The sequence below is a fragment of the Alkalinema pantanalense CENA528 genome (assembly GCF_050753345.1).
In the GTDB taxonomy this organism is placed as follows: Bacteria; Cyanobacteriota; Cyanobacteriia; order Leptolyngbyales; family Leptolyngbyaceae; genus Alkalinema; species Alkalinema pantanalense.
In genome coordinates this window covers 1-42433 of record NZ_JBLZFX010000048.1, presented here as the reverse complement: position 1 = coordinate 42433, position 42433 = coordinate 1, and the positions used below count along the sequence as shown (strand labels likewise).

At 49.2% G+C, this 42433-nt stretch carries 35 protein-coding genes and 1 pseudogene; 16 read left to right on the top strand and 20 right to left on the bottom strand.

Annotation, left to right across the window (positions count from 1 at the left end; all coding sequences use genetic code 11):
* Nucleotides 1–269 precede the first annotated feature (269 nt).
* From ACN4EG_RS16105 to ACN4EG_RS16090, 4 genes and pseudogenes are all read right to left on the bottom strand, one after another.
* The gene (locus ACN4EG_RS16105; protein WP_431630912.1) at nucleotides 270–2597 is read right to left on the bottom strand and encodes a CHASE4 domain-containing protein; all 2328 of its coding nucleotides are present in this window, start codon (nucleotides 2595–2597) and stop codon (nucleotides 270–272) included.
* Entirely contained in the window at nucleotides 2594–2971 is a 378-nt protein-coding gene (locus ACN4EG_RS16100) for a response regulator (RefSeq protein ID WP_431630910.1), read from the bottom strand. The genes ACN4EG_RS16105 and ACN4EG_RS16100 overlap by 4 nt, the downstream gene beginning before the upstream one ends.
* A gap of 437 nt (nucleotides 2972–3408) precedes the next feature.
* Entirely contained in the window at nucleotides 3409–4191 is a 783-nt protein-coding gene (locus ACN4EG_RS16095) for a photosystem II S4 domain protein (RefSeq protein WP_431630907.1), read from the bottom strand.
* Nucleotides 4192–4251: 60 nt separating this feature from the next.
* Nucleotides 4252–4479, bottom strand: a pseudogene (locus ACN4EG_RS16090) (Uma2 family endonuclease); the annotation flags it as partial.
* An 87-nt stretch (nucleotides 4480–4566) separates the two neighbouring features.
* Here ACN4EG_RS16090 and ACN4EG_RS16085 point away from each other — a divergent pair.
* From ACN4EG_RS16085 to ACN4EG_RS16070, 4 genes are all read left to right on the top strand, one after another.
* Nucleotides 4567–5094, top strand: a complete 528-nt coding sequence (locus ACN4EG_RS16085; protein ID WP_431630906.1) for a hypothetical protein — start codon at nucleotides 4567–4569, stop codon at nucleotides 5092–5094.
* 203 nt (nucleotides 5095–5297) lie between these two features.
* Nucleotides 5298–5915: an acyl carrier protein phosphodiesterase gene (locus tag ACN4EG_RS16080; protein ID WP_431630915.1), complete on the top strand. Its 618-nt coding sequence runs from the start codon at nucleotides 5298–5300 to the stop codon at nucleotides 5913–5915.
* A gap of 153 nt (nucleotides 5916–6068) precedes the next feature.
* A complete protein-coding gene (gene fba / locus ACN4EG_RS16075; RefSeq protein ID WP_431630905.1) occupies nucleotides 6069–7139 on the top strand; it encodes a class II fructose-bisphosphate aldolase in 1071 nt (356 codons plus the stop codon).
* Nucleotides 7140–7260: 121 nt separating this feature from the next.
* Entirely contained in the window at nucleotides 7261–7737 is a 477-nt protein-coding gene (locus ACN4EG_RS16070; RefSeq protein ID WP_431630904.1) for a DUF29 domain-containing protein, read from the top strand.
* A 168-nt stretch (nucleotides 7738–7905) separates the two neighbouring features.
* Here ACN4EG_RS16070 and mnmG read toward each other — a convergent pair whose 3' ends face one another.
* On the bottom strand, nucleotides 7906–9816 hold the full coding sequence (gene mnmG, locus ACN4EG_RS16065) for a tRNA uridine-5-carboxymethylaminomethyl(34) synthesis enzyme MnmG (RefSeq protein ID WP_431630902.1): 1911 nt from the start codon (nucleotides 9814–9816) through the stop codon (nucleotides 7906–7908).
* Between mnmG and ACN4EG_RS16060 the strand changes: the two genes are divergently transcribed.
* From ACN4EG_RS16060 to ACN4EG_RS16050, 3 genes are all read left to right on the top strand, one after another.
* A complete protein-coding gene (locus ACN4EG_RS16060) occupies nucleotides 9815–9955 on the top strand; it encodes a hypothetical protein (RefSeq protein ID WP_431630900.1) in 141 nt (46 codons plus the stop codon). The genes mnmG and ACN4EG_RS16060 overlap by 2 nt on opposite strands.
* 169 nt (nucleotides 9956–10124) lie before the next feature.
* The gene (pbpC, locus tag ACN4EG_RS16055) at nucleotides 10125–12629 is read left to right on the top strand and encodes a penicillin-binding protein 1C (RefSeq protein ID WP_431630899.1); all 2505 of its coding nucleotides are present in this window, start codon (nucleotides 10125–10127) and stop codon (nucleotides 12627–12629) included.
* Nucleotides 12630–12689: 60 nt separating this feature from the next.
* Nucleotides 12690–13028: a Uma2 family endonuclease gene (locus ACN4EG_RS16050; protein WP_431630914.1), complete on the top strand. Its 339-nt coding sequence runs from the start codon at nucleotides 12690–12692 to the stop codon at nucleotides 13026–13028.
* Here the strand turns inward: ACN4EG_RS16050 and ACN4EG_RS16045 are convergent.
* The 3 genes from ACN4EG_RS16045 to ACN4EG_RS16035 are packed head-to-tail and all read right to left on the bottom strand — an operon-like array spanning nucleotide 13025 to nucleotide 13812.
* Nucleotides 13025–13411 carry a type II toxin-antitoxin system death-on-curing family toxin gene (locus tag ACN4EG_RS16045; protein ID WP_431630896.1) on the bottom strand — a complete coding sequence of 129 codons (387 nt, stop codon included), beginning with the start codon at nucleotides 13409–13411 and terminating at the stop codon, nucleotides 13025–13027. The genes ACN4EG_RS16050 and ACN4EG_RS16045 overlap by 4 nt on opposite strands.
* Nucleotides 13408–13605: a DNA-binding protein gene (locus tag ACN4EG_RS16040; RefSeq protein ID WP_431630895.1), complete on the bottom strand. Its 198-nt coding sequence runs from the start codon at nucleotides 13603–13605 to the stop codon at nucleotides 13408–13410. The genes ACN4EG_RS16045 and ACN4EG_RS16040 overlap by 4 nt, the downstream gene beginning before the upstream one ends.
* Before the next feature lie 33 nt (nucleotides 13606–13638).
* Nucleotides 13639–13812, bottom strand: a complete 174-nt coding sequence (locus ACN4EG_RS16035) for a hypothetical protein (RefSeq protein ID WP_431630893.1) — start codon at nucleotides 13810–13812, stop codon at nucleotides 13639–13641.
* A gap of 47 nt (nucleotides 13813–13859) precedes the next feature.
* On the opposite strand from ACN4EG_RS16035, the gene ACN4EG_RS16030 reads away from it, so the two are divergent.
* Entirely contained in the window at nucleotides 13860–14465 is a 606-nt protein-coding gene (locus ACN4EG_RS16030) for a Uma2 family endonuclease (RefSeq protein WP_431630891.1), read from the top strand.
* Nucleotides 14466–14594: 129 nt separating this feature from the next.
* Here ACN4EG_RS16030 and ACN4EG_RS16025 read toward each other — a convergent pair whose 3' ends face one another.
* The 5 genes from ACN4EG_RS16025 to ACN4EG_RS16005 all read right to left on the bottom strand — a co-directional run bounded on the left by ACN4EG_RS16025 (nucleotide 14595) and on the right by ACN4EG_RS16005 (nucleotide 21250).
* On the bottom strand, nucleotides 14595–15146 hold the full coding sequence (locus ACN4EG_RS16025; protein WP_431630889.1) for a helix-turn-helix domain-containing protein: 552 nt from the start codon (nucleotides 15144–15146) through the stop codon (nucleotides 14595–14597).
* Nucleotides 15143–15697 (bottom strand): restriction endonuclease, encoded by a 555-nt coding sequence (locus ACN4EG_RS16020; RefSeq protein ID WP_431630887.1) that lies wholly within the window; start codon nucleotides 15695–15697, stop codon nucleotides 15143–15145. Before ACN4EG_RS16020 ends, ACN4EG_RS16025 begins: the two co-directional genes overlap by 4 nt.
* Nucleotides 15698–16011: 314 nt before the next feature.
* A complete protein-coding gene (locus ACN4EG_RS16015; RefSeq protein ID WP_431630885.1) occupies nucleotides 16012–20268 on the bottom strand; it encodes a tetratricopeptide repeat protein in 4257 nt (1418 codons plus the stop codon).
* Between the two features lie 53 nt (nucleotides 20269–20321).
* On the bottom strand, nucleotides 20322–20630 hold the full coding sequence (locus tag ACN4EG_RS16010) for a trypco2 family protein (protein ID WP_431630884.1): 309 nt from the start codon (nucleotides 20628–20630) through the stop codon (nucleotides 20322–20324).
* A gap of 398 nt (nucleotides 20631–21028) precedes the next feature.
* Nucleotides 21029–21250, bottom strand: a complete 222-nt coding sequence (locus tag ACN4EG_RS16005; protein WP_431630883.1) for a hypothetical protein — start codon at nucleotides 21248–21250, stop codon at nucleotides 21029–21031.
* Between the two features lie 586 nt (nucleotides 21251–21836).
* Here ACN4EG_RS16005 and ACN4EG_RS16000 point away from each other — a divergent pair.
* Nucleotides 21837–22280, top strand: coding sequence for a globin family protein (locus ACN4EG_RS16000; protein WP_431630880.1), 444 nt, complete (start codon nucleotides 21837–21839; stop codon nucleotides 22278–22280).
* Nucleotides 22281–22383: 103 nt separating this feature from the next.
* Here ACN4EG_RS16000 and ACN4EG_RS15995 read toward each other — a convergent pair whose 3' ends face one another.
* Nucleotides 22384–23100, bottom strand: a complete 717-nt coding sequence (locus ACN4EG_RS15995) for a Crp/Fnr family transcriptional regulator (RefSeq protein WP_431630878.1) — start codon at nucleotides 23098–23100, stop codon at nucleotides 22384–22386.
* Nucleotides 23101–23286: 186 nt separating this feature from the next.
* Between ACN4EG_RS15995 and ACN4EG_RS15990 the strand changes: the two genes are divergently transcribed.
* Nucleotides 23287–23985, top strand: coding sequence for a pirin family protein (locus tag ACN4EG_RS15990; RefSeq protein ID WP_431630877.1), 699 nt, complete (start codon nucleotides 23287–23289; stop codon nucleotides 23983–23985).
* Between the two features lie 211 nt (nucleotides 23986–24196).
* A complete protein-coding gene (locus ACN4EG_RS15985) occupies nucleotides 24197–24433 on the top strand; it encodes a hypothetical protein (protein WP_431630876.1) in 237 nt (78 codons plus the stop codon).
* A gap of 402 nt (nucleotides 24434–24835) precedes the next feature.
* On the opposite strand, the gene cbiB is transcribed toward ACN4EG_RS15985, so the two are convergent.
* From cbiB to ACN4EG_RS15970, 3 genes are all read right to left on the bottom strand, one after another.
* The gene (gene cbiB / locus ACN4EG_RS15980; RefSeq protein ID WP_431630874.1) at nucleotides 24836–25837 is read right to left on the bottom strand and encodes an adenosylcobinamide-phosphate synthase CbiB; all 1002 of its coding nucleotides are present in this window, start codon (nucleotides 25835–25837) and stop codon (nucleotides 24836–24838) included.
* Between the two features lie 275 nt (nucleotides 25838–26112).
* A complete protein-coding gene (locus ACN4EG_RS15975) occupies nucleotides 26113–31884 on the bottom strand; it encodes a PAS domain S-box protein (protein WP_431630873.1) in 5772 nt (1923 codons plus the stop codon).
* A gap of 143 nt (nucleotides 31885–32027) precedes the next feature.
* Nucleotides 32028–32378 (bottom strand): PAS domain-containing protein, encoded by a 351-nt coding sequence (locus ACN4EG_RS15970; protein ID WP_431630872.1) that lies wholly within the window; start codon nucleotides 32376–32378, stop codon nucleotides 32028–32030.
* 217 nt (nucleotides 32379–32595) lie between these two features.
* Between ACN4EG_RS15970 and ACN4EG_RS15965 the strand changes: the two genes are divergently transcribed.
* From ACN4EG_RS15965 to map, 3 genes are all read left to right on the top strand, one after another.
* Complete coding sequence (locus ACN4EG_RS15965) at nucleotides 32596–33807, top strand: CHAD domain-containing protein (protein ID WP_431630870.1); 1212 nt, start codon at nucleotides 32596–32598, stop codon at nucleotides 33805–33807.
* A 321-nt stretch (nucleotides 33808–34128) separates the two neighbouring features.
* On the top strand, nucleotides 34129–35271 hold the full coding sequence (locus ACN4EG_RS15960) for an alanine--glyoxylate aminotransferase family protein (protein WP_431630869.1): 1143 nt from the start codon (nucleotides 34129–34131) through the stop codon (nucleotides 35269–35271).
* Nucleotides 35272–35344: 73 nt separating this feature from the next.
* Complete coding sequence (gene map / locus ACN4EG_RS15955) at nucleotides 35345–36226, top strand: type I methionyl aminopeptidase (protein WP_431630866.1); 882 nt, start codon at nucleotides 35345–35347, stop codon at nucleotides 36224–36226.
* 889 nt (nucleotides 36227–37115) lie between these two features.
* On the opposite strand, the gene ACN4EG_RS15950 is transcribed toward map, so the two are convergent.
* The 3 genes from ACN4EG_RS15950 to ACN4EG_RS15940 all read right to left on the bottom strand — a co-directional run bounded on the left by ACN4EG_RS15950 (nucleotide 37116) and on the right by ACN4EG_RS15940 (nucleotide 39323).
* Nucleotides 37116–38342 carry a WD40 repeat domain-containing protein gene (locus ACN4EG_RS15950; protein ID WP_431630865.1) on the bottom strand — a complete coding sequence of 409 codons (1227 nt, stop codon included), beginning with the start codon at nucleotides 38340–38342 and terminating at the stop codon, nucleotides 37116–37118.
* Nucleotides 38343–38656: 314 nt separating this feature from the next.
* A complete protein-coding gene (locus ACN4EG_RS15945; protein WP_431630863.1) occupies nucleotides 38657–38875 on the bottom strand; it encodes a hypothetical protein in 219 nt (72 codons plus the stop codon).
* Nucleotides 38876–39200: 325 nt separating this feature from the next.
* Nucleotides 39201–39323, bottom strand: a complete 123-nt coding sequence (locus ACN4EG_RS15940; RefSeq protein WP_431630861.1) for a hypothetical protein — start codon at nucleotides 39321–39323, stop codon at nucleotides 39201–39203.
* A gap of 44 nt (nucleotides 39324–39367) precedes the next feature.
* Between ACN4EG_RS15940 and ACN4EG_RS15935 the strand changes: the two genes are divergently transcribed.
* Both ACN4EG_RS15935 and ACN4EG_RS15930 read left to right on the top strand, forming a co-directional pair.
* On the top strand, nucleotides 39368–41206 hold the full coding sequence (locus tag ACN4EG_RS15935; RefSeq protein ID WP_431630860.1) for an ABC transporter ATP-binding protein: 1839 nt from the start codon (nucleotides 39368–39370) through the stop codon (nucleotides 41204–41206).
* 246 nt (nucleotides 41207–41452) lie between these two features.
* Nucleotides 41453–42388, top strand: coding sequence for an RpnC/YadD family protein (locus ACN4EG_RS15930; RefSeq protein ID WP_431630858.1), 936 nt, complete (start codon nucleotides 41453–41455; stop codon nucleotides 42386–42388).
* Nucleotides 42389–42433: the final 45 nt, after the last annotated feature.

The following is a 42433-nucleotide window of genomic DNA, read 5'->3' as shown; positions in this document are numbered from 1 at the left end:
GCTCCAGACCCTGAACCCACTATGGCTTCATACCGTCAATCGGAACAATCCTTGCAGCGTGAATTCACTGTCCTCAAGCACATTCCGGCTTTCTAGTTTTGTCAGTCAAGCAGCCTGTTCTACAGACTTTGGCAACTCGGTTCAGGGACTTGCATCTCATCGGCCCCTTGGGAAATGGGCTCGACTCAATCAACGTGCGATCATGGCTCCAGTGGCTTAATCCAGTAGCTCAATCCAATGGCAGCTCAAATTGCGCCATTCAATCCCACTTAACCAAACAGCAAATCACGAATTTCTTCACTGATTTGGTCAGGATTTATGACTTTGAGAAAGTCTGGGTTGTCGGGATTGCAATGTTTTTCTAAAGCGGATTGTAACCGTTCGCGGCTAATGGGCTTGAGCAGGTAATCCGTGGCCCCTAGGGAATACCCTAAGCGAATATTTTCGACGATCGTGGTCATGATGACTGGGATTTTAGACAACTCTGGATCCTGCTTTAAAGTCATCAAAACAGACCAGCCATCTTGGTTCGGCATCATCACATCCAACGTGATTACTTGCGGCTGAAGGGTTTTGGCAATCTCAATCCCTTCCTTCGCGGTCATGGCACTGATAATTTGCAAGGGGTAGTCCGCTAGTTGGCGACGAATTAATTCATGGAATGTGGGGTCGTCATCGATCGCCAATAAAAGCGGTAGATTCTGAGCTTTGAACTGAGGTCGGGGCAATGAACTGAATCGGGGTGATCCGATTTCTACTGGGGATACCTGCTGGGGCAACAGGACGGTAAAGGTTGATCCTTCATCCAAGGTACTTTCAACCGTAATTGAGCCGCCCATCATAGTACAGAAGTGTTGGGTGATAGCCAATCCTAAGCCCGTTCCACCATATTTCCGAGTTGTCGAAGCATCCGCTTGAGAAAATGCTTGAAAAAGTTGTTCAATTTGTGCATCTGACATGCCTATGCCAGAATCAGTCACTCGAAAGCAGAGATTTTTAGATTCGGACAAGGGTTCAACCGTAAGACCGATCGTGCCATTGTGAGTAAACTTACAAGCGTTACTCAATAGGTTGTAGAGTATCTGCCGCACTTTCATAGTATCGGCATTCATTTCGCCAAGATTAGGTGCAAGATGAGTTACGAGGGTATTGTGATTCTGTTGCAGTAATGGTTGAATCGTCTCAACCACTGATTGAACCAGGGTCAGGACTGGAAACTTCTCTAGATAGAGATCCATCTTGCCTGCTTCAATTTTAGAAATATCAAGAATGTCATTGATTAACCCCAGCAAATGATTGCCGGAATTATGGATGGTTTCGAGATCTTGAAAAAGCTCAGCATTGTGATTTTGGGCAGCATCTTCCATGAGCATTTCACTAAAACCAATGATGGCATTCATCGGTGTGCGCAGTTCATGGCTCATATTTGCTAGAAACTGGCTCTTAGCACGGCTTGCAGTTTCTGCTTCTTCCTTGGCTTGCAAAATATCTGCTGCGGCTTGATGCTGTTCCTGCTCATATTGCTCTAAGGCATTTAACATCCGATTCAGCGTTTGACTGAGATTACCCAGTTCATCGGTTCCTAGATCACTCACCCGTTGATCTAACCGTCGTAATTGACTGATCTGCTGGACTTCCTTGTTCAGGCGACTGAGACGAGCCAGTACCAAGCCTTCTAAATTTAAAACCGTCATCCCGCCAAATACTAGGCCCACGGCAATACTGAGTCCCATGAGCGAATAGAGCATCTGCCAACTTTGTTGATAGGCCGATCGGGGATTATCAAGGGTTAAGGCTAGAACAGGACTGCCAAAAAAGTCCTTCAAAATAGCATGGGCATGGATAGCCTGTGAATTTTCCTCATGCACCTGAAATGCAATAGGAGTCTGTGGTTGGAGCTGAATGGGCTGAATCTCCTGAGGGATTTGGCCATTCAGAAGGGACTCTGACTTCAGGGGTAGGCGTAAAATTTCTGCATATTCAGGAAAATGGCTTTTGTGGAAATACTGTCCAATCACCATGCGGCCCCGCACCGGGCCTTGGCGTTTGCTATTGAGAATGGGACGAGAAGCTAGCAGCATCGCGCCCTGCGGTGATTGAATCAAGCCAGTCAAGTTTTGAGAAGATTGGTTCTTAAGAATTGGACTATTGGGAGTTAAGGTTTTCAAAATTTCTGCTGGAATAGGCTCAGACAAGCCTTTTTGGGGATCATAGGTGACCCCAAATACTAACTCTCCAGAATTATTAAAAAAAGCAATGAGATTAACATCCAATAACGCTAATTGCGAGTCAATCAGATTCGATTCAATAAATCCTGGATCGCGGGTTTGCATGTAGTTATAGGTATCATCCCAAGATGACCAATCGCTAAACCGCCTGCTTAACTCCTCCAACGTGTGATCCACAAATTGACTGGCTAATTCAATATCATGCTGGGCTTGCTGCCGATCGGTGTGCTTAGCATTGCGCAATAAAAAGCTCGAAAAAATTAAAAACAGGGTGAGATTGAGACCCACCAGCGTGATCCCCAGCATGCCTAGGGTTTTGCGGCGCAGACTTAGGTTGGGGGAGTTTAAAGAGAGGCGGAGAAACTTCATAGCACCAAATCGTTCCCGAGAAAAGTACTAATTTTGGAAAGCAAGCGAGAAAAGTCGATCGGTTTGGTGTCGTACTCGTCGCAGCCGGCCTCTAGACATCGCTCCCGATCTCCCACCATGGCATGGGCGGTTAATGCAATTACAGGAATTTGTTGGGTATCAGGATGATTTTTGATTTGTCGGGTCGCTGCCCACCCATCCAGAATGGGCAAACTCATGTCCATCAAAATCAGATCAGGTTGCTCCTCCATCGCCTTAGTGACACCCATCTTGCCGTCCACTGCGGTAAGCACCTCAAATCCACGTCGAAGCAAGCGCCGAGACAACATTTCTCGGTTCATTTCATTATCTTCAACTAGCAAGATTCGAGGCATAGTGGATTTAGTAAGGCATTTAACGAACTGCAAACAATACAACTTATTAAAAAAATACAACCTAGACAGATGCCCCCGAGATAAATCGTGATTCCGATGGGATGCATCTAGACTCCAGAAGAAGTCCCTTGGCAAATTGTACCCAAGGGACTTTCGAGAAAATCAGCGAGACGCTGGGTTGTCCAAGGGGATCTCCCCATCACACTGTTTTACTTTAAGGTTACGAACGATACAAACTTCTTTCAGGATATTTTTTTGTTTTCCATTGAACCGCCTGAAAGTAGAAAGACCGGGTAATCACTAAACACTTGGAAGACTAGGGTTTGAGATCTGAAAGAGGAGGGGTGGGTGAAGCCCGACTCTCTCGACATCAATCTCAGTAATTACCTCAATTTATTTGTTTGATTTGTTACATAGTTGGACATAGGTTTGCTGCTTTACATAAACCGAGTCAACTGTACCCGGTAGCGATCTTTTTTCGTGATGGCCACTTCGCCGACTTCTACACGCCCCTTTCCCCGTACAGCAATTAAATCACCAGGTTTAAGGGGATGACTGGTCGAGCTAATTTCTTTCCAATTGACGCGCACATCTCCCGACGTAATCAAGTCCGCCATTTTGCTCCGGGACATGCCAAAGCCAGCAGAGGCGATCGCATCGAGGCGCATGGAGGCTTCTACGGTGGTCAGTTCTTTCTTTTTCGGTTCGCGAATTTTCAGTTCAGTTAAGGGAATCGATCGGGTTTTCACTGGCACCGATCGCACCTGGGTCAAGTTCAGGGTCAAAAAATCTACCAGCTCTGGAACGACGATCGCCTGGGCACCGCGCTCACCAAAAACAATAATGTCGCCCACCTTATCCCGGACAATCCCTGTCCCCAGCAGCGCGCCCAAAAAGTCACGGTGAGTAGCAGTGTCAAAGAGAAAATTTCCGGCAATTTCCAAGGCGGTGAGTTCCACCTGCGTGTCTTGGTCTAAAGGAATCTCCGATCGGGCGATCGCCACCCGTTGCCGTTCAGCTTGGGGATAACCGCCCCAGGGAAGGAAATGAATATCCGTTAAGCGGCTGAAAATTTGTTGGACTTCTGCCAATTCTGGAGGGGCTAGAAAATCGGTCTGCACCACTTCCCAGGTTTTGATGGCCTGTTCTGCCCGATCGATCACTTGGGCAATGGTTTCACGGTTCTCGACCCCTTTGAGCAAATCCTCACGTGGCAGCATAAATTCTGAGTAGCGTCCTCTAGTGGCGTGGATCGAAACAACTGATCCACAAAGCAGAGTCTATTCTACCGCCCTTCCCGGTGGTTCCCTGAAACCGTTACCGTTTCTCCCAGCGTGCAGCACTTGCGCTGCGGCTACTTTTAACGTTGGAAAGGTGGGAGAGACGATCGCTGAATTACCCTCAAACAGTTGAAACTGGTAAGCATTGTCCATCAACGTCCCGATCGAAACAACAGCCCGCTCGGGATCCACAATCCAATATTCAGGGATACCCCGTGCAGCGTACTCAGCCGTTTTCTGAGGTCAGCTAGTCAAGGGTACCTGCACGCTTTACCCTAGGAAATGGTTGGCCAATGGTGTTGGGGGGACGTTGCAATGAATTATTTAGTAGCTGTTGTACGCGATCGGAAACTAGCGGAGGCCGCCGATGCTGCCTTGCAGGCGGGGAAAGTGCCAACGATCAATCGGGCGATTATCGGTCAAGGCCACAAAACCGCAGAAGAATTTGGCCTTGCCAATCCCAAAGCCCAAGCCTGGAGCCGGGTGAGGTGGTCTGCCCTATGGATGGTGCCCTTTGGCTTCGTCGGCGGTATTGGGTTTAACCTATCGACTCAACTCAACACGTTTCCCTGGGCGGGCGAAGTGGGGAACGTGATCTTGGGGGGACTGTTGGGAGCCTTTGGGGGATTCACGGGGAGCCTATTTATGGGGGGCAGTGCCGGGTTATTTTCCAAAACGGGGGATGCCTTGCCCTACCGGAGTCAGATGGATGCAGGCAAGTATCTGGTGATTGTCAAAGGTTCCGAGGTGTTGGTGCAACGGGCTTTGATGATTTTGAAACAGGAGTCTACGGAAAGCCTGCAAATTCACACGGATAAAACTGGAACGGCCTATTTGCGATAAGGGAACAGTGTATCAATAAAGTTCCAAGGGCATAGGGGTAGGAGAGTCAATGGGTAGGGAGGGAAGGGCATGCGTCGGAGATATTATTTCTTGGCAAATCCCTAAAGCGATTCACGCTCCTTGCCGAGGTAGAGAGTTGGGACGCTTGTAGCCGATCGAAGAAATCCGGTTATAAACGAGGGAACGATCGAGGAGTTGAGTTGGTGAATTATCTAGCCCATTTACACCTCTCCGATGGATCCCCAGAATCGATGATTGGCAATCTGCTGGGAGATTTTCGTAAGGGGTTGTGTGAAACGCAGTACAGCCTTGCCATTCGCCAAGGTATGACCCTGCATCAACAGGTGGATATCTTTACCGATACCCATGCGATCGTGCGGCGGAGTAAACAGCGCATTCAACCCAAATTCCGGCGCTTTGCAGGCATCATGCTCGATGTGCTGTACGACCATTTTTTGTCGAAGCATTGGGCAGACTATTCCCAGGAAAGTCTACGGGAGTTTATCGATCGGGCCTATGGCGTTCTGTTGACCCATCAAGCCATCTTGCCGCCGCTCTTGCAACGGGCGGTGCCGGTGATGGTGGATCAAGACTGGCTCTACTCCTACCGCGATTTGGCCGGAGTCGATCTCACCCTGCGGCGCATTGCTCGACGGTTTAAGCGGGAAACGCCCCTCGCCCAAGCGATCGGGGAACTCCAGAGCCATTACCCAGCCCTGGAAGAAGATTTTCAAGCCTTTTTTCCCCTCTTGGTGCAATGGGTTCAGGAACAGCCCTCTGGAATGGTAGAAAATCCTACAGATAATGTCTACTTATCATAACTTTTCAGAGAAATAGAAAATTTGATAGAGATTTTTACCTATTTAGACCGAAGAATCGTCGCGATCGACCTGTGCCAGGGGACAGACTTGTCTTAAGATTATTGTCAGGATCAAGTATCTGAAACTCGCTGACCATATCCCAGGAGGACTCTTATGGCGCTCGTACCTATGCGACTGCTGCTCGATCACGCAGCAGAGAATGGCTACGGCATTCCTGCATTCAACGTCAACAACATGGAGCAGATCCAGGCAATCATGCAGGCTGCTAACGAAACGGACAGCCCCGTGATCCTGCAAGCTTCTCGCGGTGCGCGCAACTATGCGGGTGAGAACTTCCTGCGCCACCTGATCTTGGCGGCAGTGGAAACCTATCCCCACATCCCCATCGTGATGCACCAAGATCATGGGAACGAGCCTGCAACTTGCTACTCTGCGCTGAAGAACAACTTCACCAGCGTCATGATGGATGGGTCCTTGGAAGCTGATGCTAAGACCCCCGCAAGCTTTGAATACAACGTGGCTGTGACCAGCGAAGTGGTGAAAGTGGCTCACGCGATCGGGGCATCCGTTGAGGGTGAACTGGGTTGCTTGGGTTCGTTGGAAACCGGCATGGGCGAAGCTGAAGATGGTCACGGGTTTGAAGGCAAGTTGGATCATTCCCAACTGCTGACCGATCCCGATGAAGCAGTTGCTTTCGTGGAAGCAACCCAAGTAGATGCGCTGGCAGTGGCGATCGGAACTAGCCATGGTGCTTACAAGTTCACCCGTAAGCCCACTGGGGAAATTCTGGCCATCAGCCGTATCGAAGAAATCCACCGTCGTCTGCCCAACACCCACTTGGTGATGCACGGGTCTTCTTCGGTTCCCGAAGATTTGATCGCGCTGATCAACCAACACGGTGGCGAAATTCCTGAAACCTACGGGGTACCTGTTGAAGAAATTCAAAAGGGCATCAAGTCCGGTGTGCGTAAGGTGAACATCGACACCGACAACCGTTTGGCCATCACGGCTGCGGTTCGGGAAGCGTTGATGGCGAAGCCCAGCGAGTTTGACCCCCGTCACTTCTTGAAGCCTTCCATTAAGTACATGCAGAAAGTTTGCGCCGATCGTTACCAGCAGTTCTGGTGCGCTGGCCAAGCTAGCAAAATCAAGCAAATCAGCTTAGAAGAGTACGCTCGCAAGTATGCTAAAGGTGAACTGAAGCAAGTTGCTGCGGCTGTATAGTTCAGTTGACTTTGTTTTGTTTGGATTGATTGAGATTTAGTTTAGGGTGGGCTGAGGCTCACCCTTTTGTTTGGTCGTGATAGACTCCAAGGATAGGGGCGAATTCTTGAGGTAAGTTGTTATGCCCCCGGTATCTCACAATCTTGTATCCCATTCTTCAGATACCCAGCAACCTCTGTACGATCGGGATTTTTATGCATGGACTCAGGAAATGGTGGATGCTCTGCGATCGGGCAATTGGGCAGAATTAGATATCGAAAATTTGGTTGAGGAAATTGCAAGTTTGGGTAGACGGGAACGCCAAGAGTTGGAAAATCGACTAGCGGTACTGTTGGGGCATTTACTTAAGTGGCAATATCAGCCAGCAAATCGAAGCAATAGTTGGCGGGCACCCCTACGAGAACAGCGCCGTCGAATTCATAAACTCTTGAAGGATAATCCCAGTCTCCAACCCTACATGCTGGAAGCCCTGGCGGAAGCCTATGAAATGGGGCGAGATTTAGCCATCCAGGAAACCAATTGGCCCGATGCAACGTTTCCTGAATTGTATCCCTATGACTGGGAGCAGGCGATCGACTTTGACTTCTTGCCAGCATAACGATCGCCTCAAATTCCCCACCCTTAGGGAACAGCGCATAAATCAAATCCCAATTGGGTAGGGGTAGGAGAGTAAAAGGGTCGGAGGGTAGGGGAATGAAGAGGGGATATTATTTCTTTGCAAATCCCTTACCTACCAAACCTTGCTGAATCAAGTGCTGAATCCAATTTAAGGCGCGATCGTAGCGGCGGTTTGGCGGGATTGCACTTCTAGATAGATCAACAGTGCGTTAATGTCCGCTGGATTGACGCCGCCAATGCGGGAGGCTTGACCGATCGTTAAGGGCCGCACTTTACCCAGTTTTTCCCGTGCCTCTTTCGACAGGGTGGCAATGCTGGCGTAGTCCAGATCCGCTGGCAGCTTACGGTGTTCCTGGCGGGCGATCTGTTCGATCTGCGTTTGCTGGCGATGGATGTAGCCTGCGTACTTGATGTCGATTTCTGCGCCTTCCTTTTCCGATCGATCGAGCTCAGGATTGCCTAAATTAAAGCGATCGAGATCGCCGTAGTGAAACCCTGGTTTGCGCAGCAGTTCCGCTAGAGTGATCGATCCTTTGATCGCTTGTTGGGTGTGCGCTGCAATGGCTTGACCGAGTTCATCATGTTCCTTGACCCGTGTGGTATGCAATCGCTCTTTTTCTGCGGCAATGTTTTCCTGTTTGCGCGTAAACAATTCCCAACGGCGATCGTCAATTATCCCGATCTCCCGACCCAGCGGCGTTAGACGTTGATCCGCATTGTCCGATCGGAGGATTAAGCGATACTCCGATCGACTGGTTAACATGCGGTAGGGTTCCCGCAAGTCCTTCGTACAGAGGTCATCAATTAACGTTCCCAAGTAACTGCCTTCGCGCGGGAAAATCACTTCATCTTCCCCCCGCACCAAGCGCGCCGCATTCACCCCAGCCACAAATCCCTGGGCGGCAGCTTCTTCATAACCCGTCGTTCCGTTAATCTGTCCGGCACAGAACAGCCCTTGAATTTTCTTGGTCATCAAGGTGGGATAGCATTGTGTTGCCGGAAGGTAATCGTACTCCACCGCATAGGCCGGACGCAGCATCATACATTTTTCTAACCCTGGCAATGATTGCAACATTGCTAGCTGCAACCGTTCTGGCAATCCTGTGGAAAATCCTTGGACATAAATTTCAGGAATGTCACGGCCTTCTGGTTCCAGGAAAATTTGGTGGCTTTCCTTGTCGGCAAAGCGAACAATTTTGTCTTCAATGCTGGGGCAATAGCGCGGCCCTTTGGCATCCACCCAACCGCCGTAGACCGGGGAAAGGTGCAGGTTTTCCCGAATGATCCGATGGGTTTCCGCCGTGGTACGGGTCAGATAGCAGGGGACTTGTTCCCGCTCCTGCCAAGCCGTCGGGTCAAAGCTAAACCACCGCACATCTTCATCGCCCGGTTGGGGTTCCAGAATGTCGAAGTTGATCGACCGCCGATCGACGCGGGCCGGGGTTCCCGTTTTCAGACGACCTGTTTCAAAGCCGAGGCGATTCAGCGTTTCGGTCAAACCCGTGGCCGCAAATTCCCCGGCTCGGCCTGCTTCCATGGATTTATCGCCCACCCAAATGCGCCCCCCCAGGAAGGTGCCCGTGGTCAGAATCACCGCTTTGCAGGCAAAGGCGACGCCGAAATAAGTTTGCACGCCGATGATGTCGTCATTGGCTCCCAGCACTAAATCCGTGACCATGCCTTCCCGCAGGGTGAGGTTGGGTTCCGTTTCCACGATGCCTTTCATGACGGCGGCATATTCCCGCTTGTCCGACTGCGCCCGCAAGGCCCAAACCGCAGGGCCACGGGAGGAGTTGAGGATGCGTTTTTGCAGGTAAGTTCGATCGGCGACGCGACCCATTTCGCCCCCCAAGGCATCGACTTCATGCACCAGTTGCGACTTGGCTGGCCCGCCGATCGCTGGGTTGCAGGGCTGCCATGCCACACGATCGAGGTTCAACGTCAGTAACAGGGTGCGACAGCCTAAGCGTGCTGAAGCCAGTGCCGCTTCACAGCCGGAATGGCCTGCGCCCACAACAACAACATCGTAGGCATCTAGAAAGTCAACAGGTGCGTTCATGGGCTACCGTTCATGGGCTACAAGGGTCGTTTACCGATCGAGCGAACCGGGCGGGCAGTTCCAACGGGTTGGATGGGGATACCAACCCCCTATTTTAGCGGGTATCTTCAATCCTCGGGTGACGGGATTGTTAGCGTGATTTGAAACGGGGCAATTTGAAATGCGATCGTTGCGAAATGCGATGAAATGCGGTCGATCCTGAAAGCGCGATCGTAGAATCGTGGCAAGGGGACTGCTGCAATTTTCAGTGTCAGTTCAGTGTCAGTTCAGTTCAGTTCAGTTCAGTTCAGTCGAGTCAAGATCTCCCTATGGCAAAACCCCGGTGGTTCGGTTGGTTGATCGCGTTACCCAGGCGGGTGGGGCGGGCGATCGCGCGGGGAATGGGCTGGGGTGGCAACGGCACCTCTCGGCAGCGCTGGCGCTGGACTCGTTGGCAGCTTGGGCTGGGGTTGGTGGGATTGCTAGTGTTGCTCCGAGGGTTGCCCTACTTGGCTCCCATCCATGCGATGGATTTGGCCCAGGATGATCAGGCGATCGAATTTCGCGATCGCCATGGGACGGTGTTGGGTACCTTGCTGACCCGCGACCAAGACCATACCGCAGTGGTGCCCGTCGATCGGGTGTCGCCTTGGTTCCTGCAAGCGATCGTGGCGGCGGAGGATAAGCGGTTTTACAGCCATGGGGCGGTGGATTGGTGGGCGATGGGACGGGCGATGGGTCAGGTTGTTACGGCCCGTGAAGTGGTCAGCGGGGGGTCAACGATTACGATGCAGCTAGCCCGCATGATCGATCCAAAACCCCGGACGATCGCCAGTAAGCTTCAGGAAGTTTGGGTGTCTTGGCGTTTGTGGGCGGGGATGAATCGGCGCGAAATTTTGCACAGTTATATCAACCGTTTGCCCATGGGGGGCAATGTCTATGGCGTAGAAGCAGCGTCTCGGGTTTACTTCGGCATTCCAGCCCAGGATTTGAGTTTGGCCCAGGCAACGTTGCTGGCAGCAATTCCCAATGACCCCAATCGCCTCAATCCCCATGAGCACTGGGATCGGCTCAAACGGCGGCAACGCTATGTGCTCGATCGTTTGGTGGCCGATCGGGTGATTACTGCGGAACAGCGCGATCGGGCCATGGCGGAGGTGGTGACGTTGCAAGCGCGGCACCAGGGCATTATCGCGGCTCCCCACTATCTGTTTTGGGCGGCCAAGCAGTTACCTAAAACCCATCCGGCCCAGATTTCTACCAGCTTAGATTTACCGCTTCAGCAATTTGTGGAGGCGCAGGTGCGGCAGGTGCTGGAAACCTTGCAATCCTATAACGTACACCAGGCGGCAGCGATCGTGTTGGATAATGCGACAGGGAATGTGCTGGCCTATGTGGGATCTCGGGATTACTTTGCTGCATCAGAAATGGGACGGAATGATGGCGTGCAAGCATTGCGTCAACCGGGGTCAACCCTGAAGCCGTTTCTGTATGAGTTAGCGTTGGAGAAACGAGTGATTCAGCCAAATACAATTCTGGCAGATACTCCGGCCTATTATGGAATTCCCGGTGCGCAACTCTACAGTCCTACGGATTATAGTGAAACCTTTCAAGGGCCTGTGCGAGTTCGTATTGCCTTAGCCAATTCCCTAAATATTCCAGCAGTGCGGGTGTTGGAAAAGCTGGGGGTGGCGACGTTCCTCGATCGCTTGCATCAACTGGGTTTTCGGCACCTGACCCAAACACCGAATTACTATGGGTTGGGGTTGACGCTGGGCAGTGGGGAAGTGAGTTTATGGGAGTTGGCCTATGCCTATCAAGTGATGGCGAATCAAGGGCAATCACCTCGGCAATCTCCCCAGCAGTCTGCGCCAGAAGTAGCCAGTTCTGGTGTGCCGCAATCACCCCAGCTGCAGCCAACGGCCTACCATCGGGAAGCGGCGGCAACTTGGGCGTTGATTACGGATATGTTGAGCGATCGCCATGCGCGGGCCAAATCGTTTGGGGTGAATTCGCTGTTGAGTTTGCCGTTTCCGACGGCGGTGAAAACGGGTACATCGTCGGATTTTCGGGATACGTGGACGGTGGGGTTTAGTCGGGACTATACAGTGGCGACGTGGGTGGGCAATTTCACGGGGGAACCGATGCGGCAAATTTCGGGGGTAACGGGGGCGGCTCCGCTATGGAATCAAATTATGGTGCATTTGCATGAACGGCGGGAACCGGAAGCCTTGCCGAAACCGCTGGGATTAGTGCAGCGTCCCATTTGTGCATTATCTGGCTTGAAGCCAACGGCGGCCTGTCCCACGATCGTGCAGGAATATTTTTACCCAGAGGACTTAGCGGCCTATGAACAAACTCTGGATACGGTGTATGTGGCCGAGCGATCGGGGGAGACACGATCGGGAAATTCGCGATCGGGCCAGTCGGCGGTGCGGCTGAATTTACCCGCAGAATATAACGAATGGATGGCTCAGCAGGCGCAAACAAAATTTACCGATCGGCAGTTGCGAATTGTTGCACCACGGGAAAACGATCAGTTTTTAGTCGTTGTGGGTAATCAAGATAGGTCGATTAAATCATTGCAAGATGGTTCCGAGCAACAACGCTTAGAATTTAAGGTCTCAAGTTCTCCTGAACGTCCGATCGAATGGATTCTCAACGGAAAACCCATTGCTAAAACATCAACCCAGTCATTGTTTTGGGAGATGCAACCAGGGAGTTGGACGCTGGAGGTGAGGCAGGGAGAGATCGTCGATCGGGTACACTTTGAGGTGGCGGTGGCGGAAACTGAGGGCGATCGACGGGGATTTTCTACAGGAACGGGTGACTAAGAAGCGATCAAGGTTCCATGAATCCACACTTGACCGCTGGGGGCAAGATGAACAGGTTCGATCGACCGCCGCTGCTACCCTGACAAAACTTGGCTACCAACCCTAAATCTCGCGATCGAGGTTGTTTTGACGAGTAGTTTGATTGATAAGCTGGACATCTACCGGGGGTTGGGTGTGACGGAAGTTTGGGTTTGGGAGGCTGAGCAGTTTCGGATTTATCATTTGCGAGAAGCGGGTTATGAGCAGGTTGCAGGCAGTGAGTTACTACCGAATTGTGATGTTCAGATGCTAGCTAGCTATTATGTCAAACTCGGTGAACAACTTGATGCGGTGATGGCCTATTGGGACTCTTGTTACAAAGGCGACAGGCAAACCATAAATTTTCTTCATCGTCGCTAACGAATGATGGTGTTTTGTTGTAACCATTCTAAAAATCCCTGACGGCTCATTTTACCTGATGCGATCGCCAGCACTACCTGCTCCTGTTCATCCACAGAGGCGTTAATTTCCATGCCATTTAGGACAAGAAAAGTTTCCATCGCAGCATGACCTATGCGTTTGTTCCCATCTACAAATGGATGATTCATGATGAGTGAAAACCCTAATGCTGCTGCTTGCTCAAGTAGGCTGGGGTATAAATCTTCTCCACCAAAAGACATTCGAGGTTGAGCGATCGCTGATTCTAACAGTCCTATATCTCGGATGCCGAATGCTCCACCAGATTGCTCAATGATTCTACGATGCAGTTCTAGTACCTCGATTAATGTCAAGAAACGCATCATGCCAAACGCCGATACAGTTCAGAGTTCTTTGTCAATACATAATTCATTGCATTGATGGATTCACTATTTTGAGAGTTCAGCCAATCCTCTAAACTGGCTTTCAATAAAACTTCAAGCGCAATTCCATGTAATGCTGCCAAGTCTTGTAGCTTTTGGTATTGAGCGTCTGGAATATCAAGGGTGATAGAAGCCACAGCTGTTGCTCTCCTAAGGTTTCTGGGTCAAGTTTAGCATTTGCGCCCAAGTGGGAGCTTCGCGTTTAGGTTGAGACAGTCAAGCGTGAAGAGAGTCCACGATCGCGGGGACGAGGGCAAGACGATCGCGGGGGCAAGATGAACGGTTTTGTTCGATCGACCATCGCCGCTGCCCTGCAAAAGCTCGGCTACTAACCCTAAATCCATGGCAGTGGCCGATGAACTAGAATAGAAGCACCTCTTAGAGATGCGCTATGACTGTCCAATGGATGACACCCACGATCGCGCCGATTCCCGCTGAACAGCGCCTTCTGCTGGAAGGTGTAAGTTGGCAGCAGTATGAATTGCTACTGGCAACCCTAGGGGATGATTTTCCGGCGTTGCGATTGAGCTACTTAGAAGGAAGGTTGGAAATAATGACAACTTCGCCTTTACATGAAGAATTGAAAACAACCATTGGCATGTTGATGGAAGCATATTTCCAGGAAACTCGCACCAGATTCCATGGCATTGGCTCAGCAACTTTTCGGAAAATGGCGAAACAACGTGGACTAGAACCGGATGAATGCTATTGCTTAGGGCAAAAGAAAGAGTTTCCTGATCTGGCGATCGAGGTTGTTTTGACGAGTGGTTTGATTGATAAGCTGGACATCTACCGGGGGTTGGGGGTTACGGAAGTTTGGGTGTGGGAGGCTGAGCAGTTTCGGATTTACCATTTGCGAGAAGCGGGTTATGAGCAGGTTGCAGGCAGTGAGTTACTACCGAATTGTGATGTTCAGATGCTAGCCAGCTATGTCAAACCCGAGGAACAATTTGATGCGGTGATGGCTTATCGGGACTCTTTACGATCGCTTCAGTAATACACCAATGAGAGTTCTGAAGGGCGGGATAAGCGTTGAACTGCCGTTTGCTACAGTCAAGAGATTTCACCGAACATAGGCACGATTTAACGCTCCAGAGATATGTTGCGACTATGCTTCAAAACTATATCACACAGTATCTGCGGTTTCTGGTACAGACTGAAGAAACTGAATAATCTCTTGAATAACTGGAGCTTCGCGGAGAATTTCAAGCTCTTCATATGTGAGTTGCTCGACTAATTGAGACTGACTCCGCAAAATCTTTGATTGTGCAATCAATTTCTCTAAGACTTGCTTAGGTTGGTATACTGCTAGGCTAAATATATCTTGAGGAGGAATATATCCCAGTAGGCGTGACAGCAAGGAAATATCTTGAAAAAAAATAATTTCGAGAGTCGGAACAGCTAGTACTACTTTAACTGGCGTATTCGCAGAAATATTACCAACAATTTCTTCAATATCTTTAAGCCGTTGTTCAACTTGATCCAAAACTACTGCATCAGCATCCGCTACGATCGCAACAGGAGACTGGCGGCGAACAACCAAAGAACGAGCTAAGGATTTGACAGCAGAGAGTCCACCCGCCGCAACAACTTCAGTATTGCCCACGAATTTTTCTGGAAGAAGACGCTTCAGTAATTGTGCGTCATGTTCCCCTTCACATACAATGTAAGCCGTCATGGAATATCCCTCTCTCTAACATCATAGTCAGGTAGCCCATCTTCTACACACACACGATATTTAAGAAGGAGCAGTTCACAGATTGATTCTCGCTCTAAAGCATATTTTAGCTCTTCTCCACTCCAAAGCAGAATTGTCTGAGGCAATGAAAAGTAGGAGAGATGGCGAGCTGGATCAGTAAACCCTGTTCGGCTAAAGACTAAGCCAAGCGTACTTGCAGGACGACGCAAAAGTTGATTACGCAGTTTGGCGATCGGTGCGATGTCAACATTGACCTTATCGGAAAAGTCTTTGCATTCTACTAGACAAGACAGTCCTAGACAGTAAACGACACCATCAACTTGTTCAACCTCTTCCCCAAACAATTTAACGCTGTACGAATACCTGACCTCTGCTCCGTCAAGTTGAAAAGCTCGTAGGATCAGGTATTCAAAAGCTTTCCCTGAGTCCCATCCTGGAGTGTTACGGTTTTCAATGCTTTCCCAAAGCGATCGCAAGTCTTTCCATTGCAGGGCTTGAATCATTGCTTCGTATTCTGCTGCCGCTGTCAATCCCAATCCTCCAAGCCGTGACTCACGATTTGCCAGACCTAGTTTACAACATCAACGGTCAGCTCTGTGTCATTCCTAGGGGCTGTGCCTGGGTGGTGGTGGGACTGATGGTGTAGGGTTCTGAAGGGCAGGATAAGCATCGGACTGCCGTTTGCCACAGTCAAGAGATTTCACGATCGCGGTGTAGAGTGCTGCTGCTTTTTGATAGTCTTCGATCTCGCCTTATCGATTTTTTGAATAGATCAAGTTGAGTCTTGTTCATCTAGCGATCTCACGAATATAGGCACGACTTAACGCGCCAGCAATATGCTAGCCTATTCTTCATTAGAAAATCGAATTATCTTAATACCTTTTGCACACAACCCTTTTGGAGTTTGTTTAACGTCAACTTCCACAAGAGTACCTTTTTTAAGTTGAGATATACACTCTGAGTCAATAAATCCTTCGCGGAAATAAATATCTAAACCATCATCACTAGATATGATGTATCCCCATTTAGTATTGTTGTGAGTGTTGTGGCGAATAAATTTAATTGTTCCCCGGATAAGAGTATTCTGGCTTAGATTGTGCTCTGATGAAGAGAGCTCATTATACAGATCTTTAAGATCCTGAGAGTTGGGAGCAATAGCAAGTGCTCGCTGACAGTAGGCTAGTGCTAGCTCTGGTTTACCAGCCCCTAACAGTGCATCCGTTAATTGCCGAGTAATTTTAATTATGCCAAAACTATTCATCAAGCTTTCATCAATTTCAAAGCCTTGGCATAGTTCTTCTATAGCCTCGTCAATTTTTCCACATTTAAGCAAGGTATATCCCATTGTTGTATGAGCTTTTGCAAGGTGTCCCCGATCATTGACTTGCTCACCAAGTTTTATACTCGCCCGGCAATACATAAGCGCTAGCTGAAGTTTGTCTTCTCCCTGCTTTTGAAGTAGCTTACCTAAACTATTGAGGATTTTTGCTTGCCCTTGTTGATCCTCTAACTTGACAGATAAGTCGTAGCTGTAGCGGAGCATTTTTTCTGCTTCATCCCATTTATTCTGTTTATCAAGAACCAAACCTAGATTATGTAGGATAACTTTGAGTAAAGTGTCTGCCTCATCAAGATTCTCACAGATGTCTTTGCTGCGTTGATAAACCTCTTCCGCCTCAACCCATTTCTGCTGCTGTCTTAATAACAATCCTAAGCTATTAAGCACCTCAGCTAAGCTATGTTGATCATTTAAATTCTGCACAATCTCCGAGGCTCGCTTTAGAATAAACACCGCTTCTTCGTTACGGTTTTGATAATGTAAGTTGCGCCCCCAATTAATCAAGAAATCTACCAATGATTTTTTGTCAACTGGATCTTCAAAGGCTTCTGCAAAATACTGGATTTTTTCCAGTGCCATATCAAGTTTTCCGTATTGCGATAATGCTTCTCCTAAATTTATTAAATTGGTAGGCAATATTTTCTTTAAATTAAATTGAATAACCAGATCTACACAATGCTGAAATACATCTACAGCTTCAGCGAGGTTTCCCTGCTTTTGAAGCACTGTACCTAATCCACTTAAGCTGCTTATCAATAGTTTGTTGTTGCTACATGAGTTGGCAAGGTCAATACTGCGTTGAAAAGTAGCGATCGCTTCATTAAAGTTCCCTTTATACTGCAAAGCCCTACCTAGCGCATTTAGACGAAGTACCAGTAACTTATCAACACCTAATTGCTCAGCAATCTCTACTTGCAACTTGCAAACACGAAGTATCTCATCACTTTTTTTCTGACGCTTCAATAATTTAATTAGATCTGTTAATTCCTTCAATAGCTGTTTTTTGTCATCAAGGCATTCAATAAGTTTTATACTCTGGGAAATAGCATCTACAGCTTCATCAAATCGCTCCTGCGTATTGAGTACCTTGCCTAAAATTTGCCAACGGACGATTAGCTCCTTTACGTCCCCTAGCTTTTCAGCAATTTCTACACTACGTTTGCAAACTTCTACTGCTTCATCTAGATAGCCTTGTAGCCATAAAATATCTCCTAAGCTGTTCAAGCAGTTTAAGAGTTCCTTTGTATTATCTAGCTGCTCAGCAATTTCGGCGCTACGCTGAAATAATTTTGCCGCTTCGATAAAGCATTCCTGCTCTTTTAGGACTCCTGCGAGAATGCTCAAGCACACTAACAAACTATTTTTACTGCTAATTTGTTCAGCAGATTTCACACTACATTGGAGATTTATTACGGCATCATCAAGGCGGCTCTGTTGTTGGAGAACATTTCTGAGAACATTCAAGCTGATTCCTAAATATCTTGAGTCATTCAACTGCTCAGAAATAAGTACACAACGCTGGAGAACCGCCACAGCTTCATCAAGTCTTCCCTGCTGCTGAAGAACCTTACCGAGTGCTTCGAGCCACATTACTCTACAACGTAGACCAGTATCTTGAACCTGAATTTTGTCAGGAATATCTACAATCTCCTTTAACACTTCCTCAGCCCTTATCCATTGTCCCAGTAGAGACAAGTATTTGGCGTGTTGAATACAAAGCAGTACAGCAGCATTCCAATCTTCTTTACGTTGCGACAACAATTGAAATCCTGACATGAAGTCAACTGCTTGTTGCCAGTAGCCATATTTTTGAAAAAAAGGTAAAAGCCCTATGACAAACTGATAATCAGCAATTTTCTGGTTTTGTAACCACTCTCCAGCCAAGACAATATCCTTGAGATTTTGAGTCATCAAGCGTTCATTAGAAGCCCTTCTCGCTTGGTGGGACTTTACCAAATTAATAAAGTAGTAGGCATGGTTAGCTTGTGCTTCATCCCAGAGATTCCGCTCGACTGCTAAATCTTGAGCAAATAAGCGAATAAGTGGATGAAAAACAAATCGATTTTCTTCCGTTTCACCTCTTGCACTAAAGTCAGCAATCGGAGTTCCTTCACCAGCTTCTACCTGAAATCCCAAATTTTCCCGATAAGGAACTGGTTTCTCAAGCTTGTCTTGGGAAGCTGTAGCATAAGAATCAACCCTCGAGTAGTTCAGCAGTGAGAGTTGACAGAGGTACTCAAGATAGTCTTGGGCAGTGTACTCATCTCCACAGTCACTTGCTGCTAATGCAGTTTGGCGTGAAAACCCATCGCCAGCACAGACACTCAGGCAAGCAAAGAAATTAACTTCTTCCGACTGAAGCTGCTTTAGACTCAGGGAGAAACATGCCCGTAGATCGAAATGGTCATCTCCTCGAATTCTTAGCCGCGTCAGTCGTCGTCGTTCTTCCATTAACGATGCAGCATAATCGGTAAGACTGCGACCTTTGTTGGATGTCAATGCTGAACCAATAATTTGTAGAGCAAGGGGCAAATGACCCGCTAGCTGAATCAGATCACTTACCGCTTCTGGTTCAGCAGCTACGCGCTCTTTGCCAATCAGCTTCTCCAGTAAACGTAGTGAATCTGGATCTGAAAGTGGAGAGAGGTTGATTTTACCTTGTTCAGAAATATCGAGTGAGTTAGATAGAGCGCGGTTTCGAGTCGTAATAATCACTGCGCATGTCTTTCCACCCGGACGTAAGCTTCGAATGCTAGCGTCCTCGGCATTATCAAAAATTAGGAGCATCCGGCGAGGAGCAAACACCTCCTGCATGATGGCTGCAGCATCTCGCTTATCATCTAAATCAATTTCCCCTCCACAACACCGCGCAAACTCACGGGCAATGGTATTTACATCCTTACCATCTACCCGTAAACCAATCACACCATCAGGAAAGTCATCTTTATGTATCGTGGCAAAGTGATAGGCAAGTGCAGATTTACCAATTCCCCCTTCCCCTGCTAAACCGGCAATGCTACATACCTTTGTACTTTGCGAAGTTAACAGTAATTCTTCAAGTTTTCTCAGTTCCTCGTTTCGTCCCGTAAACGTTGAAATATCTAACTGAGGTAATACAAAAGGAACTTTGTGGGCATCATGCAGTTTAAGACACACAGTCTCAGGTTTCGAGTCGATACCATGTTGCCTCAGCAACCTACACCATTGCTCATCACAATAAATTGACATGAGTGGAGATGCTTCCAGTGATGCAGCGCGCTTCGGATTCTGATGCTGGCGTTGTACTGCGATCACCAAGCCATCACAGGTGATTGCTGCACCCGAATTGCCCTCCCAATCTGAACCGGAATCTAGGGAGCTTTCGGGCGATCGCAAGGTTTCTAATACCAGCAAGCCATCTGGTGAGGTATCCGACAGGTAAATGATGCCTTCAACCTGTCGCCCTCCTGATGCTACACCTTGTTCCCGTTGCGTCCTGCCCCATCGGGGGTAACCATACATCTGAAACTCAAGCTTTTCGCCCACGGTGGGTTCCGGCAACCGACCAAATACCACCGCCTCATAAGGTTCAATACTCTCAGGCAGTTCGATCAAGGCAACATCCTCTTGTGAGGCTTTCCACACAACTTTGGCTACTGTTTCCCCAAAGCTCTGTTTTGATCTGACACGACATCGAGACCCGTCTTCATTTAGAAGATGGGCAGCAGTTAATACCAGCCTGCCTCCGATTCTGTAAGCAGAGCCGTATTTGGGATAAATCACCTCCAATGCCCGTCTTGGTTCAAACTGTCTGACCATCTGTGATCGCACTATACCTATTCTGGAACTTCGTCACTGCCTGTTAGTACAGGCTTACCGTCCCGCCGAACAGGTTTGAGGGGGATACTCACTTTATGAATGGACTTATCTTTCTCCCCACCGCCACCACCCAATTCAACCACCCAGAACTTAATTCCGCTTTTTGCTTCTAGACTGCGTTCCACTTCAACATGCAGCTCTACCGTCACTTCTCCGACTTCAAATCGCAATCCTTCCCCTTGGGAGGCATAGCTTGACGCAACCAATTCTCGCCGCAACGCCCCAATCGTCTCCTCCAACCCAAGTCGGTTCACATCATTAGCCATACGAAATTACCTTTTTACCTTTTTCCCTGGGATCTATAATTTATGCGCCCTTATGCATCCTTTGACGGCTTCCAAAGATTTGGTGGAAAAGTTGGACGATCGCCTTGCAAAAACAATTTGAACCGGGGAAGGCTCATGCAAAGTTCACCTGCCGCGAGTTGATTTTGCTGAAACCAGTATAGCATTGTCAGTCAGGTGCGATGATCTATAAGACTAAGCCAATGATGAAGTTTTTCTGGATTTTTGTCGGAAAATGGCTGCCCACAGAATAACCTAAAAAGCAGATCGAGCGATTGCATCACACTAATGGGGGAGAAAGGTTCGCCCTAGTAGCTGAAGTGTCCACAGACCACAAAATGACTCATGCAACCTGCGGAACACCTACGACACCTCAACCGTTAACGCTGGCGTTCGCGGCTCAGTATGCTGATGAATTGGCCGTCGGAATGCACGATCGGCATAGGTTGACTCCAATGAATCCTGTCTGCGATGCGATGGGCATGCAATTGATTAATCGTATCTTGAATGAATTCTGGATGACCGATTAAGTGGATCTGTAACCGTTGTGGGCCATGTTGAACTGAACGATCGCCCCGATCGCTAGAACCTGTAAAACACATATTGAGCTTCTCCTTGTTGTAGTGAATCCCATCCCTGCTGCATTGCTCCCTTCTCCTGCTTGTGGAAGAAGGGCTGGGGATGTAGCTTGCTTCCCGAAGGGTGGGTCTTAAGAAGCCCAAAAATTTAGAGCCACCCCGTTTGACATCACAAACAAGAGTGGCTCGGTCAGATGTTAAAATCCTCAACAAGCCGCCTTGCTGCCTGAATCAGCGAGGGGGAATAGCTACTTGGGGTTGTTGGCGCAATCCCGAGTAGTGGCCTAAATTTTTGGAACCCAGCGACCCCATGCTTCGTACAAACCGTCTCGCGAAAGAAGGATGTCCACGGCGATCGCTATGAGAAACTACCCTACGAAGAAATAGCGGCTCTGTCAATCCGTATTTAAAAACTCTTTTTTGTGTATCATGCAGCACCCGTAAGCGCAGACTGCCAGAACACCCGATCTAGGTCAATATTTCCAGTATTCCGAGTAATTTGAAAAGTATCCGCGATCGACTATGAGCTACCTCATAGAACGATCTGAACGCATTTGCAAAACTATCCCCATCACCTTACTTTCGCTCAGTTACAAAGAGGAAGGGTCCAATGACATTACAAATTGAGTTGCTGGAATCCAGTTTTGCCCAAATTCAAGCTCAGGAAGCAGAATTTACCACCCACTTTTACAGCACGCTATTTACCAATTACCCCGAGGTGCAGCCCCTCTTTGCCCATACCGCCATGCCAGAACAGGCCAAAAAGTTGTTTAAATCCCTCGTGTTTATGGTGAACAGCCTGCGGAACCCGGAAGTCTTGACCCAGGGATTGCAGGGGTTGGGCAGTCGCCACATTCAGTATGGCGTGTTGCCGGAACATTACCCCATGGTGGGCAGTGCGTTGCTCACAGCGTTTGCAATCTGTTTGGCAGAAGGTTGGACGCCTGCGGTGGAAGGGGCATGGCGGGAGGCTTACGCAACCGTGACGGAGGTGATGCTCAGCGGCACAGAATATCCTGAAACCATCCTCACCCCTTGCGGTGGCCGCTCCTAATTCGCATTCCAATTCCGCAACAATCGTTTCGCCTATAGAGAGACAGAGTCTGTAGGCGAAATTTACTTTGACTAACTCCAACGATTCAATGCCACTGTCAATTCTACGATCCCTGCCACTGCCCTTCCGCGATCGTATTTAATGCCTCCCGATCTAGCACCGTAATCACCCCACCCCGCCGATAGGCCACCACATCCTGCATCTGCCGCAGCAGCCGTACCGACTCCTCATAGGTAATCCCAATACTCCTAGCAATGTGATGGTGAGACAACCGAAACGTCAACGATGTCGTCTCCCCCTTCAGCCGTTGTTCAGAATCCAAATTCTGCTGCAACAATCTCGCCAATCGCACAATGGCCCGTTCAGAAATCAAATCATGAATCGTTTGATGCATTTGTTGCAAACGCTGATTATACACCTCCAACATCCTAAACGCAATTTCCGGCGTATTGCGAATTTGCTCAAACAACGCCTCCCGTTCGATCGTTAACACTTGGGAATCCGTCGTGGCCGTCACCGTCGCCGGAGCCATGCCATCCCCCACCAACGCAGGCGCAGCAAACGTCTCCCCCGGCAGCAGCGTACGCAAAATCGTCTCCTTCCCCGAAGTTCCCACCCGAGTCAGTCGCAAAGCCCCCTGCACCAACCCATACAACCGGGGCAACAGTCGATCGCCCTCCATCATGACAATTTCATTCGCAGCATAGCTATGGAGCAACGTATGGGGCTGCAACGCCTCTAGACCAGCATGGGATAAACCTTCAAAAATAGCCAATTCCGCCAGTTGTTGAATTGAAGCGATCTTAAATCCTTGAGCCATAGGTCGGGGTGATGGATTCCCAGTGAGATCCTGTTCGACCATTTTCCCTCGATCGACCTATCAAAATTTGAAGCGATAATTACGAATCCTCTTGAATCGATCATTGTTTGACTACAAACAATGTGACTGCTAGAATAAAGACTAGAAAGTTTGAGTTCGTACTTTTCTGAGCAGAGAAAATTCACTATGTTGACCCTACGCCGTTCCCGCGATCGTGGCCATGCCAACCACGGCTGGCTAGACTCCTACCACACCTTCTCCTTCGCCAACTACTACGATCCCGCCCACATGCAGTACCGCAGCCTGCGCGTCATCAACGAAGACCGCATCGCCCCCGGTATGGGCTTCGGCTCCCATCCCCACCGCGATATGGAAATCGTGACCTACGTTCTCCAAGGCGCACTGGAACATAAAGACAGTTTGGGGAATGGAGCCATCATTCGCCCCGGCGAAGTTCAACGCATGACCGCCGGCACGGGCATCGTCCACAGCGAATTCAACCCCTCCCCCGCAGAATCCACCCATTTGTTACAAATCTGGATTCTGCCGGAACAGACCAACCTGCAACCCAGCTACGAACAAAAATACTTCTCCCCAGAGGAGCGATCGAGCAAATTCCGGCTGATTGCCTCCCAGAATGGACGAGAAGGTTCTGTTACCATCCACCAAGATATGAACCTCTACGCTGTGCTTTTGCAGGCTGGAGAACAGATTCAACAACCTATTCCTGCCGATCGGCATTTCTGGGTACAGGTCGCCCGAGGCACCGTACAAGTCAATGGCGAACTGTTACAAGCAGGCGATGCTGCTGCGATCGAACAAGTTACAACCCTCGACGCGATCGGCCAAACCGACGCCGAGCTGCTGGTGTTCGATCTAGCCTAGGCAAGTTTCCCTACGGTAGAGCGCTGTAGGGAAATCCGAATCTGAAATGACGTAATAAATGTTTACATTCCCGCAATACTTCGTTACATTGTTAACAAGGTTGGTTCAAACAAGAGGTTGCTGGTTCCGCACTTATCAGTAGCCTCCTTGATTCCAACCAACCTTTAATCTCAATCAACTGTTCATCTCAATCAATCCACAGGTAACAATCATGAGAACTGACTTAGAATTCCGTAATCCCGAATTGTTTGGCCCCGTTGTCTTCCGTCCCGAATTCAACGCCTTCCAAGAAATCAACGCAGCCCAAGCTTGGTCGCTCTTTTTCACCGGCAGTCAAGAAGACAAAGCCCTCGGGTTTAATCCTGAAATTGGTCGTTTCTTTACCAATGCTCTGATTGCGATCGGGGTGAGTGGCGTCCTGCTGGCGACCTTCTTCACGGGGCAATAGTGCAACTGTGCGAGAAGATTGTCTGCTGGAAAACTGCACCTCAGTCACGAATCAGCACAGGAATAATTTAAGGGCAGCCTCTGCCCCAACCTCTTTTCTCATCTTGGGAGAAGAGGTTTTTGTTTGATCATGACGTGGGGCTAAATTTCTTAATGCATTGCCATTCAGATTTCTATTCTGCTATCAATGCAATCAACGATGGTTTCTTCTGCCTTAATGCCGCTACATCCTTTTCCGCATCATATATAGCTGTGGCTAAGGGATTTGCAAAGAAATAATATCCCCTCTTCATTCCCCTACCCTCCGACCCTTTTACCCTCCTACCCTTTTACTCTCCTACCCCTACCCTTTTACCCTCCTACCCCTACCCTCCTACCCTTTTACCCTCCTACCCCTACCCAATTACCCCACTCGTAGCACGGCCCCATGGATGAGGACTGCGATCGCCAGCCATAGTAAAAAGGTGACACGATTGAGCCGCAAGGCTTGATTGATCACGTCGGCAGTAATGGGACGATCGGGATTGCCCAGCAACGGTTTGAGCTTCACCTGTCCCTGATAGATATTGTTGCCGCCGAGTTGAACCCCCAACACCGCTGCATAGATGCACTCACTCCAACCGGAATTGGGACTGGGATCCTGCCGTCCATCTCGCCAACACAGTTGCCAGACTTGCCACGGTTTTCCAGAGAGCAACCCTAGGGTAAACACCGTTAAACGACAGGGCAACCAAATGAGAAAATCATCGGTCTTAGCGCTACACCAACCTAAATCGGTATAGGGAGGACGGATATAGCCCACCATAGAATCTAATGTACTCGCAGCTTTGAAGCCTAGAGCCATCGGTGCGGCTCCGATCGGAGTAAATGAACCCACGATCGCCCAAAACAACGGAGCCATGACCCCATCGACTCCATTTTCTGCAACAGTTTCTACAACCGCTCTCAGAATTTCAGTTGCATCGAGATTTTCCGTATCACGCCCCACATAACGACTCAAACGCGATCGCGACTCTGACAACTCGCCTAGCAACAATGGCTGCAACACATCCTGAGCGGCATCTCGTAAACTTTTTCCCGCAAAACAACTGGCTAATAAAACCAATTCTACGATCGTGCTTGCAATTGGATGAACCGTTTGCAACAGCCCAATCATGCCGTAACTGATGCCAGCACTGCCCATCACCAGGAGCACTGTCAGACCAATACCAGCGCATTTTAGGGCGATCGGTGATTTTAAGCGAGCCAAGGCAAACTGACTATAACGAGAAATGACCCAGCCCATGACCTGTACAGGATGCAGCCAATTCCATGGATCACCAATGATGTAATCGAGGCAAGCTGCCCCCAGCAGAATCAGACTAGCATGGAACGAATCAGAGAGGGGAATGGGAAAAGCAGTCACAGACTTGGATGCAGTAAGGACAGTTTCCACCAATACCCCAAGATCCTAGGAAAATCAACCATGAATTGAGAAACGCATTCCTTGCCCGATCGAGGGATCTATCCGTTTACACCATTCTTCAGGGATTTGCTAAGCAAGAGTCTCTCCTATCCATTCGCATACCCATTGACTGGAGATTGTATTGACTGGAGATTGTATTGACTGGAGATTGTATTGACTTGAGATTGTATTGACTTGAGATTGTATTGACTTGAGATTGTATTGATACGCCATGCCTACAACGAACTTTGGGCGAGTAAGGCTTGTCGTTTCTGGGTTAACGTTGCCTCCACCGCAGAATAGGTCGTTTGCAATTGAGGCAAGTAATGGGCCGCATTGACTAAGTCATTGTTTTGACTGAGGACTTCGATCTGTTGGCAGATCTGCGCAGTCGTCATCGCACCCAAAGAAGCACTAATACTCTTTAACGTATGTGCTGCACTTTGAATTGCATGCGAATTGGGTTCCGCCAGCCCTTGAGCGATCGCTTGCAGATAGGTAGGCGCATCCACCAAGTAAGAGTTAATCGTTTCCAGCAACGGTTCTACACTTTCAGCTCCAAACAGTTCTGCTAGTTCTGCAAAAACTGCTTCGTCGATCGGGGGGTCGATCAAGCTTACATGATTAGAGGGTGGGGATGCGGAAAGTCTTGTGTCTGCAATCTCGGGAATCAAGGATCGTTTGAAAGGTGATTGCTCTAATGTTAGTTGAGTAGTTGGTTGAGTAATTGGTTGAGTAATTGGTTGAGTTGCTACTGGTTGAGTAATTGGTTGAGTAATTGGTTGAGTAATGGGTTGGATAATGGGCTGAGTTACTACTGGTTGAGTAATTGGCTGGGTAATTGGTTGGGTTGCTACTGGTTGGGCAATCGGTTGGGTTGCTACTGGTTGAGTAATGGGTTGGATAATGGGCTGGGTTGCTGCTGGTTGAGTGACTGGTTGAGAAACTTGGGCTGGCGGTATAGGGCTGGTAGGTAGGATCTCAGTCGGGGAAAAAGGTTGGTGATGACTCCCTCCGGAACCGTGCCCAAAATGACTACTCACCGCGCCATTATTTAAAGACGGGGTATTTTTGAGCGCATTGACTAATTCCTCTAGTCGAATTGGTTTACTAACATAGTCATCCATTCCTGCATCTAGACATTTTTGCCGATCGCCCTGCATCGCGTTAGCCGTCATTGCCACAATGCGCGGTCGTTCCTGGGGTGACCAAATCCGGCAAATCCGTTGGGCCGCCGTCAAACCATCCATTTCCGGCATATGCACATCCATAAATACCAGATCGTAGGGCTGACGTTTGAGGGCTTCGATCGCCTCTAAGCCATTTCCGGCCACATCCGCCCGGTATCCCATCCGTTTGAGTAATTGCAAGGCTAGTTTTTGGTTTGTGGTGTTATCCTCAGCCAGCAAAATCCGCAGCGGATGTTTTTCCGCCAAATCCCGCTCAATTTCGATCTTGCTAGATTTCGATCGCTGAATCACGATCGGTTGCTGGCACAGGACTTGGCTGAGGGCATTCAGCAAATTGGACTGTTTGACAGGCTTGCTGAGAAAGACCTTGAAATGCTGGTCAATCTGTTCCCGATGCAGGTCATGGCGACCCCAAGAGGTCAACATCATCAGTGGCAAGTTGGCATAATTCGGCAGCTTGTGAATTTCTTGCGCTAGGGTAAGGCCATCCATTTCTGGCATTTGCATATCCAAAACTGCGATGTCAAAGATTTCTCCTTGATGTAACCAATTCAGAGCCTCTGCGCCGGAACTGGCGGTGCGCGTTAACATGCCCCAGTTGGTCGTTTGTTTATCGACAATTCGGCGGTTTGTGGCGTTGTCATCCACAATCAGTACCCGTTTGCCCTGGAGACATTGCCAATCGGCAGCTTGGACCGTGACGGTGTCCGCCGAGGTTGCCGGAGCAATCATCGTGAAGTAGAACGTCGTTCCTTGCCCGATCGTACTTTCTACCCACATCTGACCGCCCATGATTTCCACCAATTGCTTGCAAATCACCAGGCCAAGACCCGTGCCACCGTATTTCCGCGTGGTGGAAGAATCCACTTGGCTAAAGGGTTTGAACAGCCGATCCATCCGTTCCTGGGGAATGCCAATGCCCGTATCTTGAATGGCAAATTGGAGTTTATGGAACTGGTTGTAGGACTGGTTGAACCGAGGAGGCATCGAGGTATCGGATACTGGTTCCGCAGAGACTGAAACCACCACTTCACCCGTTTGGGTAAATTTGACCGCGTTACTCAGCAAGTTAACGAGGACTTGGCGCAGGCGAGTGATATCTCCCACCACTTCCAGCGGTACCGTCGTATCTAACTGACAAGCCAGTTCCAACCCTTTTTCGGCAGCACGGGTGGCCAGCAAGTCCAGCGCATCTTCAACGCAATGGGTCACATTAAAGGGCTGTTGCTCTAGTTCTAATTTCCCGGATTCAATTTTTGAGAAGTCCAGAATATCGTTAATGATATTCAGTAGCGATTCCCCACTATTGCGGATCGTCTCCACAAAATCTCGCTGTTCTGGATTCAACAGTGTATCCAATAGCAATCCTGTCATACCAATTACGGCATTCATTGGTGTGCGAATTTCATGGCTCATCGTCGCTAGAAAATCGCTCTTGGCACTGGTTGCGGCGAGGGCTTCATCCCTAGCACAGGCGAGTTCTCGGGCATCTTCCTGCCGTTCAATCTCACTGCCCACCCACTGGGCCATAAGGCGGAGCAACTCCTTATCAACATTTTTAAAGGCAGTTGATCGGGGAGACAGGCTGGCAAAGCATAGGGTTCCGTAGAGTTCATCCCGCACAAACAGGGGAAAGCCTAAGTAGGCTTCGAGTTTGAAATTGAGATAACTACCGAATTCTTTCCAATGGCTAGTGCTGGCGGAGGTAATGCACAGGGGTTTGCGGGCTTTGATGGTTTCTTGGCAGAAGGTGTTATTTGCCTCAAAGGAAAGCCCTTGCACCGTAACGCCGTTGGGCAGTTGCGCATAGAGCAAGTCCATTCGATCGCTACTCACCTTAGAAACTGCGCCTAGTTCGAGGCCAAATTGTTCTCGGCCTAATTTGAGTAACTGTTCGATCGCTTCTGCGTGGCTGAGGTGGGGGGAGGATGTGACTTGGTACAATGCGCGAATCGCAGTTTCACTTTCCCGCAATTGCGTTTCCATGCGAGTCCGTTCTGCCAATTGCGATCGCAGCTGAGTATATAGCTCCACCTGCTGCACTGCAATTCCCACCTGGGAGGCCAATTGTTGTACCAAATCGATTTCTACCGGTTGCCATTCCCGAGGACCTTCGCAGTGGTGGGCAATCAGCAAGCCCCAGAGGCTATCGCCTTGGAGAATTGGCACGGTCATTTGGGCCACCACACCGAGGGAGGCTAAAAATTCGAGATAACAGGGCTGTAACGTCGATTGGTAAATGTTGCTGTGGGCTACAAATTGTCCCGTTTGAAAATGGGATAAAGTCGAACTACTCAGGCATTTGTCTTTGATGACTTGTTTCCAAAGACTTTGTTGTTGATTGCGAACGGACTCAACGGCCACGAACCCTGCTCCCTCATCGGGTTGGGTCAGTTGGAAAATTAACACCCGATCGGTGTGCAGGAATTGCCGCACTTCTTCCACTGTCGCCTGCAGTACTTTCGGCAAATCCAACGACTGCCGAATTCGCACCGTCATCGCTGCCATGAGCGAATTGCGTTCCGCCTGTTGCCGGAGTGCATATTCAGTTTGCTTCTGTTCCGTAACGTCGATCGCGATGCTCAGCACTGCCGGGGTATCGTGCCCCGCCAATTGGAAGGGAATTTTCGTAACCTGAATGACATGACGCTCTCCTTGGGGGCCCGTCAAGATTTTTTCAGGAATTTCCATGCGTTGGCCCGTGCTCAGCACCTGCCAATCCTCCGCCTGACAGGCTTTTGCATCTTCCAAATTGGGAGCGACCTCAACGCTCAGTTTTCCAATGATGTCTTCTACTGGTTTTCCTAAGGTAGACGCTAGGGCTTGGTTCGCTAACAGAAAGCGTCCTGTCTGATCCTTCGCCACGATGACATGGGGAATCAAATCAATGACTTGACGGATTTGGGATTCACTAACTTTTAATGCCTCCTCTGCCCGCTTACGATCGGTGATATCTGTAATAGAACCTTCGTAATACAGCAAATTGTCATCGTCATCCCGCACGGCTCTAGAATTTTCCAAAATCCAGATTTGGGAGCCATCCTGCCGATGGATTTGGGCTTCAAAGGCCATCACCGTGCCTTCTTGCTCTAATTGCTCAAGAAAGATTTGACGGAGAGGGTGATCCGCATACAGGGTATTGACGTTTTTAATCTGCGCCATGAGCTCACTAGCAGAAGCGTAGCCACAGATTTTTGCCAGGGCCGGATTGGCACTGATAAATTGACCCTCCGGCGTGATTTGATAAATCCCTTCGATCGCGTTTTCAAAAATGCTGCGATAGTTTTTCTCGGCCTGTTGCATCGCCCGTTCCGCCTGCTTGCGCCGTTTATCGTTGCGAAATGCCTCGATAATATTGCTACAGGTAGACAGAAAAGGCCGCAGTTCTTCAATGATGGGTTCCTCATAGCCATTGGGCCGATTGGCAATCCCCACCATGCCAATCAGTTGTTGATCGGAGAAAAAGGGAATCCCTAAAAAGGCATTCAAGGGGGGATGCCCCGACGGTAGGCCACCGCGCCGAGGATCGGTACTGGGACTATTGGCAATGACGGGTTTCCCAGTGACAATCACCGCCCCAAACAGCGTATTGAGATTATGGAACTCCATGCCCTTGTCCGCATTTTTGGCATAGAGTTTTTGGGTGGCTTCATCCCAGGCAATATTCGTCATTGCATGGGCTTTGACATAGGGCCGCCCACGCATTTTCATATAGGCTTCTTCCATCATGGGGGCTTGATTGCCATCAAACAAAATTTCCCCAATGAAGCCGTATTCGCTATCGGTGAGTTCTAATAAATTGGTTAACAATCCATCAAAGAGACTTTTAGGATTGGCGTCGGTAATAAATTGAGATTGGGCTTCACTAATGGCGTGGAGCAGCTTATTGCGCCGATAGAGCGATTCTTCCGCTTGTTTACGCTCGCTGATATCTTGGGAAATTTTGGAAAAGCCTTGCAGCTCCCCCTGGTCCGATAGTAGCGCTGTGACAACGGTATGGGTCCAAAATAGGGTGCCATCCCGTCGGCGTTGTTGGTGCTCGCCTTCGTATTCCCCCTGTGCTCGGGCAATGTGCAATATCGCTTCTGGAAGGCCCGCTTCCCGATCGGTGGACGTAAAAACCGATGCAAAGGGCTGTCCCAAAATTTCCTCCGCAGTGAAGCCCTTTAACCGTTCGGCCCCCGCATTCCAACTGGCAATCCGCCCTTCAGCATCGAGTAAGTAAATGGCATAGTCCCGCGCATTTTCCACCAGCAGTCGAAAGCGAGCCTCACTCTCACGCAACTGATCTTCAATTTTCTGACGTTCTAGAATTTCGTCTTTTAATTGATGGTTGGTTGTTTGTAAGTTCAAGGTGCGCTCTTCCACTAAATGCTCTAGGTGTTCTCGGTATTGCTTGAGGTCTAGGTCATTTTGATGCTCGACTGTAATATCCCGCAAAACTAGCACCGCACTGGCACGATCCTGCTCAAAGGGAACGGGAGACCAACTAATTTCTAAAAAGCAAGGGCGATCAGGGGTCTGAAACACATAAACCCCAAACCCATTGACATTTTGTTGGAGGACTAAATTGATCGGGTGATCAGAGTCGGCAACGGCTTGTCCCGCCTTTTCGAGGGGCAGCAGGGCCAGTAACGGTTTACCTAAAACCATTAATTTATTGCGCTGGATCAAACTCAAAAAAATGGCATTACACCACTGCACATTTCCTTCACTATCAGTCCAGACGATCGCGTTAGAGACGGAATCTAGCGCCACCTCCATTTTGCCAAGTGTTGTACGTAGCTGTTTGATGAGAGCGGAGTTATCGGGGGTCATTGGGATTTCTTAGCCAATCGCTGAACCAGAAAGAGACACCCAGTTCGATCGACAAAATGCAGAGAATTTACTGGGTTATAAACATAGCATTCCCTCCCCCTAGGTCTGCTCATCAGGGAGAGAGATGCGTTTGGGTCAGGGTTTTACGCGATCGGCGTCAGCATGGCTCCAAATAACCATTGGTCACCCTGTTTTTCCGCCACGATAAAATGCTCGGTTTCAATTTCGCCTTGATCTTTTGTGACCGTAGCCAACTGAATAGGATGGTTGAGCACCGTAGCTCTCTCCGTTGCTTGAAAACGGGAAAAAGCCAGGGTATGGGAATCTTGGAAGTTTTTCGGTAGGATTTTGGTAATTAATTCTCCAAGAATATCGGCTTCTTCCCAGCCAAGCACTTCGGTGAACCGAGGATTGATATAGGTCACAAAACCTTGGTTATTCGCAATGACAACAGGGATATCGGTGGTTTGTTGCAGATCAGTTAGGGTTTTCATAGCTCAGAATAAATCTAGACGAAGGGTATTGGCTTCGATCGTACTGAGGGGGATGTTGGCGATCGTGTCTTTACCTTGTTCGTTTTGACGTACGTTTTTGTTTCTTGTATATCTTTGCTCTAAGCAACAGGCTCGCCCCTGATGGTAGCCTAGAAAGAGTCTTTAATCTCTCCAGAGAGTTTGTTATGGTGAGATCCACTGCATTGGAGGTCAATTTATGGAATCGATGGAACCCATAGCCTCTCCACCGTCCATCCCATCCACCGTCCCATCCGCAGATACCCCAGCAGATGTCGCTGCATCATCACAAGATCTAACGGCACAAGAGCCACTTTTAGATCCTGCCTCTACAGACAGCCATCTTACAGACAGCCATCTCACAAATCCTCCGGTTCCAGAGACCAGCCCTCTGCCCACGGCCAAGACCCTGGCGGAGGTGGTGCAGCCACACCTTCTGACCTATGCCCACCACATCAAAAAGTATGAGGAAGCGGTTTTAGAGGGCTTTGAGGTTGAGGATTTGCACGACTTGCGGGTGACCTGGCGACAACTGCGCGTCATCCTGCAAATGCTCGTGCCTGTTCTCACTGCGCCAACCCCCAAAATTCTGAAGAAGATGCAAGGGGTAACCGCTGTGATTGGCAGCATTCGGGATACGGATGTCTTGTTGGAGCAGATCACTCATCTCCGATCGCAGTTTCTCTCCTTACCGGAACAACGGGTTCTGGCTCGTGCGACCGATCGGTTGATGACACAGCGCGCTAAATGCCTCAGACAAATTCGCAGAATGTTGCTATCAGACAAACATAGTCGTCTCAAGCATCAACTCCACCATGGATTCAACCCATTGATCGACCTTCCCATTGCCCAGCAACCCGCGATCGATGTCATACCAGACTTGCTCAGTCCCCATTGGGCTGCCCTATGGCTCCATCCCGGTTGGTGGATAGCCTTACAGGGGACTCCCGCGATCGCTCCCCCGACCATGAATCGGCCCTCCTCTTCCACCCATCTTTGGGGGCAAACCTTGAGTACAGTTGACTTTAGTACGCTCCACGATCTGCGCAAAGCCATCAAACGGGTGCGCTACGAAGTTGCGTTTTTTAAATCCCACTATTCCAGCAATCTGTCTACTGACCTTGATCGGCTGAAAGCACTACAAGGCGCACTGGGGAAACTCCAAGACACCGTCGTCCTGATGGAATATTTCGACAAAACCTTGAAACCGAAGCAAAAACGTCGATCGACTCAACTGCGTATTCTGCTAGAGCAACAGTTATATACCCACCTACAGACCCTCCAGATCGATCGGGCCGGTTGCCTAGAAATGACCTACCGCACGGAACTGCGCCAACTTCTCGCTCACCCCCAAGGGGCGGCAATTGTACCGACTTCGCCCCTCCCCGATTCCACTGTGCCCGGTTCCTAGCCTATTCAGTTGCCCATACTTTTGTATCGTTTCTCACAGACGAGGCCATTTCGTGGTTCCATGGAATGCGGGCGATCGTGCCTTGCGGCGATCGATTGGCTAACCTCAGGAGATTGCAAAGTGGGTTGAGATCCCCCTAGCCCCCCTTAATAAAGGGGGAACCAGAAAAAATAGATTCAAAGTCCCCCTTTTGTAGCTTTGCTTCCCGCAGGGTAGGGGGATTTAGGGGGATCGGAGCCAATGCGATCGAACCAATACGATCGACGATATTTCCGATCTCAATCTACTAAACCTGTCATTTGCAGAATTATTCCCGAGACCATGACTCAGACTGTTTCCATTAACAATCGTCAACGGCTGCAACTCTCTGCTCTCAACCTTCCCAAACGTCTGCTATTGGGGCCGGGGCCATCCAATGCTCACCCGGATGTCTTAGCTGCGATGAGTACCGCACCGCTAGGTCACCTGGATCCCGACTTTCTCAAGGTGATGGATGAGATTCAGTCGCTCTTGCGCTATGTCTGGCAGACGGAGAACCCCACGACGATCGCCATTAGCGGCACGGGGTCAGCGGCCATGGAAGCCACGATCGCCAATTCGGTGCAGGCGGGGGATGTGGTATTGGTGGGGGTCACTGGTTACTTCGGGAATCGCCTAGTGGACATGGCGGGTCGTTACGGCGCTGAGGTCAAAACCATTAGCAAACCCTGGGGGCAGGTCTTTTCCCTAGATGAACTCAGAACGGCGTTGGAAACCCACCGTCCGGCTATTCTGGCGCTGGTGCATGCGGAAACCTCGACGGGAGCCCGTCAGCCCATGGAAGGCGTCAGTGCCCTATGTCAGGAATTCGGGACGTTGCTGTTGATCGATACAGTAACCAGTCTGGGCGGGGTGCCAATTCATCTGGATGAGTGGGGCGTAGATTTGGCCTACAGTTGCAGCCAAAAGGGACTGGGCTGTTCCCCCGGTGCATCGCCCTTTACCATGAGTCCCCGCGCTTGGGATCGGTTGCAACAGCGATCGGACAAAGTGCCCAACTGGTACCTAGATAGCACACTGTTGATGAAATACTGGGGCAGCGAACGGGTCTACCACCACACGGCTCCGGTGAACTTATACTATGGTCTGCGGGAAGCCCTGCGGATTCTGGCGGACGAAGGCATTGAAAATTCCTGGGCCAGACACCAAAAGAACGCCGAATACCTCTGGGAGCAGTTGGAAGCGATCGGTCTCAAGATGCACGTCGATCGGGCCAACCGGTTGCCCACCTTGACGACGGTATGTGTCCCTGAGGGCGTGGATGCCAAGGCCATCTCCGGCAAACTGCTACAAGAGCACAATATTGAAGTGGGCAATGGCCTAGGCGAACTGGCGGGCAAAGTCTGGCGAGTGGGACTGATGGGCTACAATAGTAAGCCAGAAAGTGTCGATCGCTTGATTGCGGCGCTGAAGCAAGTGCTTTAGAAGACGCTGTCTGCGCGTTATTTTATGTTCCGCGCCCAATTTATTTCGATGGTAGACCCTGCGCAATCAAGAAATGCAACTGGTGTTTCTAGGTTCTCCAGGGTCTTCGATCGTGGTTATCCTGAGGTTCCCTGCCGTCAGAATTTCCGCCGATCTCTACAGCCGACTAGTACAGCTGAACAGCACAACAGTGGTTATGGAACAAGTCACCCTTCTTTCAAAGCGCGAAATTGACAAAATGCGGACGGTTGGTCGCTTGGCGGCGCAACTGTTGGAGCATCTGGAACCCTTTGTTAAACCGGGTGTGAGCACGCTGGATTTGAATAACGAGGCAGAACGCTGGACCCAAGCCCACGGAGCCAAGAGTGCGCCTTTAGGATACAACGGGTTTCCGAAGTCGATTTGTACGAGTGTGAATGAAGTGGTGTGCCATGGCATCCCCAATGCTAAGCAAATCCTCAAGGATGGCGACATTATCAATATTGATGTGACGCTAATTTTGGATGGCTACCATGGCGACACGTCCAAAATGTTTTTTGTGGGGGAGCCGTCGCCCTTGGCTAAGCGTTTGGTGGAAGTGACGGAAAAGTGCCGTCAGTTGGGGATTGAGCAGGTGAAGCCGGGGAACCGCATTGGAGATATTGGCGCGGCGATCCAGGAATATGCAGAATCCCAGGGTTTTTCGGTGGTGCGAGACTTTGTCGGCCACGGCATTAGTCACATTTTCCACACTGCGCCGCAAATTCCCCACTATGGCAAATGGGGCGATGGCAAGAAGCTGCGTCCCGGCATGGTGTTTACGATCGAGCCGATGATCAATGAAGGGACTTGGGAAGTCAAGGTGCTCAAGGACGGCTGGACAGCCATTACTAAGGATCGTAAGCTTTCAGCGCAGTTTGAACATACGATCGCGGTGACGGAAGACGGTGTGGAAATTTTGACGCAATGCGATTAAGTCCATTTGACTCAACCCACTTTGACTCAACCCACTTTGACTCAACCCAACATGACTAAGGGATTTGCAAAGAAATAATATCCCCTCTTCATTCCCCTATCCTCCTACCCTTTTACTCTCCTACCCCTACCCAATTGGGATTTTATTTATGCGCTGTTCCCTAAGGGGGAGTGAATTTCGCTGGTGCGAAGCAAAGGGTGAGGCAACGGGTGCCCAGTGATACCGATCTCAATTTGTGTGATACGGCTTGACAGTGCCGCTCCTTGATTGATGGGGGCTTGTGAAAGTTTAGGGTATTACCCTTGGTTGATCAAACCACTCCGCGTAGCTATTCCCCCTTGCTGCTTTCCCAGCCAACCTCCTAGCTAAGGACTTTAACCTCTGACTGAGCCACTCTTGTTTGCGATTCAAACGGGGTGGCTCTAAATTTTTGGAGCTTTTTTCCAATTCACACCAGGAGACGATCGACTATGGCAAAAGGTTCTAGCGATCGCAATGATCAAGAGATCGAACATAGCTCACAACAACGACAGATCCGCTAAGGTGCATGTCAAACCACACATCACTGCCTTCAATCCTTGCTGACCACACAAACTCTTTTATTGGGTGACCTTCGGGCCAAGGATTATCTTTAAAGTAGATTCTATTCCTTTCCATCGCTCAATATTCAGAATGTGAATAACGGTGCCCATCACCCGCCGCAGAAAACCTTTATATCCTAACCGATCAGCTCCCGGCGGTCGGTGTGCATGGGCGTTGTTAGCTTGCGTCTGTTACCTGTGAGTAAGGATTGCTTAGTACTGGCTCAAGCCTATGAATGTTGGGTTCGGTGACTCAAGCACGATCAGCGATCGCCTGACTCACACCCCTCAAATGTTGGATAGACCAGTTACTGAAATCTCTGGGTGGGTCCAAGAATCACAACAGCGTTTTTGTCAATAAAGGCTAAAAATTCACCATTTGGGCTAAAGTTGACATCCCGGACATCCACCTTCCTATTGCCATTATTAACCCCTGTTCTCACATCCCAGAGCTTCACCATGCCGTCATAACCACCGGAGACTAAGTATTTGCCGTTTGGACTAAAATCAACAAGATGGACATCTCGAGTATGTCCCTCGAGTTTACGCATGACTGCTCCTGTCTGCACATTCCACAACTTGATGGTTTTATTGGCATAGGCGGCAGCTAGAATTTTCCCATCTGGGCTAAAGGCAACACTTTTAACATTAGAATCAGGTCTGGGAAATGTCCGCACTGGCGAGCCTGTTTCTACATTCCATATCCGAATGGTTGTGCCGGACTTATCAAAATAGCCAGGGGCAGCCAGGAGCCTGCCATCAGGACTAAAACTTAAGCTTTGGGAAGCATCACCCAACTGAATTGTCCGCAGGGCTTTTCCAGTTCGCATGTCCCACAGTTTAATCGTCTTATCTGAACTGGCAGACGCTAAAATCTGACCGTCTGGGCTGAAAGCTACCCTGTTGCTTATACCATCGTGCCCCTGGAGGGTTCGAATCATCTCTCCTGTCTGCACATTCCACAGTTTAATTACATTAGAGGTAATACTGCCAGACGCTAAAATTTGACCATTTGGGCTGAAAGCAACACTTTTAACATAATCAGGGAAAGTAGCAGCCTCCATAGTGCGAATGGGTTGATTGCTGTTCCCCCTTGATGAGGTCGTCCAAATCCGAATTATTCCGTCGCGACCACGACGATCTACGCCGCCAGTAGCCAACAGTCTACTATCTGGGCTAAAGCTAAAAGTATGAACAACGTAGTTGTCACCGCCGATTTTTCTGACTGGTGCACTTCTCGAAGTTGATGGAGTTTGAGCCACTTGATTGGCACCAGGTCCGCCGGACTGACCCTGCTCTTTGGCTACCACATGAGAGCCGCTAGCTGTCGTACTCACCATCAGTGAACTCATCGCGATCCCTAGCAAAAGTCTAAGATTGCAAGGCATTTTGATTCTTTTACTCATCTTCTTAGTCAAAATAGGAGCAAAAACAGCAATAGAGAGCTGAATTTTGGTTGTAATGCCAGTGTTAAATCCTAAGTGGGTCTGGGTAAATAAATTTTCAGAACTTTCACAGAAGCTTGATAATTTCAAAAAAGTTAACCCTCAGTTACGGCTCACTCAAGATTTTAAGCCAGCTAACATTTAGTAGGTGGAAACTTTCCACAGATCTACCCAAACCCAGATAGATAGATGGAAAAGTTCAGCAGATCCCCTAGGGAAAAACCGACTTTTTCTACCTATCCTCCGATTATGGGGTGATCTACTGAAACCGTCAACCTATCCCACCATCATGTCAAATCCTCCAAAAAAGCTCCTCGACCCAGTTCGCACTGAATCGGGGCGATCGAGGTGTCCGCAGTCCATTAGATAACTAACCAAACTGCGAAACACCTTAGCTTCAACTGTTATCGCAGCCGTTCGCGACTCAGGATGCTGATGTATTGCCCGTCGGAATGCAAAATCTTCATCGGTTGACTCCAATGAATCCTGTCTGCAATACGATGGGCATGTAATTGATTAATCGTGTCTTGAATGAATTCTGGATGACCGATTAAGTGGAACTGTAAGCGTTGTTTCTCATGTTGAATTTCACGATCGCTCCGATCGCTAGAACCTTTCGCCATAATGTTGAGCTTCTCCTGTTGTGCATCGGAAGAAAGCCCAAAAATTTAGAGCCACCCCGTTTGACATCACAAACAAGAGTGGCTCGGTCAGATGTTAAAATCCTCATCAAGCCTCCTTGCTGCACTCTCAGCGAGGGGGATAGCTACTTGGGGTTGTTACCGCAATCCCGAGTAGTGCCCTAAATTCCTGGGAACCCAGCGACCCCATGCTTCTGACTAACCCGTCTCGCCAAAGAAGGATGTCCACAGCGATCGCTATGACAAACAAGGCTACTGACAAACCCCATCCCAAGTCAAGCCTACAGAACCCAAAAAAATATTAACCTTACTCCGATCGTAGATTTTTCTGCTGCTGGCCCAAACCGGCCCCTCCAACCCCAGCCGTCCCCCAGCCATTCCCCAATGTTGCCAAACTGACTTGCCAAACCCAGACCCTATGTTGTAGCATGTGTAACTCTATGTATTACACCTTCCTCAATCCGAGGAGGCGTTATGAAACAGCTAACTCAACGTTCTCAGGCGAAGTTCCTAGATATCATCTACTACTTCCGGCGCTACCGTAACATCGCATTGTTCAGCATCGTCGGAATGGGCCTGTTTGAGATCATCGATCTGTTTGTCCCCTATGCCATCGGCCAAATTCTGAACCTTTTGTCCGGGCAAGCGATCGATGCTCCCTTACAACAATTTGTCAGTGCCCTCGCCACCCTGGCAGGCATCGCATCGACTCCAACCCTTTCACTTTATATCATCGCTGGCTTAGTCGCCTTGGTTTCGATCGGTCGGGCTCCCATCCAACCGTGGATTGGCCCTTGGTTCCAGTGGGATACCGCCTTTCGAGCTAGACGCGAACACGCCCAAAAAGCATTGGAAAAAATTCTAACGCTACCGTTGGAATACTACGATGAAAACAATCCCGGTCGTATTGCCGCCCGCGTAGCCAAAGGATTATCCAATCATACTTGGAGCTATCCAGAAATTACAGGTAGTTTCATTCCTAAAGTATTCCGAATCATTGGCATTTTTGCAGTTATTTGGTTGATTGATTGGCGAGTTGCGCTATTGCTCCTAGCATCTTTTATCGGTATTTTAGCCCATAGTCTAAGTGGCCTCCAGGCATTAGCCACCCGTGAAGCCAAATTAGATAAATATGTTGAAGATACTGATAGTCGCACCTCCGAAATTATTACCAATATCAAAACCGTCAAAGCCTTTGCAACGGAAGCCACAGAACTGAAACGGCAACTCACTCGGATGGATCGGGAATTCACCGTGCTGGATTACCGGATTCATAAGGGCTACGTCACGCTGGGCATGTACGAACGCACGATCGTGCAAACCTGTACGTTCCTCGTGCTGGCCTTGACCCTCTGGGCAACGATCGAAGGCCGCATTTCCCTCGGTCATTTCATCACCGTTCTGACCGTGTCCAGCATGGCCTACGCCGAAATTGAACCGATTTGTAACCTCGCAGAAGTCTTCGCCCGTCGCTATGCCTCCATGATTCGTTTCCACGAATTTATGCGCCTGCCGACTGGCACCGACGCCGCCACCCTCAAACATCCTGAAGTCGTTCCCAGCTACAACTTCACGGGCAAAGTGGAACTCGATCACGTTACCTTTGGCTATGACGCCGATCGCCCGGTCTTGCAGAATATCCATCTGCTGATCGAACCCTATCAAACCGTTGCCCTCGTTGGTCGATCGGGATCGGGAAAATCCACACTGGTCAAGCTGCTGTTCCGCTACTTTGAACCGAGCCAAGGTTGCATTCGCATCGATGGTCAGGACATTCGTCGCTTGGATGTGACGGGCTACCGCAAACGGTTGGCGATCGTGCACCAAGAAGTGGATGTCTTCAATGGCACCATCTGGGACAACCTGATGTACGGCAATCCCCAAGCCACCGCCGATGAGGTCTATCAAGCCTGCCGCATTGCCCAAGCCGAGGACTTCATTCGCAATCTGCCCGAGGGCTTTGCTACGGTAGTCGGCGAGCGGGGTGTGCGGCTCTCCGGTGGGCAACGGCAACGGCTAGGCATTGCCCGAGCGCTGATTATGAAGCCGGATGTGCTGGTCTTTGACGAAGCGACCTCTAGTTTGGATTACGAATCAGAACGGGCCATTCAATTAGCGATGCGATCGCTGTTTGGCACCTGTACGCTCATCATCATCGCCCACCGTCTCAGCACGGTACGGGAGGCAGACAAAATTGTCGTGTTAAACCAAGGAGAAATCGTTGAAGTCGGCAACCACGAAGATCTCATCGATCACGGTGGCATCTACGCTAGATTAAACGCTTTGCAAGAAACTGGAGAATTGATTCCTTAATCGTTCTCTTAATTGACTGCTGAATACTAGTAGAAATAACTGCTAAATCCATTGCGCCAAGATTTTCCAACTGACCCTCGCTGTCATAGAAAATCTTGGCGATTTCTGCAATGTATAGTCCGGGATGGCCACTGTCCTTTTTGAGCCCTTGTCCCATGGAGTACTGCATCTATCAGCTTTAGGCTATTTAATGATTTATTTAAACTGTGATACGATTGCACTACTCCGTCGGAGAAAGGATCGGTAATGGACATAGACAACGCAATACTCCAACTAGATGAACAAGATTCACCCTGGAAGAAAGTGCTGCGGCTGTATTTTCGGGAGGCGCTGGACTTCTTTTTCCCGGAGATTGCGCAGGTCGTGGATTGGGCAAAGCCGATCGAATTTCTGGACAAAGAATTGCTGAAACTAGCACCCACTGCCGTGATGGGAAAGCGCTACGCTGACCAATTGGTTAAACTGCACCGCAACCAGGGTCAAGATATTTATCTATTGATTCACGTTGAAATTCAAGCCGTGCCTGAAAAAGGCTTCGCCAAGCGGATTTACACCTATTCGTTTCGGATACTCGATTATTTCGATCGCCATGCCACAAGTATTGCAATTTTGTGTGATGGGAAACCGGATTGGCGACCCTCGCGCTACAGTGTGACGCAACCAGGCACAACGCTGAATTTTGAATTTAGCACGGTGAAGTTGTTGGATTATCGCGATCGCTGGGCAGAGTTAGAACGTAGCCAAAATCCCTTTGCCTGGGTAGTGATGGCCCATCTCAAAATGCAGGAAACCCGGCGGAACAAGGCCAGTCGAAAGGACTGGAAACTGCGGCTGATTCGGTCTCTGTGCGAGTCTGGTTATAATAAGACAGATGTGCTGAATTTGTTCAACTTCATCGATTGGATTTTGGGATTACCCGAAGCGTTAGAGAGTGAGTTTTGGTGGGAGTTACAAGCCTACGAGGAGGAGCGCCAAGTGCCTTACATTACCAGCGTAGAACGAATTGGTTACGATCGGGGCAAGGTTGAAGGCTTACAAGAAGGTCGGCTGGAAGAAGCCCAACGATCGCTGGAACGAGAACGATCGCTGATCCTACGTTTACTTAGCCGTAAAGTCGGAGCCATTGACGATCTCGCCCTCGATCGAATTAATGCGCTGTCGATTAGACGTGTTGGGAAATAATGGATAATGTGAAGCAGTAGCCCAGAGCCTTCTCATGCTGAATCT

What these genes read in the sequence shown, in the direction of transcription:
- ACN4EG_RS15995 (WP_431630878.1), bottom strand. Translation starts at nt 23,100, where the DNA reads ATGGCTCAAGGATTTAAGATCGCTTCAATTCAACAACTGGCGGAATTG.
- ACN4EG_RS16095 (WP_431630907.1), bottom strand. Translation starts at nt 4,191, where the DNA reads ATGCTGCCACGTGAGGATTTGCTCAAAGGGGTCGAGAACCGTGAAACC.
- ACN4EG_RS16000 (WP_431630880.1), top strand. Translation starts at nt 21,837, where the DNA reads ATGACATTACAAATTGAGTTGCTGGAATCCAGTTTTGCCCAAATTCAA.
- ACN4EG_RS15960 (WP_431630869.1), top strand. Translation starts at nt 34,129, where the DNA reads ATGACTCAGACTGTTTCCATTAACAATCGTCAACGGCTGCAACTCTCT.
- ACN4EG_RS16035 (WP_431630893.1), bottom strand. Translation starts at nt 13,812, where the DNA reads ATGGATTTAGGGTTAGTAGCCGAGCTTTTGCAGGGCAGCGGCGATGGT.
- pbpC (WP_431630899.1), top strand. Translation starts at nt 10,125, where the DNA reads ATGGCAAAACCCCGGTGGTTCGGTTGGTTGATCGCGTTACCCAGGCGG.
- ACN4EG_RS15945 (WP_431630863.1), bottom strand. Translation starts at nt 38,875, where the DNA reads ATGGCGAAAGGTTCTAGCGATCGGAGCGATCGTGAAATTCAACATGAG.
- ACN4EG_RS15935 (WP_431630860.1), top strand. Translation starts at nt 39,368, where the DNA reads ATGAAACAGCTAACTCAACGTTCTCAGGCGAAGTTCCTAGATATCATC.
- map (WP_431630866.1), top strand. Translation starts at nt 35,345, where the DNA reads ATGCAACTGGTGTTTCTAGGTTCTCCAGGGTCTTCGATCGTGGTTATC.
- ACN4EG_RS15985 (WP_431630876.1), top strand. Translation starts at nt 24,197, where the DNA reads ATGAGAACTGACTTAGAATTCCGTAATCCCGAATTGTTTGGCCCCGTT.
- ACN4EG_RS16010 (WP_431630884.1), bottom strand. Translation starts at nt 20,630, where the DNA reads ATGGCTAATGATGTGAACCGACTTGGGTTGGAGGAGACGATTGGGGCG.
- ACN4EG_RS16105 (WP_431630912.1), bottom strand. Translation starts at nt 2,597, where the DNA reads ATGAAGTTTCTCCGCCTCTCTTTAAACTCCCCCAACCTAAGTCTGCGC.
- ACN4EG_RS15930 (WP_431630858.1), top strand. Translation starts at nt 41,453, where the DNA reads ATGGACATAGACAACGCAATACTCCAACTAGATGAACAAGATTCACCC.
- ACN4EG_RS16030 (WP_431630891.1), top strand. Translation starts at nt 13,860, where the DNA reads ATGACTGTCCAATGGATGACACCCACGATCGCGCCGATTCCCGCTGAA.
- ACN4EG_RS16070 (WP_431630904.1), top strand. Translation starts at nt 7,261, where the DNA reads ATGCCCCCGGTATCTCACAATCTTGTATCCCATTCTTCAGATACCCAG.
- ACN4EG_RS16025 (WP_431630889.1), bottom strand. Translation starts at nt 15,146, where the DNA reads ATGACGGCTTACATTGTATGTGAAGGGGAACATGACGCACAATTACTG.
- ACN4EG_RS15970 (WP_431630872.1), bottom strand. Translation starts at nt 32,378, where the DNA reads ATGAAAACCCTAACTGATCTGCAACAAACCACCGATATCCCTGTTGTC.
- ACN4EG_RS16045 (WP_431630896.1), bottom strand. Translation starts at nt 13,411, where the DNA reads ATGATGCGTTTCTTGACATTAATCGAGGTACTAGAACTGCATCGTAGA.
- ACN4EG_RS15965 (WP_431630870.1), top strand. Translation starts at nt 32,596, where the DNA reads ATGGAATCGATGGAACCCATAGCCTCTCCACCGTCCATCCCATCCACC.
- ACN4EG_RS16100 (WP_431630910.1), bottom strand. Translation starts at nt 2,971, where the DNA reads ATGCCTCGAATCTTGCTAGTTGAAGATAATGAAATGAACCGAGAAATG.
- ACN4EG_RS15990 (WP_431630877.1), top strand. Translation starts at nt 23,287, where the DNA reads ATGTTGACCCTACGCCGTTCCCGCGATCGTGGCCATGCCAACCACGGC.
- ACN4EG_RS16085 (WP_431630906.1), top strand. Translation starts at nt 4,567, where the DNA reads ATGAATTATTTAGTAGCTGTTGTACGCGATCGGAAACTAGCGGAGGCC.
- ACN4EG_RS16060 (WP_431630900.1), top strand. Translation starts at nt 9,815, where the DNA reads ATGGGCTACCGTTCATGGGCTACAAGGGTCGTTTACCGATCGAGCGAA.
- mnmG (WP_431630902.1), bottom strand. Translation starts at nt 9,816, where the DNA reads ATGAACGCACCTGTTGACTTTCTAGATGCCTACGATGTTGTTGTTGTG.
- ACN4EG_RS15940 (WP_431630861.1), bottom strand. Translation starts at nt 39,323, where the DNA reads ATGCTACAACATAGGGTCTGGGTTTGGCAAGTCAGTTTGGCAACATTG.
- ACN4EG_RS16005 (WP_431630883.1), bottom strand. Translation starts at nt 21,250, where the DNA reads ATGTGTTTTACAGGTTCTAGCGATCGGGGCGATCGTTCAGTTCAACAT.
- ACN4EG_RS15975 (WP_431630873.1), bottom strand. Translation starts at nt 31,884, where the DNA reads ATGACCCCCGATAACTCCGCTCTCATCAAACAGCTACGTACAACACTT.
- fba (WP_431630905.1), top strand. Translation starts at nt 6,069, where the DNA reads ATGGCGCTCGTACCTATGCGACTGCTGCTCGATCACGCAGCAGAGAAT.